General features: G+C 75.6%; 57 protein-coding genes and 1 riboswitch (1 of these 58 running past the window's edge). Of the genes, 34 read left to right on the top strand and 23 right to left on the bottom strand.

Translation table 11 applies throughout. The annotated features are described in order from the left end of the window. The 3 genes in view from AB0O09_RS13025 to AB0O09_RS13015 are tightly spaced (each overlapping or abutting the next) and all read right to left on the bottom strand, a layout consistent with a single transcriptional unit that may run on beyond the window. Nucleotides 1-587, bottom strand: the 5' portion of a protein-coding gene (locus tag AB0O09_RS13025; protein WP_363541673.1) for a DUF2071 domain-containing protein. It extends 196 nt beyond the left edge of the window; the window shows 587 of its 783 coding nt (coding positions 1-587); its start codon is at nucleotides 585-587; the stop codon falls past the left edge of the window. Next, on the bottom strand, nucleotides 584-1,540 hold the full coding sequence (locus tag AB0O09_RS13020; protein ID WP_363541672.1) for a DUF3419 family protein: 957 nt from the start codon (nucleotides 1,538-1,540) through the stop codon (nucleotides 584-586). Before AB0O09_RS13020 ends, AB0O09_RS13025 begins: the two co-directional genes overlap by 4 nt. Further along, nucleotides 1,537-1,944, bottom strand: a complete 408-nt coding sequence (locus tag AB0O09_RS13015) for a DoxX-like family protein (RefSeq protein WP_363541671.1) — start codon at nucleotides 1,942-1,944, stop codon at nucleotides 1,537-1,539. Before AB0O09_RS13015 ends, AB0O09_RS13020 begins: the two co-directional genes overlap by 4 nt. Nucleotides 1,945-2,272: 328 nt before the next feature. On the opposite strand from AB0O09_RS13015, the gene AB0O09_RS13010 reads away from it, so the two are divergent. Beyond that, entirely contained in the window at nucleotides 2,273-3,712 is a 1,440-nt protein-coding gene (locus AB0O09_RS13010) for a GuaB1 family IMP dehydrogenase-related protein (protein ID WP_363541670.1), read from the top strand. A gap of 46 nt (nucleotides 3,713-3,758) precedes the next feature. Here the strand turns inward: AB0O09_RS13010 and AB0O09_RS13005 are convergent, their stop codons facing one another. Further along, nucleotides 3,759-4,436, bottom strand: a complete 678-nt coding sequence (locus AB0O09_RS13005) for a DUF5995 family protein (protein WP_363541669.1) — start codon at nucleotides 4,434-4,436, stop codon at nucleotides 3,759-3,761. Nucleotides 4,437-4,673: 237 nt separating this feature from the next. On the opposite strand from AB0O09_RS13005, the gene AB0O09_RS13000 reads away from it, so the two are divergent. The 4 genes from AB0O09_RS13000 (at nucleotide 4,674) to AB0O09_RS12985 (ending at nucleotide 7,920) form a co-directional block, all read left to right on the top strand. Next, entirely contained in the window at nucleotides 4,674-5,264 is a 591-nt protein-coding gene (locus AB0O09_RS13000; protein WP_363541668.1) for a dihydrofolate reductase family protein, read from the top strand. Between the two features lie 209 nt (nucleotides 5,265-5,473). Continuing rightward, entirely contained in the window at nucleotides 5,474-6,295 is an 822-nt protein-coding gene (locus AB0O09_RS12995; RefSeq protein WP_363541667.1) for an SDR family oxidoreductase, read from the top strand. A gap of 1 nt (nucleotide 6,296) precedes the next feature. Further along, entirely contained in the window at nucleotides 6,297-7,361 is a 1,065-nt protein-coding gene (locus tag AB0O09_RS12990; protein ID WP_363541666.1) for an S-adenosylmethionine:tRNA ribosyltransferase-isomerase, read from the top strand. 34 nt (nucleotides 7,362-7,395) lie between these two features. Beyond that, nucleotides 7,396-7,920, top strand: a complete 525-nt coding sequence (locus AB0O09_RS12985) for a hypothetical protein (protein WP_363541665.1) — start codon at nucleotides 7,396-7,398, stop codon at nucleotides 7,918-7,920. Nucleotides 7,921-8,192: 272 nt separating this feature from the next. Here AB0O09_RS12985 and AB0O09_RS12980 read toward each other — a convergent pair whose 3' ends face one another. Beyond that, nucleotides 8,193-9,062 carry a universal stress protein gene (locus tag AB0O09_RS12980; protein WP_363541664.1) on the bottom strand — a complete coding sequence of 290 codons (870 nt, stop codon included), beginning with the start codon at nucleotides 9,060-9,062 and terminating at the stop codon, nucleotides 8,193-8,195. 247 nt (nucleotides 9,063-9,309) lie between these two features. On the opposite strand from AB0O09_RS12980, the gene AB0O09_RS12975 reads away from it, so the two are divergent. Then, a complete protein-coding gene (locus AB0O09_RS12975; RefSeq protein WP_363541663.1) occupies nucleotides 9,310-9,513 on the top strand; it encodes a hypothetical protein in 204 nt (67 codons plus the stop codon). Nucleotides 9,514-9,518: 5 nt separating this feature from the next. Here AB0O09_RS12975 and AB0O09_RS12970 read toward each other — a convergent pair whose 3' ends face one another. Continuing rightward, entirely contained in the window at nucleotides 9,519-10,343 is an 825-nt protein-coding gene (locus AB0O09_RS12970; protein WP_363541662.1) for an alpha/beta hydrolase, read from the bottom strand. A gap of 162 nt (nucleotides 10,344-10,505) precedes the next feature. Here AB0O09_RS12970 and AB0O09_RS12965 point away from each other — a divergent pair, with 162 nt between their 5' ends. Then, nucleotides 10,506-10,928, top strand: coding sequence for a MarR family transcriptional regulator (locus AB0O09_RS12965; protein ID WP_359981335.1), 423 nt, complete (start codon nucleotides 10,506-10,508; stop codon nucleotides 10,926-10,928). Nucleotides 10,929-11,044: 116 nt separating this feature from the next. After that, nucleotides 11,045-11,755 carry a hypothetical protein gene (locus AB0O09_RS12960; RefSeq protein ID WP_363541661.1) on the top strand — a complete coding sequence of 237 codons (711 nt, stop codon included), beginning with the start codon at nucleotides 11,045-11,047 and terminating at the stop codon, nucleotides 11,753-11,755. A gap of 30 nt (nucleotides 11,756-11,785) precedes the next feature. Here AB0O09_RS12960 and AB0O09_RS12955 read toward each other — a convergent pair whose 3' ends face one another. Next, complete coding sequence (locus tag AB0O09_RS12955) at nucleotides 11,786-12,451, bottom strand: MSMEG_1061 family FMN-dependent PPOX-type flavoprotein (protein WP_359981311.1); 666 nt, start codon at nucleotides 12,449-12,451, stop codon at nucleotides 11,786-11,788. A gap of 68 nt (nucleotides 12,452-12,519) precedes the next feature. Continuing rightward, nucleotides 12,520-13,035 (bottom strand): ATP-binding protein, encoded by a 516-nt coding sequence (locus AB0O09_RS12950; RefSeq protein WP_363541660.1) that lies wholly within the window; start codon nucleotides 13,033-13,035, stop codon nucleotides 12,520-12,522. Between the two features lie 125 nt (nucleotides 13,036-13,160). Here AB0O09_RS12950 and AB0O09_RS12945 point away from each other — a divergent pair, with 125 nt between their 5' ends. The 3 genes from AB0O09_RS12945 to AB0O09_RS12935 are packed head-to-tail and all read left to right on the top strand — an operon-like array spanning nucleotide 13,161 to nucleotide 14,844. Continuing rightward, nucleotides 13,161-13,991, top strand: coding sequence for a helix-turn-helix transcriptional regulator (locus AB0O09_RS12945; RefSeq protein ID WP_363541659.1), 831 nt, complete (start codon nucleotides 13,161-13,163; stop codon nucleotides 13,989-13,991). Next, nucleotides 13,988-14,194: a DUF397 domain-containing protein gene (locus AB0O09_RS12940; RefSeq protein WP_344628146.1), complete on the top strand. Its 207-nt coding sequence runs from the start codon at nucleotides 13,988-13,990 to the stop codon at nucleotides 14,192-14,194. The genes AB0O09_RS12945 and AB0O09_RS12940 overlap by 4 nt, the downstream gene beginning before the upstream one ends. Next, nucleotides 14,191-14,844 (top strand): HAD-IA family hydrolase, encoded by a 654-nt coding sequence (locus tag AB0O09_RS12935; RefSeq protein WP_363541658.1) that lies wholly within the window; start codon nucleotides 14,191-14,193, stop codon nucleotides 14,842-14,844. Before AB0O09_RS12940 ends, AB0O09_RS12935 begins: the two co-directional genes overlap by 4 nt. Here AB0O09_RS12935 and AB0O09_RS12930 read toward each other — a convergent pair. From AB0O09_RS12930 to AB0O09_RS12920, 3 genes are all read right to left on the bottom strand, one after another. After that, nucleotides 14,820-15,389 carry a dihydrofolate reductase family protein gene (locus AB0O09_RS12930; RefSeq protein ID WP_363541657.1) on the bottom strand — a complete coding sequence of 190 codons (570 nt, stop codon included), beginning with the start codon at nucleotides 15,387-15,389 and terminating at the stop codon, nucleotides 14,820-14,822. The two genes, AB0O09_RS12935 and AB0O09_RS12930, sit on opposite strands and share 25 nt — an antisense overlap. A 111-nt stretch (nucleotides 15,390-15,500) precedes the next feature. After that, nucleotides 15,501-15,827: a divalent-cation tolerance protein CutA gene (gene cutA, locus AB0O09_RS12925; RefSeq protein WP_363541656.1), complete on the bottom strand. Its 327-nt coding sequence runs from the start codon at nucleotides 15,825-15,827 to the stop codon at nucleotides 15,501-15,503. Nucleotides 15,828-15,907: 80 nt separating this feature from the next. Further along, a complete protein-coding gene (locus AB0O09_RS12920) occupies nucleotides 15,908-16,945 on the bottom strand; it encodes a M4 family metallopeptidase (protein ID WP_363541654.1) in 1,038 nt (345 codons plus the stop codon). 445 nt (nucleotides 16,946-17,390) lie between these two features. Further along, nucleotides 17,391-17,518: riboswitch (FMN riboswitch) on the top strand. Between the two features lie 161 nt (nucleotides 17,519-17,679). Here AB0O09_RS12920 and AB0O09_RS12915 point away from each other — a divergent pair. The 9 genes from AB0O09_RS12915 (at nucleotide 17,680) to AB0O09_RS12875 (ending at nucleotide 25,124) form a co-directional block, all read left to right on the top strand. Further along, nucleotides 17,680-18,342: a riboflavin synthase gene (locus AB0O09_RS12915; protein WP_363541653.1), complete on the top strand. Its 663-nt coding sequence runs from the start codon at nucleotides 17,680-17,682 to the stop codon at nucleotides 18,340-18,342. Nucleotides 18,343-18,398: 56 nt separating this feature from the next. After that, nucleotides 18,399-18,986, top strand: coding sequence for a nicotinamide mononucleotide transporter family protein (locus AB0O09_RS12910; RefSeq protein ID WP_363541782.1), 588 nt, complete (start codon nucleotides 18,399-18,401; stop codon nucleotides 18,984-18,986). Next, a complete protein-coding gene (locus tag AB0O09_RS12905) occupies nucleotides 18,983-20,242 on the top strand; it encodes a bifunctional 3,4-dihydroxy-2-butanone-4-phosphate synthase/GTP cyclohydrolase II (protein WP_363541652.1) in 1,260 nt (419 codons plus the stop codon). The genes AB0O09_RS12910 and AB0O09_RS12905 overlap by 4 nt, the downstream gene beginning before the upstream one ends. 64 nt (nucleotides 20,243-20,306) lie before the next feature. Then, entirely contained in the window at nucleotides 20,307-20,792 is a 486-nt protein-coding gene (gene ribH / locus AB0O09_RS12900; RefSeq protein WP_344626553.1) for a 6,7-dimethyl-8-ribityllumazine synthase, read from the top strand. A gap of 83 nt (nucleotides 20,793-20,875) precedes the next feature. Then, nucleotides 20,876-21,148: a phosphoribosyl-ATP diphosphatase gene (locus tag AB0O09_RS12895; protein ID WP_100887339.1), complete on the top strand. Its 273-nt coding sequence runs from the start codon at nucleotides 20,876-20,878 to the stop codon at nucleotides 21,146-21,148. A 46-nt stretch (nucleotides 21,149-21,194) separates the two neighbouring features. Continuing rightward, nucleotides 21,195-22,043, top strand: a complete 849-nt coding sequence (gene hisG, locus AB0O09_RS12890; protein ID WP_344626552.1) for an ATP phosphoribosyltransferase — start codon at nucleotides 21,195-21,197, stop codon at nucleotides 22,041-22,043. A gap of 60 nt (nucleotides 22,044-22,103) precedes the next feature. Beyond that, on the top strand, nucleotides 22,104-22,550 hold the full coding sequence (locus AB0O09_RS12885) for a PH domain-containing protein (protein ID WP_363541651.1): 447 nt from the start codon (nucleotides 22,104-22,106) through the stop codon (nucleotides 22,548-22,550). Between the two features lie 187 nt (nucleotides 22,551-22,737). Beyond that, nucleotides 22,738-24,087 carry a hemolysin family protein gene (locus tag AB0O09_RS12880; RefSeq protein ID WP_363541650.1) on the top strand — a complete coding sequence of 450 codons (1,350 nt, stop codon included), beginning with the start codon at nucleotides 22,738-22,740 and terminating at the stop codon, nucleotides 24,085-24,087. Next, nucleotides 24,084-25,124, top strand: coding sequence for a hemolysin family protein (locus AB0O09_RS12875; RefSeq protein ID WP_363541649.1), 1,041 nt, complete (start codon nucleotides 24,084-24,086; stop codon nucleotides 25,122-25,124). Before AB0O09_RS12880 ends, AB0O09_RS12875 begins: the two co-directional genes overlap by 4 nt. A 30-nt stretch (nucleotides 25,125-25,154) precedes the next feature. On the opposite strand, the gene AB0O09_RS12870 is transcribed toward AB0O09_RS12875, so the two are convergent. From AB0O09_RS12870 to AB0O09_RS12855, 4 genes are all read right to left on the bottom strand, one after another. Then, on the bottom strand, nucleotides 25,155-25,844 hold the full coding sequence (locus AB0O09_RS12870) for a YoaK family protein (protein WP_363541648.1): 690 nt from the start codon (nucleotides 25,842-25,844) through the stop codon (nucleotides 25,155-25,157). Nucleotides 25,845-25,937: 93 nt separating this feature from the next. After that, nucleotides 25,938-27,842 (bottom strand): AAA family ATPase, encoded by a 1,905-nt coding sequence (locus tag AB0O09_RS12865; RefSeq protein ID WP_363541647.1) that lies wholly within the window; start codon nucleotides 27,840-27,842, stop codon nucleotides 25,938-25,940. A 390-nt stretch (nucleotides 27,843-28,232) separates the two neighbouring features. Beyond that, nucleotides 28,233-28,820: a hypothetical protein gene (locus tag AB0O09_RS12860; protein ID WP_363541646.1), complete on the bottom strand. Its 588-nt coding sequence runs from the start codon at nucleotides 28,818-28,820 to the stop codon at nucleotides 28,233-28,235. 465 nt (nucleotides 28,821-29,285) lie between these two features. After that, nucleotides 29,286-29,693: a hypothetical protein gene (locus tag AB0O09_RS12855; protein WP_344626545.1), complete on the bottom strand. Its 408-nt coding sequence runs from the start codon at nucleotides 29,691-29,693 to the stop codon at nucleotides 29,286-29,288. 250 nt (nucleotides 29,694-29,943) lie between these two features. Between AB0O09_RS12855 and AB0O09_RS12850 the strand changes: the two genes are divergently transcribed. The 6 genes from AB0O09_RS12850 to fxsA all read left to right on the top strand — a co-directional run bounded on the left by AB0O09_RS12850 (nucleotide 29,944) and on the right by fxsA (nucleotide 36,297). Then, nucleotides 29,944-30,384 (top strand): Lrp/AsnC family transcriptional regulator, encoded by a 441-nt coding sequence (locus AB0O09_RS12850; RefSeq protein WP_344626544.1) that lies wholly within the window; start codon nucleotides 29,944-29,946, stop codon nucleotides 30,382-30,384. A 63-nt stretch (nucleotides 30,385-30,447) separates the two neighbouring features. After that, nucleotides 30,448-32,061: an amidohydrolase family protein gene (locus AB0O09_RS12845; RefSeq protein ID WP_363541645.1), complete on the top strand. Its 1,614-nt coding sequence runs from the start codon at nucleotides 30,448-30,450 to the stop codon at nucleotides 32,059-32,061. Nucleotides 32,062-32,459: 398 nt separating this feature from the next. After that, complete coding sequence (locus tag AB0O09_RS12840) at nucleotides 32,460-33,053, top strand: TetR/AcrR family transcriptional regulator (protein ID WP_363541643.1); 594 nt, start codon at nucleotides 32,460-32,462, stop codon at nucleotides 33,051-33,053. A 23-nt stretch (nucleotides 33,054-33,076) separates the two neighbouring features. Continuing rightward, nucleotides 33,077-33,883 carry a phosphatase PAP2 family protein gene (locus AB0O09_RS12835; protein ID WP_363541642.1) on the top strand — a complete coding sequence of 269 codons (807 nt, stop codon included), beginning with the start codon at nucleotides 33,077-33,079 and terminating at the stop codon, nucleotides 33,881-33,883. A gap of 143 nt (nucleotides 33,884-34,026) precedes the next feature. After that, complete coding sequence (gene lnt / locus AB0O09_RS12830; RefSeq protein ID WP_363541781.1) at nucleotides 34,027-35,676, top strand: apolipoprotein N-acyltransferase; 1,650 nt, start codon at nucleotides 34,027-34,029, stop codon at nucleotides 35,674-35,676. Between the two features lie 54 nt (nucleotides 35,677-35,730). Further along, nucleotides 35,731-36,297, top strand: coding sequence for an FxsA family membrane protein (gene fxsA / locus AB0O09_RS12825; protein WP_363541641.1), 567 nt, complete (start codon nucleotides 35,731-35,733; stop codon nucleotides 36,295-36,297). Nucleotides 36,298-36,454: 157 nt separating this feature from the next. Here the strand turns inward: fxsA and AB0O09_RS12820 are convergent, their stop codons facing one another. The 3 genes from AB0O09_RS12820 to AB0O09_RS12810 form a co-directional block, all read right to left on the bottom strand. Continuing rightward, nucleotides 36,455-36,829, bottom strand: coding sequence for an RNA polymerase-binding protein RbpA (locus tag AB0O09_RS12820; RefSeq protein WP_030276069.1), 375 nt, complete (start codon nucleotides 36,827-36,829; stop codon nucleotides 36,455-36,457). A 286-nt stretch (nucleotides 36,830-37,115) separates the two neighbouring features. Beyond that, nucleotides 37,116-38,729: an FtsK/SpoIIIE domain-containing protein gene (locus tag AB0O09_RS12815; RefSeq protein WP_363541640.1), complete on the bottom strand. Its 1,614-nt coding sequence runs from the start codon at nucleotides 38,727-38,729 to the stop codon at nucleotides 37,116-37,118. Between the two features lie 136 nt (nucleotides 38,730-38,865). Next, a complete protein-coding gene (locus AB0O09_RS12810; protein ID WP_095871811.1) occupies nucleotides 38,866-39,060 on the bottom strand; it encodes a hypothetical protein in 195 nt (64 codons plus the stop codon). Between the two features lie 308 nt (nucleotides 39,061-39,368). Here AB0O09_RS12810 and AB0O09_RS12805 point away from each other — a divergent pair, with 308 nt between their 5' ends. The 4 genes from AB0O09_RS12805 to AB0O09_RS12790 all read left to right on the top strand — a co-directional run bounded on the left by AB0O09_RS12805 (nucleotide 39,369) and on the right by AB0O09_RS12790 (nucleotide 42,229). Beyond that, nucleotides 39,369-39,773, top strand: a complete 405-nt coding sequence (locus AB0O09_RS12805; protein WP_363541639.1) for an ankyrin repeat domain-containing protein — start codon at nucleotides 39,369-39,371, stop codon at nucleotides 39,771-39,773. 24 nt (nucleotides 39,774-39,797) lie between these two features. Next, the gene (locus AB0O09_RS12800) at nucleotides 39,798-40,301 is read left to right on the top strand and encodes a GNAT family N-acetyltransferase (RefSeq protein WP_363541637.1); all 504 of its coding nucleotides are present in this window, start codon (nucleotides 39,798-39,800) and stop codon (nucleotides 40,299-40,301) included. Nucleotides 40,302-40,362: 61 nt separating this feature from the next. Then, entirely contained in the window at nucleotides 40,363-41,184 is an 822-nt protein-coding gene (locus tag AB0O09_RS12795; protein WP_363541636.1) for a nucleotidyltransferase domain-containing protein, read from the top strand. A gap of 310 nt (nucleotides 41,185-41,494) precedes the next feature. After that, nucleotides 41,495-42,229 (top strand): BTAD domain-containing putative transcriptional regulator, encoded by a 735-nt coding sequence (locus AB0O09_RS12790; RefSeq protein WP_363541635.1) that lies wholly within the window; start codon nucleotides 41,495-41,497, stop codon nucleotides 42,227-42,229. A gap of 9 nt (nucleotides 42,230-42,238) precedes the next feature. Here the strand turns inward: AB0O09_RS12790 and AB0O09_RS12785 are convergent, their stop codons facing one another. From AB0O09_RS12785 to AB0O09_RS12765, 5 genes are all read right to left on the bottom strand, one after another. After that, nucleotides 42,239-42,934 carry an ABC transporter ATP-binding protein gene (locus tag AB0O09_RS12785; protein ID WP_363541634.1) on the bottom strand — a complete coding sequence of 232 codons (696 nt, stop codon included), beginning with the start codon at nucleotides 42,932-42,934 and terminating at the stop codon, nucleotides 42,239-42,241. Then, the gene (locus AB0O09_RS12780; protein WP_363541780.1) at nucleotides 42,931-43,788 is read right to left on the bottom strand and encodes an ABC transporter ATP-binding protein; all 858 of its coding nucleotides are present in this window, start codon (nucleotides 43,786-43,788) and stop codon (nucleotides 42,931-42,933) included. The genes AB0O09_RS12785 and AB0O09_RS12780 overlap by 4 nt, the downstream gene beginning before the upstream one ends. Nucleotides 43,789-43,862: 74 nt before the next feature. Next, the gene (locus tag AB0O09_RS12775) at nucleotides 43,863-46,772 is read right to left on the bottom strand and encodes a hypothetical protein (RefSeq protein WP_363541633.1); all 2,910 of its coding nucleotides are present in this window, start codon (nucleotides 46,770-46,772) and stop codon (nucleotides 43,863-43,865) included. Further along, nucleotides 46,769-50,086, bottom strand: coding sequence for an FtsX-like permease family protein (locus tag AB0O09_RS12770; protein ID WP_363541632.1), 3,318 nt, complete (start codon nucleotides 50,084-50,086; stop codon nucleotides 46,769-46,771). Before AB0O09_RS12770 ends, AB0O09_RS12775 begins: the two co-directional genes overlap by 4 nt. A gap of 120 nt (nucleotides 50,087-50,206) precedes the next feature. After that, nucleotides 50,207-50,404 (bottom strand): hypothetical protein, encoded by a 198-nt coding sequence (locus tag AB0O09_RS12765; protein WP_363541630.1) that lies wholly within the window; start codon nucleotides 50,402-50,404, stop codon nucleotides 50,207-50,209. Between the two features lie 187 nt (nucleotides 50,405-50,591). Here AB0O09_RS12765 and AB0O09_RS12760 point away from each other — a divergent pair, with 187 nt between their 5' ends. Genes AB0O09_RS12760 through AB0O09_RS12745 form a run of 4 tightly spaced genes read left to right on the top strand, consistent with a single transcriptional unit; the run spans nucleotide 50,592 to nucleotide 54,010 of the window. Further along, the gene (locus tag AB0O09_RS12760; RefSeq protein WP_363541628.1) at nucleotides 50,592-51,122 is read left to right on the top strand and encodes a MauE/DoxX family redox-associated membrane protein; all 531 of its coding nucleotides are present in this window, start codon (nucleotides 50,592-50,594) and stop codon (nucleotides 51,120-51,122) included. Between the two features lie 10 nt (nucleotides 51,123-51,132). Further along, nucleotides 51,133-51,672 (top strand): hypothetical protein, encoded by a 540-nt coding sequence (locus AB0O09_RS12755; protein WP_363541627.1) that lies wholly within the window; start codon nucleotides 51,133-51,135, stop codon nucleotides 51,670-51,672. Then, complete coding sequence (locus AB0O09_RS12750; RefSeq protein ID WP_363541626.1) at nucleotides 51,669-53,477, top strand: ABC transporter ATP-binding protein; 1,809 nt, start codon at nucleotides 51,669-51,671, stop codon at nucleotides 53,475-53,477. Before AB0O09_RS12755 ends, AB0O09_RS12750 begins: the two co-directional genes overlap by 4 nt. Beyond that, nucleotides 53,474-54,010: a S26 family signal peptidase gene (locus tag AB0O09_RS12745; RefSeq protein ID WP_363541625.1), complete on the top strand. Its 537-nt coding sequence runs from the start codon at nucleotides 53,474-53,476 to the stop codon at nucleotides 54,008-54,010. The genes AB0O09_RS12750 and AB0O09_RS12745 overlap by 4 nt, the downstream gene beginning before the upstream one ends. Nucleotide 54,011: the final 1 nt, after the last annotated feature.

Genomic DNA, 54,011 nt, shown 5'->3' with positions numbered 1-54,011 from the left:
ATCGAGCCGGTCTCCGGCTCGTGCTCGAAGGTGTAGGGCAGTGGCCCGGCGAACCGGCGGGCGTCCTTGGCGGAGGCGAACGGGCTGCCGGCCGGCAGGTCCGCGGGGGCGCCGCCGAGGTGGGCCCGCACGTGCAGGTCGGCCCTGCCGTCGCGGCTGACGATCCGGAACTCCAGGGTGTCGTCGACGACCCGGCTGCCGATCCGGGCGAGCCGGTAGCGGTAGCGGGAGAGCAGGTTGCCGCCGAGCACCATGACCCGGCTGTCGGTGTCGCTGCGGAGGATCTTCAGGCCGCGCATGGTCCGCCCGGTGGGGGTCGGGAAGCGGGTGAAGACGCGGTACCCGGTGAGGATCCGGTCGGCGCCGAGGCCGGCCGGCAGGAAGGCGGGCCGCAGGTCCCGGGTGTCGACCAGGGCGGCGGCGACGAAGCCGTGCTCGGTGCCGCCCGGGTCGGTGTAGGTGTCGAGGGCGAGGCCGGGCGGCAGCAGGGGTTGCAGGACGTCGGGCGGCAGGGCGTAGGTGAGGACCAGCGAGTGCGCGAAGCGGGTCCGCATGGGGACGGGGTGGCGTTGCAGCAGGTGTTTCATCGCGGATCGGCTCCGTCCGTCCCGGTGCGGACGGCCCGCACCACGCCCCAGATCACCGAACGGTCCTCGGCGGCGAGCCCGGGCCCGGCCGGACCGGGTTCGCGGAGGCTGCGGACCACCGCGACCCCGCCGGGCCGCACCGCGTGCTCGACGGCGGCGCGCAGCCGGCGGGCGAAGTCCGGCCCCGGTCCGTCGACCACGTTGGAGAGCGTCACCGCGTCGTAGCGGCCGGCCGTGGAGCGCTCCAGGTGTTCGACGACCTCGCCGAGCACCAGCCGCACCCCGCCGCCGGCCGGAAGGGCGGTGGCGCCGGGGCGTTCGCGGCCGAGCAGCAGCCGCCAGGCCCAGTCGTTGGCCGCGTTGGGGTGCCGGGCGACCGTCCGGGCGATCCGGCGGAGCAGCACGGTGTCGAAGCCGGACGGCAGGGCGCAGCGGAAGCCCGGCCGCAGGGCGGCGGCGAGCGCCCCGGCGGGCCGCAGGGCACCCGCGGCGAGCAGCCGCAGCCCCGGGCCGTCGAACTCGGCCCACCAGCGGCGGAGCTGCTCGGCGGGGTCGTCGAGGCGCAGGAAGCCGGCGACGGCGGCGGGCCGCCAGGCCGGCAGCAGGGCTGCGGCCGTGGCGCGGCCGAGGCCGGTCAGCCGTTCGGCGGTGCCGGTGAGCGCGGGTGCGCCGCCCTCCAGGCGGGCGCGGGCGTAGGCGAGCTGGACGGGGTTCAGGTCGATCGCGGTGACCTCGTACCCGGCCGCGGCGAGGGCGGCGGCGGTGTCGCCGGCGGAGGCGATGCAGAGCACCCGGGCGCCGGGCGGCGGGAAGACGGAGAGTTCGACGGCCGGGTCCTCGTACATCCGGCCGAAGAGCACCCGGGGGCGGCCGGCGGGGCCGGCGATCAGACGGCCGTCCTGCCACGGCGTGCCGTCGGCGGGGGCGGGGCGGGCGGCGGGGGAGCGGTTCACCGGGCCACCGCCCACTGCGGTGCGCGGTCCGCGGGGCGCCGGGCGGCGACCAGCCAGATCAGCGCGAGGAAGGCGATGTCCTGGACGACCAGCCGGCCGGGCTCGGGGATGTGGTCCGCGCCGACGAGCAGCCCGCCGGTGTTGAAGCCGGCCACCAGGACGGTCTGCACGACCGCGGCGGCGTACGGGCGGTGTCCGAGCAGCACCCAGACGCCGAGCGCGACCTCGGCCAGTCCGATGGCGAGCAGCAGCGGCGTGACCGCGCCGGCCGGCAGCAGCGGCAGCCCCTCGACGATGGCGCGCTGGTCCGCCCGGCCGGGGAAGACCTTGCACCAGAAGCCCTCGTACCACCACATCAGTGCGACCGCGGCGGCCGGGAGACGGGTTCTTCCGATGTCGGCCACGATCCCCCCTCTCCTCCCCCTGCCGCCGTTGCGCAGGGCACGGCGGCGCCGGCCCGGGCGGGTCCCGGACCTCGATGCGAGGATCATGCCGCAGAATTTGAACGCGTTCAACTGGGTGCGCGGGCGGCCGGTTCGTAGCTTCCTCCAAGCCTCGACGGCAGGCCGTCGCGACGGCTTGTGTGGATCTTCAAGGTTTGCGTGTGGACTGGCCTCCACCCCGGGGTATCGATGAACATTGACGGTTGGGTGCGGGGCGCCCGAGTGTGCCCGCCGGCCCTGCCGCAACCGCACCCGTGGTGTACCTACCGCCCAGCCAGAGAGCCCTTTCATGCGTTTCCTGAACGACCTCAAGCCCGCGTACGACCTCACGTACGACGATGTCTTCATGGTCCCCAGCCGCTCCGCCGTGGGCTCCCGGCAGGGTGTCGACCTCTCCTCCCACGACGGCACCGGCACCACCATCCCGCTGGTGGTGGCGAACATGACCGCCATCGCCGGCCGCCGGATGGCCGAGACGGTGGCCCGCCGCGGCGGCCTGGTCGCGATCCCGCAGGACATCCCGATCGAGGTCGTCACCGAGGTGATCGGCTGGGTCAAGGGCCGCCACCTGGTGCACGACACCGCGATCACCCTCAGCCCCGGCGACACCGTCGCCGACGCGCTCTCCCTGCTGCCCAAGCGCGCCCACGGCGCCCTCGTCGTGGTCGAGGACGGCAAGCCCGTCGGCGTCGTCACCGAGGGCGACTGCCAGGGCGTCGACCGCTTCACCAGCCTCGCCGAGGTGATGTCCCGCGACCTGCTGCTGCTGGACGAGGGCATCGAGCCGCGCGCCGCCTTCGACCGCCTCAACGAGGCGCACCGCAAGCTCGCCCCGGTGGTCGCCGCCGACGGCAGCCTCGTCGGCCTGCTCACCCGCCGCAACGCGCTGCGCGCCACCCTCTACACCCCGGCCGTCGACGCCGACGGCAAGCTGCGGATCGCCGCCACCGTCGGCATCAACGGCGACGTCGCGGGCCGCGCCAAGGCGCTGCTCGAGGCCGGCGCGGACGTGCTGGTCGTCGACACCGCGCACGGCCACCAGGAGTCGATGATCAGCGCCCTGCAGGCCGTCCGCGGCCTCGACCCGCAGGTGCCGATCGTGGCCGGCAACGTGGTCTCCGCCGACGGCGTCCGCGACCTCGTCGCGGCGGGCGCCGACATCCTCAAGGTCGGCGTCGGCCCCGGCGCCATGTGCACCACCCGGATGATGACCGGCGTCGGCCGGCCGCAGTTCTCCGCCGTCCTCGAGTGCGCCGAGGAGGCGCGCCGCCTCGGCAAGCACGTCTGGGCGGACGGCGGCGTCCGCCACCCGCGCGACGTCGCCATGGCGCTCGCCGCCGGCGCGTCCAACGTGATGATCGGCTCCTGGTTCGCCGGCACCTACGAGTCGCCCGGCGACCTGCAGACCACCGCCGACGGCCGCCAGTACAAGGAGAGCTTCGGCATGGCCTCCGCCCGTGCCGTGCGCAACCGCACCGCCGAGGAGTCCGCCTACGACCGCGCCCGCAAGGCGCTGTTCGAGGAGGGCATCTCCACCTCGCGGATGTTCCTCGACCCGGCCCGCCCGGGCGTCGAGGACCTCATCGACTCGATCGTCGCGGGCGTCCGCAGCTCCTGCACCTACGCCGGTGCCTCCAGCCTGGAGGAGTTCCACGAGAAGGCGATCATCGGCGTCCAGAGCGCGGCCGGCTACGCCGAGGGCAAGCCGCTGCACTCCAGCTGGGCCTGACCGCTCCCGCGTCCGGGTGCGCCCCTGGGGGCGCACCCGTGGTGCGTCACTCGACGGGGGTGAGCAGGGCCCGGCTGACCATGCCGACCGAGCGGGACAGCGCCGCGGCCACCGCGTCCTCCACCGGCGGGGAGTGCCGCAGCTCCCACAGCGCGAGCACGCTCGCCCACGCCGCGTCCCGGGCCCGGTCGATGCTCCACACCCCGACCACGTGCAGCAGCCGGTCGGCGGCGTGCAGCTCGTCCGGGCAGGGCAGCAGCTCCTCCCGCACCTCGGCCTCCACCTGCGCCAGCACGTCGTTGATCCGGTGGTAGTCCGCGCGGACGTCCTCCGGCTCCTGGCCGAGCAGTCGGCAGGTGTCGAGCACGGACAGCGGGAGGTCGTGCTCGATGTGCGCGTTCATCCCCGCCAGCGCGAACTGCAGCGGGTGGACGTCGGCCCGTCCGCGCAGCTCGAACAGCGGACGCCAGCAGTGCGCCGGGCGCCGCCCGCTCGCCGCGGCCTCCACCGCCTCCAGGTAGCGGGCCGCGAACACCGCGTCCAGTTCGGACATCCCGGCCGGGTCGGCGAAGTAGCCGTCCGAGAGCCGTTCGGCCACCAGCCGGGTCACCCGCAGGTACACGTGGTTGAACACCCCGACGCCGTCCCCGGCCGGGAACGTCGCCTGCAACCGCTCCATCCGGTCGATCACCTGGTCGACCGTCAGGGCCTCGCTGATCGTCATGGTGTGCGCAGCCTTCCGCATCGGGCCGGGCCGGTCATCCTGGCGGATCGTCCGATGGTAGGTCAGTGTGCGACTCATGCCCAGAAGCCGCGCTCGGCGAGTCCCCGGAGCCCCGCGGAGGGGTGTCGGGTCGGAAGCCCGGCGGGAACGGCGTCCGGCTGGTAGACATCCGGGAGGACGGGTCCGCGCCCCGGGCCGTCCGCAGCCCTGGACCGTGACGAGGGGACGGACGAGACCATGAGCCGCCTGATCGTGGCGATGCAGATCTCCATCGACGGCTGCGTCGACAGCAGCCTGCCGGACGCCGACTGGCAGCTGTGGAACTGGGGCCCCGACTGGCCCTGGAGCGCCGACCTCCGCGCGTCCTTCAACGGCCTGCTCGCGGGCGCCTCCGGCATCCTGCTCAGCCGGCCGATGGCCGACGAGGGGTACCTCGCGCACTGGGCGCACACCGCGCAGCAGCACCCCGCCGACCCCGACTGGGAGTTCAGCCGGGCCACCGGCACCCTGCCGAAGTTCGTCGTCAGCCGCTCCGGCCGCCCGTTGCAGGACTGGCCCCGGACCACCGTGCTCAACGGCCCGCTCGCCGACACCGTGGCCCGCGCCAAGAAGGAGGCCGGCGGCGACCTGGTCTGCTTCGGCGGCGCCGGCCTGGTCTCGTCCCTGCTCCGGGACGACCTCGCCGACGAACTCCGGCTGTTCACCAACCCGGGCTTCGCCGGCACCGGCGCCCGCATCTTCGGCCCCTGGCTCGCCGGCCGCCGCTACCGCGCCACCGGGTCGACCGCGCACGCCTGCGGCATCGCCGAGACCCGCTGGACCCGGTGACGGCACCCGGGCGCTCGCCGTCGGCCCGAAGCCCCAGGACGTGTCTTCGAAGGCGTACGGATGCCGCCCAGGTGCCCCCAGCGCCCCTGTGCGGCATCCGTGCGCCTTCGAAGAACCGCCCTAAGGCCCCGGTCGTAGGGCCAAGGGCCCCGGGGGCATTGGGCCGGCGGCCGATCCGGGCGGGCCCGGTGCGGGACGAGAGTGGGGGCATGGACACCGCCGCTGCACCGGCAGCCACCGACAGCCCGCAGACCCCGCCCGTCGCCGTCGTCACCGGAGCCTCCCGGGGGCTCGGCCTGGAACTCGCCCGCGCCCTCGCCCGGGAGGGTTGGCAGCTGGTGATCACCGCCCGGAACACCGCCGAACTCGCCGCCGCCGAGGCCGAACTCGCCGCCGTCACCAAGGTCACCGCCCCGGCCGGCTCCGTCGTCGACGACGACCACCGCGAACGCCTCGCCGAGGCCGCGAAGGCCCTCGGCGGGGCCTCCCTGCTCGTCAACAACGCCTCCACCCTGACCGGCTACGACCTCGACGGCGCACCGCTGCCCGCCCTCGCCGACTTCCCGCTGCCCGGCCTGCTGGAGACCTTCGAGGTCAACGTGCTCGGCCCGATCGCCCTCACCCAGCTGCTGCTGCCCCAGCTGCGCGACCACCATGGCGCCGTCCTCAACATCAGCTCGGACGCGGCCGTCGAGGCCTACCCCGGCTGGGGCGGGTACGGCGCCTCCAAGGCGGCCCTCGACCACGCCTCCGCAGTGCTCGCCGCCGAGGAGCCGGCCGTCGCCGTCTGGGCCGTCGACCCGGGGGACATGCGCACCCGGATGCACCAGGAGGCCTTCCCCGGCGAGGACATCTCCGACCGGCCGCTGCCCGCCACCGTCGTCCCCGCGCTGCTCGGCCTGCTCCGGGACCGCCCCGCCGCCGGCCGCTACCGCGCGGCCGACCTGCCCGCCGACGTGCCCACCGCCGCCGACACGCCCGCCGTCGCCGCCCGGACCGCCGCCGACGCCCCGACCCCGGCCGGTGAGTGAGATGGCGACCGCCGTGGACACCGGCTACGACTTCACCGTCCCGCCCGAACTCTCCGCCCGGGCACCCGCCGAGGCCCGCGGCCTGACCCGGGACGGCGTCCGCCTCCTGGTCGGCCGCCGACAGGGCACCGCCACCTCCCACCACCGCTTCACCGAGCTGCCCGACCTGCTGCGCCCCGGCGACCTGCTGGTGGTGAACAACTCGGCCACCCTGCCCGCCGCACTCACCGGCGCACTCCCGGACGGCACCGAGGTCGCCGTGCACCTCTCCTCCGCCCAGCCGGACCCGCGCGGCCACCACCTCGTCGAGCTGCGCCGACCCACCTCGCACGCCACCGCCCCCTGGGAACCGGGCACTTCGCCCGCCCGGCCCGGCCTGCGGATCACCCTGCCGGGCGGTGCGGTCGCCGAACTCACCGCGCCGTTCACCCCGCGGCTCTGGCACGCCAGGCTCACCCTGCCCGGCGAACTCACCGGCTACCTCGCCCGGCACGGCCGCGCCGTCCGGTACGGCTACGTGGACCGCGACTGGCCGATCGAGGCGTACCGGACGGTCTTCGCGGCCGTGCCCGGCAGCAGCGAAATGCCCAGCGCCGCCCGGCCGTTCACCACGGAGACGGTGGCCCGGCTGGTCTCCCGCGGGATCCTCGTCGCGCCGATCACCCTGCACACCGGCGTGGCCTCCCCGGAGGCGCACGAGGCCCCGTACGCCGAGCGGTACTCCGTCCCGGAGTCCACGGCCCGGCTGGTCAACCACGTCCGTGCCGGGGGCGGCCGGGTGATCGCGGTCGGCACCACCGCCGTCCGCGCCCTCGAGTCCGCCGCGGACGGGGACGGGCAGGTCCACGCCGCCGACGGCTGGACCGACCTCGTCATCACCCCCGGACGCGGTGTCCGCGCCGTCGACGGCCTGCTGACCGGCCTCCACGAGCCGCGTGCCTCCCACCTCCTCATGCTCGAGGCCGTGGCCGGCCGCCCCCTGCTCACCCGCTGCTACGCCGAGGCCCTCGAACAGCGCTACCTCTGGCACGAGTTCGGCGACGTCAACCTGCTGCTCCCCGACTGACCGCCCGTGGGCGGCGGGTACCTGGGCTGACGTCATGGACGACGACCGGATGATGATCGCTCTGCTGCACGAGCTGGACCGCCTGCCCGTGCCGGACCATCTGGAGCACCCCGAGGGCTACGACCACCGGAGGGCCGGGCTGCGGGCGACGGAACTCGCCGACCGGCTGTCCGAGGAGTTCGGCGGGCGGTGCCCCCTCGACCGGAACGAGGACGCCAGCTACTACTTCGCGATCGGCGTTCCCGCGGAGCTCGCCGAAGCCGGTGTACACGTGGGTATCAGACTCAGCAACTACGGGGACCTGGCCGTGGTCACCACGCCGAGTCCCGACAGCCATGCCGGTGAGGACGGCGCCGTGGCAGCCGGCGCGCTCTCGGTGGCGGACCGCCGGCGGATCGAGGCCGCGCTGTCGGACCTGGGGTACGTGCAGGTGCCGCCCCGACTGCTGCACCGACCCTTCGACGGTGTGACCCGGCTGGTCGACGAGGACTCCGTGATCAGCCACCCGCCGCACCAGGACGTGGCCACCCGGTGGACCCGGTTCTTCGAACACCTCTGACCCCCCGCCTCCCGGGGCCGCACCCTGCTGTTGCACCGCCGTCAGCAGACCAAGAGGGGCTTTGCACGCCGGCTGTTCGCCTCTCTCCAGGACGATCCGGCCGTCCGGGCGACCGCCCTCGCCGACCTGGCGGTCCACCAGGTGCAGGCCGGCGACCTGGATGCGGCAGGCCGCCGGGCTCGTCACCGGGGCGACCCCGGCGCCGTCCGAGGCCGGAGCCGTGCTGACGGCCCGCCCGGGGCGATCGGTCGGGCAGGGCGCCGGGCGGGGAATCAGTCGAGCTCGGCGGGCACCGTCACGAGCGGACAGCGGGCGCGGTGCAGCAGGCCGTGCGGGACGGAGCCGAGGCGCAGGCCGGTGAAGCCGCCGCGGCCGCGGCGGCCGACGACCAGGGCGAGTGCGTTCTCGGAGGCAGCGGCGAGCTGCTCGACGGGGTGGCCGGTGAGCACCTCGTGGGTGAGCCGGACGTCGGGGTGCAGGGCGGTGCGGCCGGCGGTGGCCTCGTGGAGCTGCCGGCCGATCTCCTGGATCGCGGTGGCCTTGTCGATCGGCAGGATGGTCGGCGCCTGCCACACCCAGACGGCGCGCAGCTCCGCCCCGCGCCGGGCCGCCGCGTCGAAGGCGAAGTCGATGGCCGCGCCCGAGCCGCCGCTGCCGTCCACGCCGACGACGACGTACGGCGGCTCCTCGGCGACCTGCTCCTCACCGCGGACGATCACCACCGGGCACGGCGCCTGGGCGGTGACCGGGAGGATGACCGAGTAGGTGCTGAGCACCGCCTCGATCCGGGAGAGCCCGCGGGTGCCGAGGACGACCATCTCGGCGCTGGCGGCCCGCCGGCAGATCACCTGGCCGGGTTGCCCGTCGGCGAGGACGATGCTGATGTCGAGCCCCGAGTACCGTTCCTCGACGGCGAGCCGGGCCTCGCCGAGCGCCGCCTCGCCGGCCTCGTGCATCGCGGTGCGGTAGTGGCCCTCGTCGAAGCCGCGGTAGTCCCGGCTGCTCGGCGGTACGGCGTGGACGAGCCGCAGCGGCAGCCCCCGGCGGACGGCCTCGTCGGCGGCCCAGGCGAGCGCGGCCGATGCCGGGTCCCCGGCGTCGACGCCGACCACGACCGGGCGGCTTCCCACGGCTGACGTCATGGCTCCTCCAGCGGTGTCCGGAGCAGGAACGGCGGCGGCCGGCCGTGCTGCACGGCGTCCGACGTGCGGCGACGGGAAGGGGCTACCCGCTTCTCGCGGATCCTGATTGCGCGGTGCACGGTTCTGGCCGCTACCCCGCGTCTTCCTGGGGCCCTTCCCGTCCCCCTCAGTCCACCACCACCTCCGGGTTTGCGCGAGCCGCCACGCCCTGTGACCGCCGTAGGTGCACCGGCGTAGCCTGGCGGGCATGGACGAGGAGCCGTTCGGCGGGCACGGGGAGCAGCAGCCGGGCCCGGAGGAGCAGGGCGGTGAGCCGGCCTGCCTGCTGGCGCTGCTCTGCCCGTCCTGCGACGCGGTGCCGGAGCCGGCCGGCAGCGCCCGCTGCTGGCGCTGCGGCGCGGACCTGCGCCGACGCGCCGACCCCGCGGAAGGCGCCGCGCCCGGCGCGTAGCGGCTTCAGGCCGCCGTGATCTCCTGCAGGAAGGCCTCGACCGCGTGGAGGTAGGCCTCCGGGCGGTCCATGCTCGGCAGGTGGGCGGCGTCGTCGAGGGTGGTGGTGCGGCCGTCGGGGACGGCGGCGGCGAGGTCCTCGGCGAGCGCGATCAGGTCGGGGGAGTCGAGCGCGCCGTTGAGCGCCAGGACGGGCACGGCGATCTCCTTGGCGCGGGCGGCGGTGTCGGCGACGGACACGCTGTGGTCCTGCTCGTCGGCGGTGTGCTTGGCGAGGGTGCGCCAGGCCATCTCCTTCACCCGGCGGACGACCTCCGGGTCGACCCGGTCGAGGCCGCGGTGCGGGCCGGCGGCGATCAGGGCGAAGGCGTCGACCCAGCCGGCGATGTCGCCGGCGGCCATGGCGGCGGCCTTCTCGGCCTCCAGCTCCAGCAGCCACGGGTCGCGGGGTTCGCGCAGGGCGGTGCCGCCGCCGCTGATCACCAGGGCGCGCACCAGGTCCGGGTGCTCCAAGGCGGTGTCGACGGCGATGATCGCGCCCATCGAGGTGCCGACCAGGACGGCCGGGCCGGTGTCGAGCCCGCGCAGCAGGGCGGCGAGGTCGTCGGTCTGGCGGAACGGCAGGGTGGCGTTGGCGGACCGGCCGTGGCCGCGGGCGTCCGGTGCGATCACCCGGTGGCGGCGGGCGAGGGAGGGCACCAGCTCGTCGAACATGGTGTGGTCCAGGAAGCCCGCGTGGAGCAGGACGACGGGCGGACCGCTGCCGGTGTCGCGGTAGGCGAGGAGGCCGTCGTGGGAGGGGAAGGTGGCGAGGTCCGAAGCATCAGTCATGACAACCAAGGTGCCATATTCCCTGAAGGATGACAACTGAGTTGTCATCTTCTTCGACTGATGCGGCACCCGAGGTGTCATGATGGCCGCGTGACCGAGACCGAGCCCCCGCAGCCGCCACCGGACGCCCCCGGCGAGCCCGACGACATCGCCCCGCACCTCATGGAGGTGTTCGCCCTGGTGGGCCCGCTCTACCGACGGGTCCAGCGCAAGATCGAGCAGGACGCCCCGCAGCAGGGACTGTCGGTCGGCGTCCGCGCCGTCCTCGACCTCCTCCGCGAGCACGGGCCGATGACCGTCCCGCAGATGGGCCGCGCCCAGTCGCTGAGCCGGCAGTTCGTCCAGCGCATGGTCAACGACGCCGCCGCCCGGAACCTCGTCGCGACCGCCCCCAACCCGGCCCACCAGCGGTCCTCGCTGATCCGGCTGACGGACGACGGCCTCGCCGCCATCACCGCCGTGACCGACCGCGAGCACGCGCTGCTCCGGCAGGCCGGCGGCGACCTGACCGAGGCGGACGTCGCGACCTGCGTCCGGGTGCTCGCCCGGATGCTCGCGCTCTTCGACGACGTCGACGTCGACTGAGGCCGGCGGCCCGGCCCCCGCGATCCGGGCGGAAAACCGTTCGCCCGGTCGGTGCCCGACCGCCTAGCGTGCGCCGGATGCACACCGTGCAGGATGCACACCGTGAAGGGGGAGCGATGACGATCCATCTGGTCGGCGGCGGCCGCGACGAGGCGTGGTACGCGGAGCTGTACGGGCCGTTCCTGGCCGAGGCCGGGGCGCAGCCCGAGGTGGCCTGCCTGCTGCTCGACGAGGGCGACGTGCCCGAGCAGTTCGAGCGCTGGTCCGGCGCGCTCACCGCGGCGGCGCCCTGCCGGCCCCGCGCGGTGCCCGTGGTGCCGGGCGCGGCGTTCGACCCGGCCGTGCTCGACGGCGCGGACGCCGTGTTCGTCGGCGGCGGGCTCACCCCCGAGTACGCCTCGGCGCTGGCCGGGCCGCTCGGCCGCCGGCTGGCCGAACGCCCGCTGCCGTACGCCGGGTTCTCGGCCGGCGCGGCGATCGCGGCCGGGCGCGCGGTGGTCGGCGGCTGGCTGTCCGGGGGCGTGCCCGTCTGCCCGGAGGAGACCGCCGAGGACCTGGACGAGATCGAGGTCCGCGACGGCCTCGGCCTGGTCGCCCCGGCCGTCGACGTGCACGCCGCCCAGTGGGGCACCCTCGGCCGGCTGGTCGAGGCGGTCGCCCGCGGCGCCGTGCCCTACGGCCTGGCGATCGACGAGAACACCGCCGTCACCGTGCGGGGCGCGGGCGCCCGGGTGCGCGGCGCGGGCCGGGTGCACCTCGTCCGCCCGGACGGCGGCGGGGCCGCCGCCGTCCGTTCCTACCGCGCGGGCGAGGAGCTGCCGCTCTGACCGCTCCGCTCCGCTCCGCGGCGGCGCGGGTCACTCGTAGCGGTACCGGAGGGACTCCCGCTCCGCCTGCTCGATCTGGTCCAGGGTCAGCTCCGGGTCCCGCAGGTGGGAGAGGGTGACCTGGGCCGAGGTCGGCTGGGCGTCCTTGCCGAGCCACTGCTCCGGCTTCCACGCGGAGCCGCGCAGGAACGCCTTCGGGCAGTGCCCGTACACCTCCTCGACCTCCACCACGATCGCGCTCCGCGGCGGCTTGCCGACCGCGGTCAGCTGCGCCAGCAGGCGCTCGTCGGTGGTGACGCAGGCCCGGCCGTTGACCCGCAGCGTGGTGTCCCGGCCGGGCACCACGAAGAGCAGGCCGACCCGTCCGGTGGTCACGACGTTCTGCAGGCTGTCCAGGCGCTTGTTGCCGGTGGCGTCGGGGATCGCCAGCGTCCGGTCGTCCAGCACGGCCACGAACCCGGCCGGGCCGCCCCGCGGCGACACGTCGCAGCGGCCCTCCCCGTCCGCGCTCGCCACCATCACCAGCGACGAGCAGCCGATCAACTGCCGGGCCACGTCGTGGATCCGGTCGACCTGCTTGCGGCGGGCGTGGTCGCCGGGCTGCTCGTACACCTCGCGCAGCTCGGACACCTCCCGGACGGCGGAGGACTGCAGGGCGTCGAAGAGGCGGCCGGGCGCCGCGGGTTCTGTGATCACATACCGGAAATCTAGCCGAGCGCCGTCCGCCGCGGAACGGCGTTTCCGGCACTGCGCCCGGCAGTCCCTCAGCCCTCCGCCGGCCCCGCGGCACCCGGCGGCGCGATCAGCGCCCACACCGTCTTGCCGCCACCCCCGCCCGCGGCCTGCGGCAGCCAGCCCCAGGCCGCGGCGAGCGCGCCGACGATCTCCAACCCGCGCCCGCCCTCCGGGAGCTCCTCCGCGATCCGCGGCACCTCGCCCGGCCCGCACCCGCCGTCCGGGTCGGACACCTCCAGCAGCAGGCCCGGCCTGCCGTAGCGGAGACGGAACCGAACCCGGCCGCCGCGGCAGCGGGCGTGCACCACCGCGTTGGTGGCGAGTTCGGACAGCACCAGAGCGCCGTCCCCGGTGAAGTGCCCGGCGGTGCGTGCGTCCCACGGCTCGCAGACCGCCATCAGGTCGCGCAGCCGCCGCCGCGCCTCGCGCACCGAGTCCCGGCGTCTCGGCAGCCAGAACTCCAGCCGCCCGCCGAAGCCGTCCGCCCCGCCCGTCGTCGCGAAGGGCGGCCGCTCGGCGGCGGGACGGGCGGGGACGTCGTGCATCACGGCTCCAACGGTCACGGTCCGGGGCGATCTGCGCCGGCCCGTCACAAGACTCGTCCCGCGGCGATACGCTCGGTAGTGCTCGGCGCTCAACAACGGGCGCTGTAGGCCGGGGGAGGACGCCGATGGCACCGACGCGAGACCTGGACCCTTCGTCGTCCGTGCTCGGCTTCTTCGGGTCGGAGCTGCGCCGCTTCCGCGAGGCCTCCGGGCTCACCCAGGACCGGCTCGGCGAGGTCGTCAACTACACCGGCTCGCTCGTCGGGCTGGTCGAGACGGCCCGGCGCAAACCCTCCCGGGAGTTCACCGAACGCTGCGACGCGGCGCTGGGCACCGACGGCGCGCTGGCCCGCATCTGGCCGCTGCTCGGCCGGCCGGCCTTCCCGTCGTGGTTCCGCGGCTTCGTGGAGCTGGAGTCCACCGCGACCTCCGTCGCCACCTACCAGGCCCAGGTCGTGCCGGGGCTGCTGCAGACCGAGGAGTACGCCTGGGCCGTGATCCGCAAGGGCCGCACCGGCGAACCGGACGAGGTCGTGGCCGAGTTGGTCGCCGCCCGGATGAGCCGCCAGACCATCCTGGACGGGCCCACCCCGCCGCTGCTGTGGGTCGTGCTGGACGAGGCGGTGCTGCGGCGCCCGGTGGGCGGCCCGGCCGTGATGCGGCACCAACTGGAACGGCTGTTGGACGTGGCCCGCAGCCCGCGGGTCGTGATGCAGGTGCTGCCCTTCGCGGCCGGCGCGCACACCGCCCTGGACGGCTCGATGACCCTTCTGTCGTTCACGGAGGGGCCGGACGTGGCCCACCTGGAGGGGCCCTACTCGGGCCAACTCATCGACCGTCCGGAGGATGTGGCGCGCTACACACTGGCGTACCATCACCTGCGCGCTGACGCCCTGTCGCCGGACGCTTCGTTGACCGCCGTCGAGACGGCGATGGAGGAGGTCTACACCCCATGAACGGACTCGATCTGTCGGCCGCGGTCTGGCGGAAGTCGAGCTTCAGCGGAGGCTCGGGCGGCGAGTGCGTCGAGGTCGCGGACGGCTTCGACGGGATGGTCCCGGTGCGGGACAGCAAGGACCCGGCCGGGCCGGCGCTGGTCTTCGGAGCCGCCGCGTGGCAGGCCTTCGTCGACGCGGTCAGATCCGGCGAACTCGCATGACGGTGCCCGGCGCCGTCCTGTGCGACCTGGACGGTGTGATCAGGTTCTTCGACCACGCCGAGGTGACCCGGCTGGAGCGGGCGGCCGGACTGCCGCCGGGCAGCACCGCCCGGGCGGCGTTCGGGCCCGGGGTCGCGGAGCCGCTCGTCCTCGGCGGGCTCACCCGGGCGCAGTGGCGGGAGGCGATCGGCGCCGCGCTCACCGCGAGCGTCTCCGAGGACGGGGCCCGGGCCCTCGCGGGGGCCTTCACCACCACACCCCAGTCGGCCGACCCCGAGGTCGTCGACCTGCTCCGCCGGGCCCGCGCGAGCTGCCCGGTGCTGCTCGTCACCAACGCCACCGTCTGGCTGGACGAGGACCTCGCCGCACTCGGCCTCACCGGCCTCGCGGACGGCGTGGTGAACAGCGCCGAGGTCGGCTCGGCCAAGCCGGACACCCGGATCTACGAGATCGCCGCCGAACGGGCCGGGGTCGCCCCCGAGCGGTGCCTGTTCGTCGACGACCGCGCCGAGAACGTCGCCGCGGCCACCGCCCTGGGCATGGTGGGCCTGCACTACCGCACCCCGGCCGACCTGCGCGTCGCGCTGGCCGGCCGGCTGCCCGCCGCGCGGGACGGCCGGGCCGCTCAGGAGGCCGCCGGCCGCCCGTAGTGCAGCAGCACCACGCCGTTGCCGAAGGTCCGGGTCTCCAGCAGCTGCAGCGGCCGGTCCGCCGCCGCGGGCGGGAAGAGCGGCTTGCCCGCGCCGATCAGCACCGGGTGGACGTAGATCCGGTACTCGTCCACCAGGTCGTGCTGCAGGAAGGCCGCGGCGAGGTCCGCGCCGCCGAGCACGAGGTCCCCGCCGGGCTCCGCCTTGAGCCGCTCGACCTCGGCCGGGACGACCTCCCGCCGGATCTCGGTGTTCCAGCCGGCGCGGGTCAGGGTGCGGGAGTAGACGGTCTTCGGCATGGAGCGCCAGATCTCCGCGAACTCGACGACCGGTCCGGGGGCGTCCGGGTCGGCGTCCGCGGTCGGCCAGTACCCGGCCATCAGCTCCCAGGTGACCCGGCCGCTGATGAAGCCGCCCATCGGCCGCAGCACGTCGTTCATGTGCCGGTGCAGCTCTTCGTCGACCAGGTGCCAGTCGATCCGCCGGTCCGGCCGCTCGACGTACCCGTCCAGGGACACCGAGAACAGCATCACGATCTTCCGCATCGCCCACCCTTCGGCTCCGACGCCCGCTCCATGCTGGCACGACGGCCACCGGCCGCCCGGCACCCTCGGTGACGGCGTGTCAGCCCGGCGGCGGGAGGGGCCGGCAGGAGGTCACGGCCCGGCGGTCTCCGCCGCCACCCACGCCAGGTACGCCTCCGAGCCGGCCACCACCGGCACGGCCACCACCTCCGGGGTCTCGTAGCCGTGGTGCTCCCGGAGGAAGGCGGTGAGCCGGTCCACGACGCCGGCCGTGGTCTTGAAGTCGATCCGCCACTCGGGCTCCGACCGCACCTCGCCCTCCCACCGGTACACCGAACCGATCGGGTACACCTGCGCGCAGGCGGCCAGCCGCTCCCGCACCACCAGCTCGGCCAGCGCGCGGGCCTTCTCCTGCGCGTCGTGGGTCGTGGTCACCACGAGGACGTCACGGGTCGTCATGCCGCCGAGCCTACGCGCGACGGCGCGCCGCCCCCGGCCCCACCGCGGCGGACGGTGGGGCCGGGGGCGGCGGGAGCCGCTCAGAGGCCCGGGATCTGCCGCGCGGCGAAGGCCTTCCGGACGGTGTCCGCGGTGCTCGCGCCGTACATCCGGCGGGCGGTGTCCACGGTCGCCAGGGCGGCCGCCGAGAAGGACGTGTCGGGCGCGAAGGAGAACTGCGCGTTCACGATGATCCGGTCGGCCGTGCGGGCCCCCAGCGCCTTGCGGACGTCGTACAGCGCCTGCGACCAGATCTCGCCGTCGGCGTGCACCTCGCCGACCTTGTCGCCGTACACCTTGCCGGTGTCCAGGCGGCGCAGGCAGTGCACCGGGCCGGCGGTGTAACCGGTCGAGTCCCAGTCCGCCACGCAGGCCTCCGGGGTGCGCGCCGTCCAGCCGTACTTCGCGTCGGCGGCGGCGCCCACCGCCACCGCCAGGTAGTCGCCGAACGCCTCGCCGATCGCCCCGGCCTCCGCCGACGCCCCGAAGCCCGGCACCTGCGCCTCGTGCACCGCGTGCCCGTACTCGTGGACGATCACCTCGGCGTCCTCCGCGTCGTCCACCCCGCCCTTGCCGAAGCGGATCTCGTCCTTCTTGTCGGTGAAGAAGGAGTTGTCCGCCCCCCACTGGTTGATCCGCACCGGCTGCGCCCGGTCGTTCGCACCCGGCAGCTCACTGCCGAAGCCCAGGCCCTGCAGGTACTCCTGCGCCTCGTTGACCCAGAAGTACGCCATCACCTGCTCGAACCGGTCGTCGTCCCGGGTGAACGTGAAGCCGCCGGACGGCGAGTACGCGGGCGCCCCGGTCTCCGAGCGGACCACCGCCCACCGGCCCGACAGGTAGCCGCTGCCGTCCAGGTTCCGCAGCGCGACCTGCGCGTAGGCGGACGCGGGCACGGCCGAGGCCGCGTCCTTGGCGTCCGTCAGCGACTCGTCGCCCGAGGACTGCACCGGATTGACCATGAAGACCCGGCCGACCGCACCGGCCGCGGCCGGGGCGGGCTTGGCGGCCGCGGGAGTGGCGGCGAGACCGGCCGCAGTGGCGAGCACGGCGGCGGTGGCGACGGCGAGACGGGGCACGCGGGCAGGACGGGACACGGGTCCTCCAGAGCGGGGCGAGGGTTGCTGCGGGATCATTCCGTACGACCGAACCCGGTGACCAGGGGTAGGAAGCGACGAATTTCCCCGGATCCCCGCCGGACCGGACGGAGAATCTGCGGGCGGGGGCCGGATCCGCACCAAACCCTGCGGTCGCGGGTCCGCCGCGCGCGGGCACACCGGCCGGCGGACCCGGAGCCGGGCGCCCCGCCGGGGAGGCACGCCGAGGAGGTGCGGCCGATCCGCCCCCGAGGGCGCCGCCGTTGACACGCCCTCAGGGCCGGCGGAGGGCGTGCTCGGCGCCGCCGCCGCGGCCGGGCGGGCTATTCCCGTGACCGGCCGGTCGCCGAGTGAAACAGACCACAGGCCCACCCCCTGCTGCTGCGGCGCCGATCATGGCAGAATGACGGCAGTAGTAGTGACGTTCAGCGCACTCCGGGGTCGGTGAAAATCCGAACCGGCGGTTACAGTCCGCGACCCGTCCGCAGCCAGCGGCCGGTTGACCAGGTGAAATTCCTGGACCGACGGTTAAAGTCCGGATGGGAGGCGTGCGCGGCGGACGAGCAGGTCCACGGCCCGGCGACGGGTCGTGGAGATCGGACAGGAGAGCTCTCTTCGGCGACGGCGCCGGAGGCGGGTTCCCTCCCGGTCGTGCTGTCCGCGTCATCTCCCGTGCCGCCCCGGAGTCCGCGCCCCTAAGCGCGAGGAGAACCCGGGTGTTCACCGGCATCATCGAAGAGCTCGGCGAGGTCGTCTCCATCGAGGAGATCGGCGACTCCTCGCGTATCCGCCTGCGCGGCCCGGTGGTCTGTTCCGGTGCGAAGCACGGCGACTCCATCGCGGTCAACGGCGTCTGCCTGACCGTCGTCGACAGCCCCGAGGAACTGGCCGCCGAGACCGGTGAGTTCAGCGCCGACGTGATGGCCGAGACGCTGCACCGCTCCAGCCTCGGCGCCCTGCGGCCCGGCTCGCGGGTCAACCTGGAGCGGGCCATGGCGCTCGGCGCCCGGCTCGGCGGGCACCTCGTCCAGGGCCACGTCGACGCCACCGGCGAGCTGCTCTCCCGCGCCCCCGGCGACCTCGACGCCGACGGCGACCCCCGCTGGGAGGTGCTGCGCTTCTCGCTGCCGCGGTCTATCACCCGGTACCTGGTCGAGAAGGGCTCGATCACCGTCGACGGCGTCAGCCTGACCGTCGTCGACGCCGCCCTCGACTCCTTCAGCGTCTCGCTGATCCCCGCCACCCTCGAACTGACCACCCTCGGCACCAAGGCCGTCGGCGACCCGGTCAACCTCGAGGTGGACGTCCTCGCCAAGTACGTCGAGCGGCTGCTCGACACCCGCACCCTGCCCGACCACCTCGCGAAGGACGCCTCGTGAGCGCGCTGACCTCGGTGGCCTTCACCGCCTTCGGCGAGCAGGTGAAGTGGGCCGACATGATCGGCAACCTGCTCGGCCTGGCCGCGCTCGCCCTCGGCTGGCGCCGCTCGGTGCTCAGCTGGCCCGTCCAGCTGCTGGCCGGCGCCGTCCTCGTCGCCGCCTTCCTCGGCGGGCAGGCCCCCGGCATGGTCGGCAAGCAGCTGGTCGTCATCGTGACCGCGGCCTGGGGCTGGGCGCAGTGGCAGCGCGGCCGGCGCGACGGCGGCGCGCTCGCCGTCCGGTTCGCCTCCTGGCGCGAGCGCGCCCTGCTGGTGGCCGGTGCCGCACTCGGCACCGCCGCCGTGGCGGGCCTGTTCACGGCCTTCCCGAAGCTGTCCTGGGCCCCCTGGCTGGACGCCTACATCTTCGTCGGCACCCTGACGGCGATGGTCGCCCAGGCCCGCGGATGGGTGGAGTTCTGGTTCGCCTGGATCGCCGTCGACCTGATCGGCGTCCCGTACTCCTACACCCACGGCTACGTCTTCTCCGCCCTCACCTTCGCCATCTACTTCGTGCTGGTGCTGCTCGGCCTGCGGACCTGGTGGCTGAGCACCCGTACGGCCCGTCCCTCGACCGCCAACGTCCCGCAGGGAGTCACGGCATGACCATCCAGCACCCCGACGAGCTCGCCCTCGACCCGGTCGAGCGCGCCATCGCCGACATCGCCCTCGGCCGCGCGGTGATCGTGGTCGACGACGAGGACCGCGAGAACGAGGGCGACATCGTCTTCGCCGCCTCCGCCGCGACCCCCGAACTCCTCGCCTTCACCATCCGCTACAGCTCCGGCGTGATCTGCGCCCCGATGACCGGCGAGGAGCTCGACCGGCTCAAGCTGCCGCCGATGACCGCCGTCAACGAGGACCGCAAGGGCACCGCCTACAGCATCTCCGTCGACGCCCGGGACGGCGTGGACACCGGCATCTCCGCCGCCGACCGCGCCCGCACGATCCGGCTGCTCTCCTCGCCCGGCACCGAGGCCGCCGACCTCACCCGCCCCGGCCACGTCTTCCCGCTGCGCGCGGTGGACGGCGGCGTCCTCGTCCGCCCCGGCCACACCGAGGCCTCCGTCGACCTCGCCCGGCTGGCCGGCCTCGCCCCGGCCGGCGCCATCGCCGAGGTCGTCAACGACGACGGCACCATGGCCCGGCTGCCCGAACTCGTCGCCTTCGCCCGCGAGCACGGCCTCGCGATCATCTCCATCGAGGACCTGATCGCCTACCGCCGCCGCACCGAGCTGCACGTCGACCGGGCCGCCGTCACCGCGCTGCCCACCGAGTACGGCGACTTCACCGCCGTCGGCTACAAGGGCACCATCGACGGCGTCGAGCACCTCGCGCTGGTCGCCGGCGGCCTCGACGCCGACGGCCGCCTGCCCGAGGGCGAGGACGTCCTCGTCCGGCTGCACTCCGAGTGCCTCACCGGCGACGTGCTCGGCTCGCTGCGCTGCGACTGCGGCCCGCAACTGCAGGCCTCGCTGCGCCAGGTCGCCGAGGCCGGCCGCGGCGTCGTCCTCTACCTGCGCGGGCACGAGGGCCGCGGCATCGGCCTCAGCCACAAGCTGCGCGCCTACGAGCTGCAGGAGCGCGGCCGCGACACCGTCGACGCCAACCTGGACCTCGGCCTGCCCGCGGACGCCCGGGACTACTCGATCGGCGCGCAGATGCTCTCCGACCTCGGCGTCCGCTCGCTCACCCTGCTGACCAACAACCCGCACAAGCAGAACGCGCTCACCGAGCACGGCCTGAAGGTGAAGGGCCGGCTGCCCGTCGAGGTCCGGGTCGGCGAGCACAACGAGCGCTACCTGCGCACCAAGCGGGACCGGATGGGCCACGACCTGCCGTGGCTCGACGCCGACTCCTGAGCCACCCCGCACCACCACAGCCTTCGCACACCGGCACAGCCTTCGAGACAGAGAGAAGTACGACGTGAGCGGCCACGGAGCCCCCGAGCTGACCATCAAGAACTGCGCCGACCTGCGGGTCGCGGTGATCGCCGCGCAGTGGCACGACCAGGTGATGAACGGCCTGCTGGACGGCGCCCACCGCGCCCTCAAGGAGCTCGGCATCGAGGAGCCGACCGTGCTGCGGGTGCCCGGCACCTTCGAGCTGCCGGTCGCCGCCAAGCACCTCGCCGGCCGCGGCTACGACGCCGTGGTCGCCCTCGGCGTGGTCATCCGCGGCGGCACCCCGCACTTCGACTACGTCTGCGAGGCCGCCACCATGGGCCTGACCCAGGTCGCGGTGGACACCGGCGTGCCGGTCGGCTTCGGCGTGCTGACCTGTGACGACGAGCAGCAGGCGCTGGACCGCGCAGGCCTGCCCGACTCGGCCGAGGACAAGGGCCACGAGGCGGTCACCGCGGCCGTCGCCACCGCGGTCGCGCTGCGCGGCGTCAGCGAGCCCTGGCGGTAGAACGGGGGATTGTCCCACCGGACTGTCCACGGTCCGGAACCGTTTACCGTCGGTCAGCCCGCACCCCGTATGGTGAGGTCATCATGGCTTCGAAGACATTCGAGGAGCTCTTCGCCGAGCTCCAGCAGAAGGCCGCCTCCGGCGACCCCTCGTCCTCCCGCACCGCGCAGCTCGTCCAGCAGGGCGTCCATGCGATCGGCAAGAAGGTCGTCGAGGAGGCCGCCGAGGTCTGGATGGCCGCCGAGTTCCAGTCGGACGAGCAGACGGCCGAGGAGATCTCCCAGCTCCTCTACCACCTTCAGGTGATGATGATCGCCCGCGGGCTGACGCTCGACGACGTGTACGCCCACCTCTGACCGCACCGTGTCAGCCATCCCTCCCACAGTGAAGGACCCATCTCCCATGCTCCGCATCGCCGTTCCCAACAAGGGTTCTCTCTCGGGTCCCGCGGCGGAGATGCTGCATGAGGCCGGCTACCGCCAGCGCAAGGACCCGAAGGAACTCGTGCTGGTCGACCCGGAGAACCAGGTCGAGTTCTTCTTCCTGCGGCCGCGGGACATCGCCGTGTACGTCGGCTCCGGCCGGCTCGACGTCGGCATCACCGGCCGCGACCTGCTGCTGGACTCCGGCGCGGACGCCGAGGAGGTGCTGGCCCTCGGCTTCGGCGGCTCCACCTTCCGCTTTGCCCGCCCGGTCGGCGTGCAGGTCGAGGACGTGCAGGGCCTGGAGGGCATGCGGATCGCCACCTCCTACACCGGCCTGGTCGAGCAGCACCTCGCCGAGCGCGGGGTGAAGGCCACCGTCACCAAGCTGGACGGCGCGGTCGAGACGGCCGTCCAGCTCGGGGTCGCCGACGTCATCGCGGACGTCGTCGAGACGGGCACCAGCCTGCGCAACGCCGGCCTGGAGGTGTTCGGCGACCCGATCCTGGTCTCCGACTCCGTGGTGATCCGTCCCAAGGGCGCCGGCGACGACGCGGGCGTCGAGCAGTTCCTGCGCCGCCTCCAGGGCGTCCTGGTGGCCCGCCGGTACGTGCTGATGGACTACGACATCCGCGCCGAGAAGGTGGGCGAGGCCGTCGCGCTGACTCCGGGCCTGGAGTCGCCGACCGTCTCGCCGCTGCACACCGAGGGCTGGGTGGCCGTCCGGTCCATGGTGCTCCGCAAGGAGGCCCAGCGGATCATGGACGACCTGTGGGCGATCGGCGCCCGCGCCATCCTGGTCACCAACATCCACGCCTGCCGCCTCTGACCGATCCTCCGGGGCGGGGGCCGGCCGGCCCCCGCCCCGCGCCTTCCTGGAGCCACCCCGTTGTCCACCCCCGCCGCCGTCCTGCCGGTGACCTGGTCGCCGCGCCGCAACCGCTTCGTGCTGCTGCCGCTCTGTGCCGTGCTGGTGATCGTGTTCACCGTGCTCGCCGTGATCCTCCCGGCGAACTGGCACACCAACGACCGCGCCATGATGGTGATCAGCGGACTCCTCTTCGCCGCCGTCGGCCTGATGCTCGCCCGGCCCCGGGTGAGCGCCGACGAGGACGGCGTCACGGTGGTCAACTTCGTCCGCAGCCGCCGCCTCGCCTGGGCCGAGATCGTCCGGGTGAACCTGCGGGCCGGCGACCCCTGGGTGATCCTCGACCTCGCCGACGGCACCTCGCTCGCCGCGGTCGGCATCCAGCCCGCCGCCGGCCGGGATCAGGCGATCACCGCCGCCCGGACGCTGCGCGACCTCGTCGACGAGCGCGGGACGGCGCGTCGCTGACGGCCCGCACAGGCCGGATCCCTACACTCGTTCGGTATCGTCTAGGCTGGTGACGGCTGGTAAAGCCAGGGCAAAAGTGCCCGCCGCCCCCGAACCGACCTGAGGAGTGACACTCCCCGTCCATGGACGATCCGTCCGGTAGTACCGGCGCCGCCCTGCGTCCGACCCTCGGCAGGCAGGCGGCACGATGACCACCGCCTGGCTGCTGTTGCTCGCGGCCTTCCTGCTCATCCTCGCGAACGGCCTCTTCGTGGCCGCCGAGTTCGCCTTCGTGACCGTGGAGCGCGGCACCGTCGAACGCGCCGCCAAGGCCGGCGACGTCCGGGCCCGCAGCCTCTCCAAGGCCCTGCGGCACCTCTCGTTCCAGCTCTCCGGCGCCCAGCTCGGCATCACCATCACCTCCCTGGTGGTCGGCATGCTCGCCGAGCCCGCCCTCTCCGTGATCCTCTCGCCGGTGTTCACCGCGATCGGCCTGTCCGAGGGCGCCGCCCGCGGCGCCGCCGTCGTGATCGGCATGATCGGCGCCACCGTGCTGCAGATGGTCATCGGCGAGCTCGTCCCGAAGAACTGGGCGATCTCCCGGCCGCTGCAGGTCGCGTACGCCGTCGTCGGCCCGCAGCGCGCCTTCTCCGCCGCCTGCCGCCCGCTGATCAGCTTCCTGAACGGCTCCGCGGACACGATGGTCCGCGCGCTCGGCATCGAACCGCAGGAGGAGCTGGGCCACGCCCGCACCCCCGCCGAACTCGTCGCCCTGGCCCGGCACTCCGCCCGCGCGGGTGCCATAGACCAGCAGTCCGCGACGCTCTTCGTGCGCACCTTCGGCCTCGGCCGGCTCACCGCCGAGTCCGTGATGACCCCGCGGATCGACGTGGTCGCGCTGCACCACGACGCCACCGCCGCCGACGTCGTCAACCTCGTCCGCGCCACCGGCCTGTCCCGGTTCCCGGTGTACGTGCACAACCTGGACGAGATCACCGGCACCGTCACGCTCAAGGACGCGCTCGCCGTCCCCGAGGACCGCCGCGGGCACACCCGCGTCGCCCACCTCGCCTCCCCGCCGCTGCTCGTCCCCGAGACCCTGCCCGCCGAGCAACTGCTCGACCGGCTGCGCCGCCAGCAGCCGATGGCCGTCGTGGTCGACGAGTACGGCGGCACCGCCGGCGTCGTCACCGTCGAGGACATCGTCGAGGAGATCGTCGGCGAGGTGCAGGACGAGCACGACCCCGCCGACGAACCCGACCTGCGGCCGATGCCGGCCGAGAACGGCCTGCCCGTCTGGGAGGCCGACGGCCTCACCCGGACCGGCCAGCTGGAGATCATCGGCCTGCAGGCCCCGGAGGGCCCCTACGAGACCCTCGGCGGCCTGCTCGCCGACCTGCTCGGCAAACTGCCCGCCGTCGGCGACACCGCCGAACTGCCCGGCTGGCGCTTCACCGTGCTCGCCGTCGACCGGCACCGCACCGGCCGGGTCCGGATCCAGCGGACCGACCCCGACCTCGCGGGCGAGGGCGGCACGGACGGGGGGAAGGACCGATGACCTTCCTCCAACTGGCCGCAGCGATCCTGCTGCTGCTCGGCAACGCGTTCTTCGTCGGCGCCGAGTTCGCCGTCATCTCGGTGCGCCGCAGCCAGATCGAGCCGCTCGCCGAGTCCGGCAACCGGCGCGCCCGCACCGTGCTGCACGCACTGTCGAACGTCTCCGCGATGCTCGCCGCCGCCCAGCTCGGCATCACCGTCTGCTCGCTGGGCCTCGGTGCCCTCGCCGAGCCGACCATCGCCCACCTGCTGCACGACCCCTTCCACGCGGTCGGCGTGCCCGAGCCGCTGATGCACCCGCTCAGCTACGCGGTCTCGCTCGCCGTCGTGGTCTTCCTGCACATGGTGGTCGGCGAGATGGTGCCCAAGAACATCGCCCTCGCCGGCCCGGAGAAGGCCGCGCTCTGGCTCGGCCCGCCGCTCGACCGGCTCGCCCGGATCCTCCGCCCGTTCATCGCCTTCCTGAACGCCTTCGCCAACGCGGTCCTGCGGCTGTTCGGGGTCGACGCCAAGGACGAAGTCGAGTCGGTCTTCAACAGCGAGCAGCTGCTGCACCTGCTGGCCGACTCCGCCGACGCCGGACTGCTCGACGAGCAGCGCCAGGAGCGGCTGGAGGACGCCCTGGAGCTCGGCGAGCGGCCGGTCACCGAGGTGCTGCTGAAGCCCGACCAGCTGGTGACCGTCCCGGTCGGGGTGAGTGCCCGGGAGGTCGAACGGCTCGCCGTCCGCACCGGCTTCTCCCGCTTCCCGGTGGCCGACGCGGCCGGCACCGTGCTCGGCTACCTGCACGTCAAGGACGTCCTCGACCTGGACGACCCGGACGCGGCGATGCCCGAGCGGCTGCGCCGCCCGATCCCCGAGCTGCGCGCCGGACTGCCGCTGGACGACGCCCTCGGCGCCATGCGCCGGGCCGCCGCCCACCTGGCCGCCGTCGTCGACGCCGACGGCCGTCAGCTCGGCCTGGTCGCCCTGGAGGACGTCCTGGAGGAGCTGGTCGGCGAGGTCCACGACCCGGACCACCGCAGCGCCGCCCTGTAGGGGCCGCAGCCCGGTCCGCCGGCCCCGTGCTCACCGCACGGGGCCGGCGGCGTCCTGCCGCCCGCCGTAGACGGCGAACAGCGCGGCGGAGGCCAGCTCCACGGCCGCACCGGCCGCCAGCGGCGCCGCCGGTCCGGCCCGCAGCAGCAGGGCGCCGAGCGCCGCGCCGCCGCACATCACGACCACCGCCGAGGCGGCCCGCTCGCGCGAGTCCATCTCGGCGTGCACCCGCAGCAGGCCGGTCAGACCGCGGGTGAGCACGGTGGTCGGCAGGTCCGGGGCGGCGATCCGCAGCGCGATCGCGTTCCGCCAGCCCATCGCCAGCGCCAGCACGGCGAGCACCACCAGCGCCCGGCCCGAGGGCAGGTCCTGCTGCTCCGGCAGGCCGGCCGCGGCCACCGCGCCGACCGCCAGCAGCAGCCCGACCCCGGCCACCGCGGGCGGCGGCCAGCGCACCCCGTGCCGCCGCACCAGCGCCTCGTTCACCCGGTGGCCGAGCAGCGCGCCCAGCGAGAACGCGGCGAGGCCCAGCCCGGCACCGGCGACCGACACGTGCGCGCCGCCCAGTCCGAAGCCCAGGAAGAGGATGTTGCCGGTCATCACCGCGGTGTACACGTGGCCGAGGCCGAGGAAGCTCGCGGCCTCGACGATGCCGGTGACCGCCGTCAGCAGGAGCAGCGCCACGGTCTGCGGGGCGGGGCGCCGGGTCGTCGCGAGCACCCTTGTTGGTACCAGCCCGGCCGGGCGGGGCGGCGGAGACCGGCCGCAGGCACCGGGCCGCTCACCGGAACGGCGCACGCCCGGCGGCAGGGCTCAGCCGGTGCGGCCGTCGATCAGTTCGCCGTACGCCTGGAGCAGGTCCGGCAGGCGGAGGGTGGCGAGGTCCTCCCGGCTGGGGAGGTCGCGGTGGGCGCTGAGCCGCAGATCGCGGTACGCGCAGGACTTCTCGTACAGGGTGCGGATGAACCGGCCGTTGCCGAGCTCGTCTATCCAGCCCTCGCCGACCACGTGGGCGCAGATCGAGGAGAGCTCCTCCGCGGCGTCCTCGTCCCAGCCGTCGCCGCCCTCCAGCGCCAGGCTGCGGCCGATCTCGGTCAGCTCGCCGGGGCGGTAGCTCGGGAAGTCCACCCGGGTGGTGAACCGCGAGTTGAGGCCGGGGTTGGCCGCCAGCAGCCGGTTCATCCCCTCCGGGTAGCCGGCGAGGATCACCACCAGCCGGTCCCGGTTGTCCTCGGCCCGCTTCAGCAGCACCTGCAGCGCCTCGTCGCCGTAGGCGTCGCCCTTGCTGTAGCCGGAATTGGACAGGCTGTACGCCTCGTCGATGAACAGCACGCCGTCCAGCGCCGAGTCGATCAGGTCGTTCGCCTTCACCGCCGTCTGCCCCAGGAACTCGCCGACCAGGTCGGCCCGTTGGGCCTCCACCAGGTGGTCGCCGGAGAGCAGGCCGAGCGCGTGGAAGACCTGGCCGAGGATCCGCGCCACCGTCGTCTTGCCGGTGCCGGACGGCCCCGAGAAGACGAAGTGCCGCTTCGGCGGCTGCACCGGCAGCCCCCGCTCGGCCCGCAGCCGGGCCATCCGCAGCTGCGCCGAGAGCGCCCGCACCTGCCGCTTCACCGGGTCCAGACCGACCATCCGCTCCAGCTCGGCGAGGGCCGCCTCCAGTTCCTGCTGCAGGCCCGCCGCCGCGGGGCCCGCCGCGGCCGGCCCGCCCGCGGACTCGGCCTCGCCGGGCGTGCGCGGGGGAGCGGCCGGCGCGGCCTCCGCGGCGCCCGAGCGCTCCGCCACCGGCTCGGCCGCGGCCGGCGCGGCCGCCCCGCCCGGCTCGGTGCGCCCCAGCGCCCCGCCCAGGCCGCCGAAGCCCGGGGCGTCCGCCAGGTCGGCCGGCTCCCCGAAACCGGGCGGCAGGGCGAGCGGGGAGACCGCCTCCGGCACCGTCTCCACGGCGTCCAGCACGTCCGGACCGTCGAAGGACTGCTGCAGGTCCAGCGGGTCGACCAGACCGTCCAGCGCCGCGTCCTCGGAGGTGATCGCGGCGAGCCGGGCGGCGGTGTCCATGAACGCCGGGTCGGCCCGGTGCACCGCCCGGTACAGCGGCAGCGCGGCGGCGCTGCGGCCCGCCCCCTCGTAGGCGCGGGCCAGCCAGTAGCGCAGCTCCTTGCGCTGCGGCTGCTCCGAGCGGCAGCGGGCCAGCGAGGCGGCCAGCGGGGCCTGCGCCTGCGCGCACATGTCGAGCCTGACTCTCGCCATGCCGCCGAACAGGCCGGCCTCGATGCCCAGCAGCGGGTCGTCCAGCAGCCGGTCGGTGTCCCGGATCAGCTGCTCCCAGTCCTTCACCAGGTAGGAGCGGCAGGCGTGCAGGAAGCGCACCGACGGGTCCTCGTCGGGCGGCGGGCAGTCCGCCAGGGCGCGGTCGAGCTCGGCCAGGTGCCGGCCGTCGAGCCAGTGCGAGGCGTGCGCGAGCGCGAGGTCGCGGCCGTCCTCCAGCACCGGCTGCACCCACCAGCCGAGCCAGTACCAGGAGCTGAGCGGGCGCCGGTGGCGCAGCCGCTGCTCGCCGAAGCGGGCCCGGTGGCGGTGCATCGCGAGCAGGGCGCCGGAGGTGTCGCAGCGCAGTGCGTGCAGTCCGAGCCAGGCGTCGGCCATGCCCGGGTCCAGCCTGACGGCCGTACGGAACTCCTCCTCGGCGCGGGCGTAGGAGCCCGCCGCGTACGCGTCCATCGCCCTGAGCCAGGCCCGGTCGGCCTGCCTGTGCGGTCCTGTGCCACCGGAACCGTTGCCGCTGTCCACCGTCACCCCACGCCCCCCGCAGTGTGCATCGAGGCCCGGTCGGCCGACGGATCGCCGGACGGACCATCCGTCAGTTCGCGCAGCCCCCGGGGCGCATGCGCGCCTGCCTGGAATCGTACCGGGGCCGCGCTGATCCGGAAGGGTGCCGCGCCGGGTCAAATATCCGTGGCAGCGCGGTCGTTGAGCGGCGGGCGGCGAGGCCGCGAACGCAGAACGGCATCTCCGGCTCACGGGGGAACAAGCCGGAGATGCCGTGTCGAGAGGTTGCGAGATCAACCAATCTCGCGACGCCATGAACTTAAATCCTGGCGACAGCCCAGGTCAAGAGGGTGATGCGGGCTCACCGTGGGTACACCCGACGATCCTCCCGGTGATCCCGTCGACCGTCACGTCCGCGTGCGGACGGCTCGGGTCGGCGGTGAAGTGCGCCCGCTCCGCGCGGATCCAGCTCTGCCAGAACGCCGCCAGTTCCGGGCCGTCCCGCAGCAGCCCGCGGGCGTTCGCGGACGCGGCGTCAAGCTCCATCCACACCAGGTGGGCGAGCACCGGGCGCACCGCGCGCCGGCCCGCGCCCACCCCCTCCACCAGCACCACCGGGGCGGCCGGCACCGTGCACGGCTCGCCGAAGCGGTGCCGCTCCCAGTCGTACACCGGGTAGGTGGCGTCCTCGCCGCGCGCGAACGGGGCCAGCACCTGGTCGTGCAGCCGCCCCGTCCAGCCGAAGGGCTCCTCGTGCGTGGCCAGGTCGTCCAGGTGCACCACCGGGGCGCCGCCCAGTTCGGCGGCGAGCTTGTCGGCGAAGCTGGTCTTGCCCGAGCCCGCGTGTCCGTCGACCGCGACCAGCCGGACCGGGCCCAGGGACGGCGGCAGCGCCGCCAGCCGGATCGCGAGATCACCGAGTTCCGTCATGCGGCCAGCGTACGGCGGCGCACCGCCGGGACCGGAGCACCCCGGGGCGGGCACGCGTGCCGCGGCCCGGACGCGGCCCACCGGCGCGCCCGCGGCGGCGCCGTACGGCCCGACCTGCACGGGTGCCCCGCACCGCGCGGTCCGTGGGCGTCCCGTCAACCGGGCGGGGGAGCGGATCACCCGTCGGCACGGGCCGCACGCACCGCGGCCTCGCCCGAACCGGTGAGACCGGGCCGTCGGCGATCGGGCGTGTCGGGGGAGCGCCCGGCGGGCGCGGGGAGACCCGCGACGGTCCGGCCGGGCGGAGGGAACGGGATGCGTCGCCGCGGGGCCACCCACGGAGGTGGGGGCGCCGACGGCCGCGGGGGCGGCCGGCGGTCGCGCGGCACTGCGCCGGGGAGGCGGGCTCCGCCGGGGAAGCGGGCCGGGCCGGGCGGCCCGGCGCGGGGTTCGTCCGCCGGGCGGTCAGCGCCGGCGGGAACGCTGCGCGGGGATCCGCGCGGGGCCGTCGGAGGGCGCGCCGGCGTGCGAGAACGGCTGGGTGCGCCAGTCCAGTTCGGCGGGGAGCGTGAGCAGCGCGGCCAGACCGCCACCGCCGTCCTCGGCCGGCTCCTCGCACTCGGCGAGCTCGTCGGTCGGCGCGCCGGTGCCCGGGCAGAGCGCCGCGGAGAAGGGGTGCCACGCGGTCGGCAGCACGGCGTGCTGCGGGAGCCGCTCCTCGTCGCCGATCAGGGCGATCGGGCGGTCGCAGGCCGGGCAGTGCACGCGGACGATCTCCCACGTGTCGGCCTCGCCCGGGTCCACCCCCAGGGCGTACTCGAACTCGGTGCGTTCCTCGTCCTCGCTGCGCGGACGCTGGTCAGTAGCAGGCATGTGATCCCCCTCGGATCGGGCCGGGCCTTCGTCGGCCCCGGCCACCAGCAGCATTTCCCGCGGACGGGGGGTCATAACCCTGCGGAGCGGCGCACGGTGATGCACGGGCTGTGGCCTTCGCCACATTCCCGCGGCATGTGCCGCCGCGCCCGCGCCCCGTGCGCCCCCCGGCCGCCGCGGCGCACCCGCCGGGGCGGTGCGCCGACGCGGTGGCGACGCGGCCGTGCACCATCGAGTAGGTTTGCGCGTTGTGGAGGATCTCGACCAGCGCATCGTCCAGCTGCTCCTGCAGGACGGCAGGATGAGCTACACGGACCTGGGCAAGGCCACCGGCCTGTCCACCTCGGCGGTGCACCAGCGGGTGCGCCGCCTCGAACAGCGCGGCGTGATCCGCGGGTACACCGCGATCGTCGACCCGGAGGCCGTCGACCTGGCGCTGACCGCCTTCATCTCGGTCAAGCCCTTCGACCCGAGCGCCCCCGACGACACCCCGGAGCGGCTCGTCGGCCTGCCCGAGATCGAGGCGTGCCACAGCGTCGCCGGCGACGAGAACTACATCCTCAAGGTGCGCGTCGGCGCCCCCGGCGACCTGGAGGACCTGCTCGCCCGGATCCGCTCCGCCGCCGGCGTCTCCACCCGCACCACCGTCGTCCTCTCCACCCCGTACGAGGCGCGCCCCCCGAAGCTCTGACCCGGCCGCCGACCGGGAACCCCGGAGCCCCGGCCCGGCGGCCCCGGGGTGCAGACTGGGCCCATGACCGAACGCACCAACCGCACCGTGCTGCTGCGCGGCGGCAACGTCTACAGCCCCGCCGACCCCTTCGCGACCGCCATGCTGGTCGAGGGCGAACACATCGCCTGGGTCGGCAGCGACGGAGCGGCCGAGGCGTACGCCGACACCGCCGACGAGGTGGTGGACCTCCACGGTGCCCTGGTCACCCCGGCCTTCGTCGACGCCCACGTGCACGCCACCTCCACCGGCCTCGCCCTGACCGGCCTCGACCTCACCGGCTGCCCCACCCTCGCCGAGGCCCTCGACCGGATCGCGGCCGCCGCCCCCACCACCGACGGCGTCCTCATCGGCCACGGATGGGACGAGAGCGGCTGGCCCGAGGGCCGCCCGCCGACGCTCGCCGAACTCGACGCCGCCACCGCCGGCGCCCCCGCCTACCTGTCGCGCACCGACGTGCACTCGGCACTCGCCTCCACCGCCCTGCGCGCCCTCGCCCCCGGCCTCGCCGACCTCCCCGGCCACGACCCCGAGGGCCCGCTCAGCCGCGACGCCCACCACGCCGTCCGCCGCACCGCCCTCGCCCACCTGACCCCCGCTCAGCGCCGCACCGCCCAGCAGGCCGCCCTCGCCCGCGCCGCCGCCCTCGGCATCGGCGCCCTCCACGAGTGCGCAGGACCCGACATCTCCTCCGAGGACGACCTCGCCGAACTCCTCGCCCTCGCCGCCGAGGGCGACGGGCCCGAGGTCTTCGGCTACTGGGGCGAACTCGGCGGTATCGACACCGCCCGCCGCCTCGGCGCCGTCGGCGCCGGCGGCGACCTCTTCGTCGACGGCGCGCTCGGCTCCCGCACCGCCTGCCTGCACGCCCCCTACCGCGACGCCGGCACCGCCGACGCCCCCGTCCACGGCACCGCCTACCTGACGGCCGAACAGATCGCCGACCACGTCGCCGCCTGCACCGAGGCCGGACTGCAGGCCGGCTTCCACGCCATCGGCGACGCCGCGGTCGACGCCGTCGTGGCCGGAGTCCGCGCCGCCGCCGACCGGGTCGGACTCGACCGGGTCCGCGCCCGGCGGCACCGCGTCGAACACGCCGAGCACCTCGACGACAAGTCCGTCGCCGCCTTCGCCGAACTCGGCCTCACCGCCTCCGTCCAGCCCGCCTTCGACGCCGCCTGGGGCGGACCCGACGGCATGTACGTCCAGCGGCTGGGCGCGGAGCGGGCCGCCGCCCTCAACCCCTTCGCCGCGATGCTGCGGGCCGGCGTGCCGCTCGCCTTCGGCTCCGACGCCCCCGTCACCCCGCTCGACCCGTGGGGCACCGTCCGCGCCGCCGCCTTCCACCGGACCCCGGAGCACCGGATCTCCGTCCGCGCCGCCTTCACCGCCCACACCCGCGGCGGCTGGCGGGCCCTCGGCCGGGACGCCGACGGGGTGCTGGTGCCCGGCGCGGTCGCCAGCTACGCCGTCTGGGAGGTCGACGACCTGGTCGTCCAGGCCCCCGACTCCCGCGTCGCCGGCTGGTCCACCGACCCCCGCTCCGGCACCCCCGGCCTCCCCGACCTCACCCCCGGCCACCCCCTCCCCACCTGCCTCCGCACCGTCGTCCGCGGCCGCACCGTCCACCGGGCCTGAGACGCGAGCACCCAGGGGCAGCGACCCCGGGGACAACGACGTCAGGGGCGCGGGGAACTGCGCAATCCGGACGCGGCGCACTCACGGAGCCAGTGCAGCGAAATCAGGGGCGCTGAGGGCACCTCCCGGCCGAAGGCTGGTGGCGGGACTACGCGAGACGGAAGGGCAGTGTCCGTCAGCGGCTCGTGCACAGCGGACGCACCGCCGATCCGGACCACTGGTCGGCTTCCTTCCGGAGTCGCGCAGTTCCCCGCGCCCCCGTTTCGGCTTCACCAGTACCGCAGGGTGCCCTACCCGGAGTCGCGCAGCTCTCCGTGCCCTTGGCCGCTCGGACCGATTCGCAGGCGTAGGGTGAGTACGAAACCGTTTCGTTCCTTGCCGTTCGCCGGGAGGTCGCCATGGCGCCGGATGCCGAGCCGAAGGCGCGCCGCAGCCGCCTGACCGAGGAGCGCGAGCGCGAGCTGTACGAGGCCGTGATCGAGCTGCTCCGCGAGGCGGGGTACGACGCGCTGACGATGGACGCGATCGCCGCCCGGACCCGCTCCAGCAAGGCCACCCTCTACCGGCAGTGGAACGGCAAGCCGGAGCTGGTCGCGGCGGCCCTCCGCAGCTGCCGCCCCATCACCGCCGCCGACGTCGACACCGGCACCCTCCGCGGGGACCTCCGCGAACTGCTCCGCCTGCGCTGCGCGACCTCCCTCCGGGACGCCTCGCTGATGCGTGCCCTCGGCCAGGCGATGCACAAGGACCCGGACCTGCTCCGCGCCTTCCGCACCCTCGTCGTCGAGCCGGAGACGGCGGCCCTCGCCGCGATGCTCGACCGCGGGGTCCGCCGGGGCGAGCTGGCCGCGGACTGCCCGGCGGCGCCGTTCGTCCCGCACATGGTGCTGGGGGCCCTGGCCGCCCGTCCGCTGCTGGAGGGCGCCGAGGCCGACGCGGAGTACCTCGCCCGCTACGTGGACGCGGTGGTCCTCCCCGCCCTCGGCCTCTGACTCCCACCCCTCCCAGGACGGACATGCCACCCGCCGACCCGCAGCCCACCGCCCCGCCCGAGCAGCCCGCGCGCCCGCACCCCGTCCGCGAGCTGCTCCTCATCGCCGTCCTGTACACCGTCTACCGGCTGGGCCGGATCGCCGCCGAGGGCCACGTCCCGCAGGCGTTCCGCAACGCCACCGACGTGTGGAACCTGGAGCGCACCCTGCACCTCCCCGGCGAGGCGGACGTCCAGGACCTGCTGCTCCACAGCGACCTGCTGGTGCACACCGCGAACGCCTTCTACGCGACGGTGCACTTCCCGGCGACCGTGCTCTTCCTGCTCTGGACGTACTGGCGCCGCCCCGGGCACTACGTGTGGATACGGCGGGTGCTGACCGTCCTCACCGGCGCCGGCCTGGCGCTGCACCTGCTGCTGCCGCTGGCCCCGCCGAGGATGCTGGAGGTGACCGGGCTGGTCGACACGGCCCGGGTGTACGGCCCGGCCGTGTACGGCGACCCGGCCACCGACAGCCTGTCCAACCAGTTCGCGGCGATGCCGTCGCTGCACGTCGGCTGGGCGCTGACGGTGGCGGTCGGCCTGATCGCGGCGACCCGCTCCCGCTGGCGCCGGCTCTGGCTGCTGCACCCCGCGGTGACCTACCTGGTCGTGGTGGGCACGGCCAACCACTACTGGCTGGACGGCATCGTGGCGATCGCACTGACCGGCGCCGCCCTGCTGCTGCTCCGCCCGCCCGTCTCCGCCGGGCCCCCGCCGCCGCTGCGGCTGCCCGGACAGCGCCGCCCGGCCGTCCCGGCCCGCCCCGCCACCGCCGGCACCGCGCCCTGACCCCCGCGGCGACCCCGCGGGGAGCGCCCCCGCCGCACCCCGGCCCTCCGGAGGCACACTGATCCGGGGTACCGTCTTCGGACGGCCTCCCACCAGGGCGGACCGACAGGCGGTACGGCCAGAGGGACGGTGTACAGGTGGCACTGCCGGTGGAACAGGAGCGGCCGGTGGCGGACGAGGCGGACACCGCCGCACGCCCGCGGCCCGAGCGGCCCGGTCGCCCGGGACGGCCGGCCCGGATCCGCGCGGGCCTGCCCAGGACGGGCCTGGCCGTGCTCGCCGGTCTGCTGATGGTCGCCGCCTTCCCGCCGTACGACCTGTGGCCGCTGTCGATCGTCGGCGTCGCGGCGCTGTCGCTGCTGACCCGCGGCCGCACGCTGCGCCAGGGCGCCTGGACGGGCTTCGCCTTCGGCTTCCCGTTCTTCCTCGGCCTGCTGGCCTGGCTGCGGGTGGTCGGCTGGGACGCCACCGTCGGTCTGTCGGTGATCGAGGCGCTGTTCGTCGCCGCCATGGGCGCGGGCCTCGCCGCGACCTCCCGGCTGCGCGCCTGGCCGCTCTGGGCGGCCTGCCTCTGGGTGGCCCAGGAGTGGGCCCGCGACCGGCTGCCGCTCGGCGGCTTTCCGTGGGGCCGGCTGGCCTTCGCCAACACTGCGAGCCCCTTCACCGCGCTGGCCTCGCTCGGCGGCGCGCCGCTGGTGACCTTCGCCGTCGCGCTCTGCGGCACCCTGCTGGCGCGGGCCGCGCTGCGGCTGCGCCGCGGCCCGCGCCGCTCGCCGAAGGCCGCCGCACTGGCGGGCCTCGGCGCGGTGGCCGCGCTGCTCGCCGGCCTGGTCGTCCCCGTCCCGACCGAGGGCGACGACACGGTGAAGGTGGCCCTGGTGCAGGGCAACGTGCCGCACCCCGGCATGGACTTCCTGGGCCGCCCGATGCAGGTCCTCGACAACCACGCGAGCGAGACGGAGAAGCTCGCCGCGGACGTCGCCGCCGGCCGCGTCCCCAAGCCGGACATCGTCATCTGGCCGGAGAACGCCTCCGACCTGGACCCGTTCTCCGAGCCGGCCGCCTACCAGCGGATCGACCAGGCCGTCCGCGCGGTCGGCGTGCCGACCCTGGTCGGCGCCCTGGTCGACGGCCCGGACGCGCAGCACGTCCAGAACGAGGGCATCGTCTGGAGCCCGGCGACCGGCCCCGGAGCCTCCTACACCAAGCAGCACCCGGTGCCGTTCGGCGAGTACGTGCCGTTCCGCGCCGAGCTGTCCAAGGTGATCTCGCGCCTGCAGCGGGTCGCCCGCGACTTCTACCCCGGCGACCACAACGGCGTGATGCAGCTCGGCCCGGCCCGGATCGGCGACGTCATCTGCTTCGAGGTGGCCTACGACGAGATCGTCCGCGACACCGTCAACGACGGCGGCCGGATCCTCGTCGTGCAGACCAACAACGCCACCTACAACCGCACCGGCCAGACCGAGCAGCAGCTCGCCATGAGCCGGCTGCGCGCCGTCGAGCACGGCCGCGCCGTCCTGATCGCCGCGACCAGCGGCATCAGCGCCGTGATCGCCCCGGACGGCTCGGTGGTCTCCCGGACGAAGGAGCTCACCCCGGCGGTGCTCAACGCCACGGTGCCGCTGCGCGACTCCCGCACGGTGGCCGACCGGGTCGGTGCCGCGCCGGAGTGGGCACTGGCCGCGGCGGGCCTGCTGGCCTGCGGTGCGGTGGCCGTCGGCGCCGTCCGCCGGCGCCGTTCGGGCGGAACACCCGAGGCGGCGGAGCCGTTGGACCAGGTGGTGCCGTAGTCGCGGCCGGAGCGTCCGGCCGGTGGGAGAGCACCTCCGGAGTGGATCCGTCCCGTGTCCCAGCAAGCAACCACGGCCCGGCCGGCGCGCCGCAGCACGCTGCGCCGGGCGCTTCCCCTGCTCGTCGCCGCCTGGCTGGTGCTGGAGATCTGGCTGGTCACGGTGGTGGCCTCGGCGGCCGGCTGGTTCACCGTGCTGGTGCTGCTGCTGGCCGGGGTGTTCACCGGCGGCTGGCTGATCAAGCGTGCGGGGCTGCGGGCCTTCTCCGCCGCCGTCGAGCAGAGCCGCGACCCCCGGCCGAAGCAGGCGCAGACCGCGACGACCATGACGGTCCTCGCGGGCGTGCTGCTGATCGTGCCGGGCTTCCTGTCGGACGTGCTGGCGCTGACGCTGCTCTTCCCGCCGACACGGGCGCTGTGGCGGGCCGGTGCCCGCCGGGCGGCGCGCGACGTTCTGCGTTCGACGGCCCCGGTCGGTGAGGACCGCTTCGCGGACGCGATGCGGCTGCAGGAGCAGCTGCGCATCCACCGCCCCGGCGGCACGGTGATCCAGGGCGAGGTGGTGGAGCCGGGCGGCGGCCCCGGTCCGGACACCGAGTACCGCCCGCCGATCACCGGCTGAGCAGACCCCGCACGACGCCCCCGGGCCGCCCGCCCGGGGGCGTCGGCGTGCCGCCCGTCCTCCCGGGACGGCTCCGGGCATGCCGAAGGGCCCGGACGCCTTCGTCCGGGCCCTTCACGGTTGTCGGTACCGCCCCCGGCACGGCCGGGGGAGGACCTCACGCGCTCTTGCGGCTGTCGCGCGGGTGGACCGCGAGGTTCATGCCACCGGAGCGGAGAACGGCCAGCCGCTCGGCCAGCACCTCCTCCAGCTCCTCGCGCGTCCGACGCTCCATCAGCATGTCCCAATGGGTGCGCGTCGGCTTGGTCTTCTTCTCCTCCGGCTCCTCACCGTCGAGGAGTACGGCCTCCTGGCCGCAGAAACGGCACTCCCACACCGAGGGAATCTCCGCCTCCACGGAGAAGGGGACCTCGAAGCGGTGTCCGTTCTGACATGCGTACTCGACGGTCTGGCGGGGAGCCAGATCGATACCACGGTCGGTCTCGTAGCTAGTGGCCCCGAGTCGCGTGCCGCGGAGAGCTCGCTCGCTCATGAATCGTGCCTCCCGGGCTTATGGCCCACAGGACTAGTGGTCGCTGTCTTCGTCGTTCGGTCAACGCTCGGCCGTCGACGAAGATTCCCGTCCGGGGACATGCGTCGCCTGTCGTGCCGCCCACGTTTGTACCCATCGGCGCCCGATTTGTCACATCTGGACGGGGATGTCACCCTGCGTGCCACGACTGGCGCACAGAGCGATCACCCGGACGCCGCACCGGGCTCCCCGATCGGCCGATCCGCCGGCCGGCCCGCCGACCGGGGCCGGGCGGGCCGCCCGCGCCTCACCAGACCGGCCGCGGGCGGACCGCCCCGGCGTCCTTGCCGAGTTCCACCCCGAGCCCGGCGGCCAGGTCCTCGGCCCGGTCGGTCGGCGGGCTCGGCGGTGCGGCCGGCGCGGCCGGTGCGGCCGCCTCGGTACGGGTGTCCCGGTGCGGCAGCAGGGCGATCACCGCGTCCCGCAGCTGGGCGGGCGCGTCCTCGTCCAGCGGGTCCACCGTGGCCGGCACCTGCAGCCGGACGGGGGCGGCGGCGCCGACCCGGGCGTAGCCGCGGCCGGCCGGGGTGTGCGCGGCGGGGGTGATGTCCAGTGCGGCGCCGAGCGCGAGCCGGCCGAGGTCCGGGGTGACCGGGCCGAGCACCACCTTGGTGCGGGTGGCGGCGCGGACGGTGGGCCGCAGCCGTGCCGCCGCCTCGACGTCCTCGGCGATCACCACGGTGACCCGGGCGGCCCGGCCGTGCCGCAGCGGGACCTCCAGCAGGTCCTGCGGGTCCGGGCGCTCCTCGGCCTGGGCCAGCTCGCTGAGCTCCGTCGGATGGTCGAGCAGCAGCCACAGCGGCCGGGTGGCCTCCTCGGGGGCGGCCACCCCGTGGTGCCGGGCCGCGTTCAGCAGGCCGAGCCGCCGCTCGGTCTCCTTGGCGGCCCACTCCAGGGCGGCGACCGCGCCGTGCAGGCTGGTCTCCACGGTGTGCACGCCGGGCCGGTTGACCAGGCAGGCATGCTCGCCGGTGCCGGCGCCGTCGATGACCACCAGGTCGCCGTGCGGCAGCGCCTGCAGCGCGATCGAGCGCAGCAGGGTGGAGGTGCCGGAGCCGCTGGAGCCGAGGGCCAGCAGGTGCGGCTCGGCGCTGCGCGGGCCGACCCGCCACACCACGGGCGGCTGCTGGGTGACGATGCCCCCCTGGGTGACCGGGATGGTGCGGCTGGTGCCGAGGGCGTCGGTGAAGCCGAGCACGATCTCGCCCGGCGCGGTGACGAAGCGCTGCGCGGCGATGTCGGTGGCCAGCGGGGCGAGCGCGGTGACCCGCAGCCGGTTGGACTCCTCGTCCCAGTCGAAGCGGTACTCCCGGGCCCGGCCCGCCTTGCCCTGCACCACCTGCTCGATCCGGGCGCGGGCGGCCGGCTCGGTGTCGGTGAAGTACGCGGGGTAGGCGATCTCCAGCGCGCAGAGCCGGCCGTCGCCGTCGAACTCCCACCCGCCGAACGCGTTCTTGTAGTGGCCGTCGAGGGTGTAGAGCGGGCTCATGTCGTCCGGCCCGGCGAGGTACGGGGTGAGGGCGGCGTACAGCGCGGCGAGCTTCAGGTCGGCGGCGTCGGGCTCCGGGGCGGGCGCGGCCTTGGGGCGGCGGCCGGCCCAGGCGGCGCTGGCCATCAGGGCGACCAGGGCGAACAGCAGTCCGTGCGGCAGCAGGAAGACGCCGAGCGCGAGGGCGGCGGTCAGGAACAGCGTGGGACCGCGCCGCTCCTTGGGGGTCGCGGCCCAGCGGCCCTTCGTCCAGTCGAGGTGGTGGCGCAGCCCGCGGCCGATGAGCGTGAGCGGCGCGAACATGTCGGCGGCGTGGTCGCCTGCGGTGCGGGCGAGGTCGCGACCGCGGTGGAGATGGCGGGTGAGGGACATGGCAGGCTCCCCGAGCGGTGGGACAGGGATGGGGCGGGGCGGTGGGACGGCGGTGGGACGGCGATGGGGCGGGGGTGGGACGGGTGGTGGCCCGGGGCGGTGGGATCCGCTCCCGGGCCGCGGTCGTGCCGTGGGGTCAGAACTTGATGCCGCCGATGAGGCTGGCCAGTGTCGCGCCGCCCGCGGTGATGCTGGGGGCGATCGAGGAGCCCGCGACGTAGAAGCCGAACAGTGCGCACACCAGGGCGTGCGAGACCTTGAGTCCGTCCCGGCGGAAGAAGAGGAAGGCGATGGTGCCGAAGAGGACGATGCCGGAAATGGAGAGGATCACGTGGTCAGCTCCTCGTGAGGGGGCGGGGACAAGTGTTACTTAAAGTGTTCTAATCGTGACAAAAAGTAATAAGCGATGGAACGTGGCAAACGGGTGGATCTGCTCGCGTCCGATGCATCGGGGGTATGCGCACCGAGCCCCGGCCGTGCGCTCCAAGGCGTCCCCCTGCGGAGTGATCGCCCTCGGCTGAACCGGGAAGTTCGCTCGAACGGATGCGTGACCCCGCGGCCGGGGCCCTTCCGCTACGGTGCGTACCGGAATCCGCGCACCGAGGTTGCGCCCGGCAGCACCCCCAGGAAGGCCCGCCCATGACCGACGAGACCCCGCAGACGCCCGACCCCGAGGTCGTCGAACTGGCCGGCCGGCTGTTCGACGCCGCCCGGTCCGGCGACGCCGAACTGCTCGCCGCCTACCTGGCGGCCGGCGCCCCCGCCGACCTCTCCAACGAGCGCGGCGACAGCCTGCTGATGCTCGCCGCCTACCACGGGCACGCCGCCGCGGTGGCCGCCCTGCTGAAGCACGGCGCCGACGCCGACCGGGCCAACGACCGCGGCCAGACCCCGCTCGCCGGCGCCGTCTTCAAGGGCCACGACGAGGTGGTCACCGCCCTGCTCGACGGCGGTGCCGACCCGACCGCCGGCACCCCCTCCGCCCTGGACACCGCCCGGATGTTCGGCAAGGACGAGCTGGTCTCCCGGTTCGAGGGCCGCTGACCGGCCCCTTTAGGCTTGGTGACCATGTCGAACACCCCGAAGACCTCGGACCTGGAGCTGCGGACCACCGGCTACGGCCACCCCGACGCGGCCAAGCTCGCCGCGGAGGTGCAGCAGGAGTACGTCCGCCGGTACGGGGACGTCGACCAGACGTCGATGCACGAGGACCACTTCGACCCGCCGGGCGGCCTGTTCGTGGTCGGCTACCTCGACGGCGAGCCGGTCGCCTGCGGCGGCTGGCGCGCCAAGGAGGCCGACGCCGACGGGCTGCGCGCCGGCGACGCCGAGCTCAAGCGGATGTACGTGGTGGAGCGGGCGCGCGGGCGGGGCCTCGCCCGCGCCCTGCTGCGCCACCTGGAGTCCACCGCGCGCGGGGCCGGGCGGACCAGGCTCGTCCTGGAGACCGGCACCGAGCAGCCCGAGGCGATCGCGCTCTACGCCTCGGAGGGCTACCTGCCGATCACCAAGTTCGGCTTCTACAAGCACTCCGAGCAGAGCGTCTGCATGGGAAAGCCGCTCGACGGCTGACGCCCCGGCGGTGGACCATCGGCGGGTGGACGCAACCGACGACCTTCCGACCGGAAGCCTGGTGACCGAAAACCTGCCGGCCGGAGACCTGCCGGCCGGGGTGCCGGTCCGCCGGCTCGCGGCCGAACTCGCCGCCGTGGACGGCGTCGTGGGCGTCTGCCTCGGCGGCAGCCGGGCCCGCGGTACCCACCGCCCCGACTCCGACACCGACCTCGGCCTCTACTACCGAGGCCCGCTGGACACCGGCGCCCTGCGGGAGCTGGCCGCCCGGGCGGCCGGCCGGCCGGTGGAGGTCACCGAGCCCGGCGGCTGGGGGCCGTGGGTGGACGGCGGCGCCTGGCTCACCGTCGGCGGCGCCCGGATCGACTTCATCTACCGCGATCTCGACCGGGTGCGCCACCACTGGGACGAGGCCCGGGCCGGCCGGTACGCGACGGGCGTCCAGGCCGGGCATCCGCTCGGCTTCCACGCCCACGCCTACCCGGGCGAGCTGGCCCTCGGCCGGGTGCTCGCCGATCCCACCGGAGAACTCGCCCGGCTGCGGGCCGAGGTGGTGCACTACCCGGCCGCGCTCGGCGCCGCGCTGGTCGCGACCGCCCGCTGGGAGGCGCCGTTCACCCTCGCCAACGCGGCCAAGGCCCCGCACGACACCGCCTACGTGCACGGCTGCCTGTTCCGGGTGGTCGGGCTGTTGGCGCACGCCCTGCACGGCCGGGCCGGGCGGTGGCTGATCAACGAGAAGGGCGCCGTGGACGCCGCCGGACGGCTGCCGGGTGCGCCCGCGGACTTCGCCCTGCGGGCGCACGGCCTGTTCCGCACCGAGGCCGCCGCCGCCCTGGCGGAGGCGGCGGCACTGACCGACGAGGCGCTCGGCGGCGGGTGACGGGCCCGCCCGGGGCCACGTGAACCGGTAGCGGGCGTTGTCGTGGTGCGAGCAGGTGCCGGAGGGCCCCGGGCGGGGGAGTGGCGGTGCCCGTGGTGGTGGCGGCCTGGTCGCACGCTGCGCCGAACAGGGGGTGCAGGGCCTGTCCAGAGCAGTCCTGCAACATCTTGCCGAAACTTGCTGCAACAGACTTGAAATGGCAACGGTTCGCAGGCAGGCTCTATGCCGCCGGGCCCGGCCAGCGGGGGGCGGCCCCACCCCAGGAAGCGAGCTCTGCACGCCGGTGACCACCTTTCAGATTCTCGGCAGAGTGTGCCTGCGTCCCGACCACGGCCCGCACGAGGCCCTCGACGTCAAGGGGGTGAAGGCGCGCGCCCTGCTGGTGACGCTGCTGCTGCGGGCCGGCACCACCGTGTCCCTGGACCGGCTCGCCGAGGCGCTCTGGGAGGAGGAGCCGCCCCGCTCCGCCGTCGCCAACATCCGGACCCACGCCAGCCGGTTGAGGCAGTCGCTCGACCCGCGGACCCCGCTGCTCGGCACCGTCGGCGGCTACGAGCTCCAGGTCGACGCCGACCGCTGCGACCACCTGCGCTTCCTCGACCGGGCCGCGGCCGGGCGGGCGGCGCTGGAGGCCGGCGACCCGGACCGGGCCGCCGCCCGGCTGGCCGCCGCGCTCGCCCTCTGGCAGGGCGACGAGGCCGCCGTCGGGGTGCCGCGCAACGGGCCCCTCGCGGCCTGGCTCGGCCACCTGGACGAGGAGCGCATGCGCGCCGTCGAGGACTTCGCCGACGCCCAACTGCAGCTCGCCGAACCGCGGTCCGCCCTGCGCGACCTGGCCGACCTGCTCGCCGCGGCACCCCTGCGCAGCCGGGCCTGGGAGCTTCGGATGCGCGCCCACCACCGGCTCGGCGAGATCGACGGCGTCACCGCAGCGTACCGGGCGGCCGAGGCCGTGCACCGCCGTGAACTCGGCACCGGCCCCGGCGCCCGGCTCGACGCGCTCTACCGGCGGCTGGTCAACAGCGTTCCCGTGCCGGTGGGTTGACCGGGCCGGTCAGCCGCGACGGCCGGCGCCCTCCACCACCCGGCCGTCGGCGAGCTCCACCACCCGGTCCGCGAGCTCCATCAGCGCCGGGTCGTGCGTGGCCACCAGCACGGTGACGCCCTCGCTGCGGACCACCGCGCGCAGCAGCTCCATGACGGCGCGGCCGGTCTCCGAGTCCAGCCGGCCGGTCGGCTCGTCCGCGATCACCAGCGCCGGCTCGTTGGCCAACGCCCGCGCGATGGCCACGCGTTGCTGCTGGCCGCCGGAGAGCTCCGCGGGCCGCTGGTCCGCGTGGTCGGCCAGTCCGACCAGGGCCAGCAGCAGGCGCACCCGCTCGTCGCGCTCCTTCGCCGGCATCCGCCGCAGCCGCATGGGCACACCGACGTTCTCGGCGGCCGTGAGCACCGGGATCAGCCCGAAGGACTGGAAGACGAAGCCGATCCGGTCGCGGCGCATCGCCAGCCGGCCGTCCTCGTCCAGGCCGGCGAGGTCGGTGCCGTCCAGCACGATCCGGCCCGAGGTCGGCGCGTCCAGACCGCCCAGCAGGTTCAGCAGCGTCGTCTTGCCCGAGCCGGAACGGCCCTTGAGCGCCGTGAGTTCGCCGCGGCGGACCTCGAAGTCCACCCCGCGCAGCGCGTGCACGGCCCGCGGCCCGCTGCCGAAGCTGCGCCGCACGTCCTCGGCCGAGACCATCACATCCGTCATCGCGGCTCCTCCTGCGGCCCGTCCACCACCGGCCACACACCGATGTGGTCCTGCTCCAGCTCCAGGCGCACCCGACGGGAGAGCCGGAGCGCCGCCGTGAACTCCGCGGGCAGCTGCAGCCGCCCGGCCCGGTCGAGCACGGCGTACTCCACGCCGGGGCGGCCCTCCTCGCGGCGCAGCACCTCGGTGGAGGTGCGGCCGTTGCGGATCCGCACCGTCCGGGACACCTGCTCGGCCACCGCCGCGTCATGGGTGACGATCACCACCGTGACGCCCAACTCCGCGTTGGTGGACCGCAGGGCGCCGAACACCTCCTCGCCGGTGGCGCTGTCCAGCTCGCCGGTCGGCTCGTCGGCCAGCAGCAGCGCGGGCTCGTTGGCGTTGGCGACCGCGATCGCCACCCGTTGCTGCTCGCCGCCGGAGAGCTCGCCCGGCCGCCGCCCGAGCTTGCCGCCGAGCCCCAGCAGGCCGAGCAACTCCTCAGCCCGGCCGTGCCGTTGCCTGCGCGGCAGACCGGCGTAGCGCATCGGCAGCATCACGTTCTCCACCGCCGTCAGATGGGGCAGCAGGTTCTTCGCGGTCTGCTGCCACACGAAGCCGACGGTGCGCCGCCGGTACTCCAGCCGCTCGCGCCGCCGCATCGCCAGCAGGTCCCGGCCCGCGACCGAGGCGCTGCCCGCGGTGGGCACGTCCAGACCGGCGAGGATCGACAGCAGGGTCGACTTGCCCGAGCCGGACGCACCGACCAGCGCCAGCAACTCGCCGTCCGCCACGGTGAGGTCGAGCCCCTGGAGCGCCTGCACCTCGACGCCCTCGCTGCGGAAGATCCGCACCAGGTTCTCGCACACCACCATCCCCTCCGGCCGTTCGGGCCGCCGAGCGGCCGCCGTACGCAGCCGTTCCAGCGAAGGTGCCTCCGACATCGCACTCACCGGGCCTCCCCCAGTCTCAACACCGCCGCCGGCCGGCGGCGGCGGCCGATCACGGCCTCCAGGACGGCGACCGCCAGCACCATCACGACCAGCCCGCACCCGAGCGCGGCGGTGAGCGCCCAGTCGACGGACGGCCCGGCGCCGGGCGGCGCGCCCGTCAGGTCCGCCAGGTCCAGCGCGGGGCCGAGCGCCGCCGGGAGCAGCAGGCCGAGCGCGGTGCCGCCCGCCGCCGCCGCGACCACCAGCGGCAGCAGTTCCAGCAGGTGGATCGCGGCCGCGGCGCGACCGCCCAGGCCGAGGGTGCGCAGCACGGCCGCCGTCCCGCCCCGCTCCCGGGCACCGGCGAGCAGGTCCACCGCCACCACCAGGAGCGCCACCAGCAGCGCGCCGAGGCCGCAGACCAGCCAGGTGGTGTCCAGCGCGCGCACCAGGCCGTCGCCGCGCAGCCGTTCCGTCTCCGCGGCCCGGCCGCGGACCTGCAGCCGGAGCACCCCGCCCGCCGCCACCGCAGGTGCGGCCGCGCGGACGGCGTCGGCGGCGGTGCGGCGGAGCCGCTCGGCGTCGGGCGGGGCCGCGCCGCCGGCCGTCCGCAGCAGCACGGCGGTGCGGGCCGTCGGGCCGTCCGGGCGGGGGCCGCCGGCGGCCACCAGGAGCGGCCCGCCGGTCGGGAGTTCGCCCAGCACCGGGCCGAGGACCGGATCCTGCCGGGCGGCGGCCGGCAGGGCGCCGGTGATCCGCAGCCGGAGCACCGTCCGGCCGCCGTCGACGACCTCGAGCGTGCCGTCCGGTACGACGGCGTCCGACAGCACGTCCACCGTCGGCACCGCCCCGGGGTCGCCCGCCGCCCCGCTGCCCGCCCCGCCCGCCGTCACGCTCTCCGTGCTGCCGGTCTGCCCGGAGCCGCCGAGGTCCGCCGCGCGCAGGGCCCGGCCGAGCCGGGACTCCGGCACGGCGGCGAGCAGCGCCGCCGGGTCGACCCGGACGAGCACCGCCGAACGCAGCAGCTCGCCGTCCGGGGCGAGCAGGTCCCGGGAGGCCGCCGTCACCGCTGCCGTGCGGGCGACCCCCGGCAGGGCGGCCAGCTCCGCGGAGGCGGAGTCCAGGCCGGCCGGGCCGATCACCACGGCGTCGGCGCCGGTGCGCCAGGCCGCGGCCCGCTCCCGGCCGTGCCGCACCGAGTCGGAGACCAGACCGCCCAGCACCGCCCCCGACAGGGCCAGCACCAGCACCAGCACCGCCGCCCCCGCCGCCGGCGCCTCCCGCCCGGCCCGGGCGAGCGCCACCAGCGGAACCGCCCCGGTGCGCCGCCGCGCCCAGCGGGCGAGCAGCCGGACCGGCAGCGGGTACAGCCACCACAGCACCGTCACCGCGGCCGCCCCGAGCAGGCCCGGCAGCAGGAACAGCTGGGGGTCGAAGGCCGCGACGGATCCGCCGCGCAGCCGCAGCGACACCACCCCGGCGGCGGCCACCAGCAGCACCGTCGCGTCGCGGACCAGCCGCCGCGCCAGCGGGCTGCGCTGCCGCCGGACGGCCGTGCCCCGCCGCGGCTCGCGGTACCGGGCCCAGACCGTGCCCGGCGGCGCGCACCACACCAGCAGCACCGCCAGCAGCACGGCGGCCGCCACCGCCCGCCCCGGCGCCCCGGACGGAACGGCCCCGCCACCCGCCGCGACCCCGGTGCACCAGCCCGCGACGGCCCCGGCGAGGACCGCCGGGGCGCCCGTCAGCAGCCCGCGCCCGGCCAGCCCGGCCAGCCCCGCGCCCCTGGCGCGGCGCAGCTCCAGGTCGGCCGCCTCGCGCCGGACGGCGAGCCGCGCCGCCGCGAGGGCGCCGATCACCGCGACGGTCAGCAGCCCCGCCAGGGCGAAGGAGCGCAGCGCCTGCGTCCGCGAGCTGCGCCGTTCGAAGGCCGAGACGACGGCCGAGAGCCGCTCCGTCACCTGCGGCGGCGACACCCGGCGCAGATCGAGCCCGCACGGCAGGGTGGCCAGGGTGCGGTCGCCGCACACGCCGACGGCGGCGCCCTGGACGAACGCGACGGCCTCGCGCCCGAGTTCGCCCGCCCGGCCGGCCGCCCCCGCATCGCCCGCCGGGTCCACCCGCACCGGGTAGCCGAGGGTCAGCGCCAGGCCCGCCGGGCCGGCGCTGCCACGGGCCTCGACGGCCTCGATGCCGGCCGCGCCGGTCAGGAACTCGACGGCGGTGCGCCGCCCCTGCGCGGTGTCGTTCACCAACGGCCGTGCCAGTGCGGGGAACTGCTGCCACAGGTCGGCGGTCTCGGTGACGGGCGTGAAGACGCCCACCACCACCGCCGCGGTCTCCAGGCCGGGCCCGCGGAGCGTCACCGGGCGGCCGGGGGTCAGACCGAGGACGTCCGCGTTCGCCGCCGAGACGGCGACCTCGACCGGCGCCGCCGCCGGATCGCCTGCCGGGGTGCCCGGAGCTCGGCCCGAGGTCCAGCGCAGCTCGCGCCCGGCGTCCTGGGCGTACACCAGCTGTGCGGTCGGCACGGTGCCGTCCGGCCGGCGGACGCCGTCCCCGAGCAGGGGCACCACGCCGGTCTCGATCCTGGCGGTCGGCGCCCCGAGGACCGCCGTCAGCCCGGGGCCGGCGCCGTGCCGCAGTCCCTCGGCCAGCCGGGCGAGGTCGTTCTCCAGGGTGCCGAACTTCGGCGCCACCGACGCGCCGTCGTCCGTCGCCGGCGGCCGCAGGCCCGAGCGGACGGTGACCAGCGGCCCGTCGGCCGCGGCCTGCTCGACCTCCTGGGCCAGCGCCCGGGTGGCCGACCGGTCGTACGACGGCTCCCAGGCGGCGGCGAGCACCGCCAGGACCGCCACCAGAACGAACTGCAGCGCGTACAGCGGCAGTCGGCGCGAAGCGGCCCGCGGCCACCGGCCGGCGATCATCCGTCCTCCCCCGTCCTCAGGGTCCGCGCCAGGTCGACCCGGGCGAACCGCCTTGCCAACACCGACGATCCGGCCCCCACCAGTGCCCCGGTCGCCAGCGCGGTGGCCGCGGTGGCCGCCCACCCCGGGCCGGTGCGCAGCGCGGGGAACACCGCGGCGGCACTGCCGTCCACCACGACCAGCGGCAGCAGCAGGGCCGCCGACAGCAGGCCCAGCACCGCACCGAGCAGCACCGCGAGACCCGTCAGGGTGAGCATCTCGGTGCGCAGCACCGCCGCGAGCCGGCCGGGGGCGACACCGATCGCCCGCAGCACCGCGAACTCCCGGATCCGTGAACGCGCGTCCGCCGCGGCCTGCACGGTCGTCCCGGTGAGCGCGAACAGCGGCGCGAGCAGCAGGCAGAGCCAGAGCGCGCGGCGCAGCCCCGCCTGGTACGGATCGGCGGCCAGCGCCGCGGCCTCGTCCCGCAGGCTCCGCACGGTGCCCAGCTCCGGACGCCCGCGCAGCGCGGCCTGCGCGGCGCGTCCGCCGTCCGGCCCGGCCGCGAGCCACCAGCGGGCCTCCGGCACGGGCGGTGACCCGCCGAGGACCCGCTGGGCGGCGAACGCCCGGGAGTCGGCGAGCACGGCCGGCCGCTCCCGCGGCAGGCCCGGGACGACGGCGATCCGCCCGACGACCACCGCCCGCACGACCGGGTCGCCGCCGGGGACGAGCAGCAGCCGGGAGCCGACCCGCACCCCGGTGGCGAGCAGCGCGTCGTCCGCGAGGACCGGCAGCAGCGCCGCGTCCGGTTCGGCGGCCACGGTGTACGCCACCTCGGGCGTGCGACCGTCGCTCATCCCGTTCGGCTGCTGGGTGCGCAGCACGGCCCGCAGCAGGGTGCCGGCAGGCTCGGCGAGGGTGCACGGGCCGGCCAGGTCGTCGCTGGTGTCCGGGATGCGGCCCGCCGTGTCGGCCGCGGGACGGCCCGGGCAGCCGATGTCCTCCGGCCGGCCGGCGCCGGGCGCGGTGGCCGTCCAGCCCGATCCGGCGGGCGGTGCGAGGTCGTGCCGGGCGGCCGGGCCGACGGCGGTGATCCGCTCCAGGTCCAAGGTGAGGCTGCGCCGTCCCGGCAGGTCCACGGCGGGCTGCACGGCGACCCGGACGACCCGGGCGGGCCGCGCCGCGGTGACGGGGGAGGCCAGGTCGAAGCGGAGGGTGCGCCGGGCGCCGTCGGCGGGCAGCGTCGCGGTGAGCGTCCGGGCGAGCCCGTCGGCGTCCTCGACCAGCAGGACGAGCCGCACCGCGTCGGCGGGCAGCGGCCCGTCCGCGGCGAGGCCCGCCGACAGCTCCAGCCCGGTCGTCCCCTCGGGAACCGGCAGGCCGTACTCGGGGGTTCCTCTGCGCAGCAGCGGGAGCAGGGCGGAGAGCGGCCGGTCGGCGAGGTCCGCACGGAGCGCCGGCAGCCCGGCCCCCGCGGACGAGAGGGTCTGCTGCGCGGTCCGGGTGTTGACGGCCACCGTCTGCACCGGCAGGTTCCCGAGGTCGGTACGGGCCTCGACCACCGGGCTGACGGCCCGGACACCCGGCAGCGCCGCCAGCGCGGCCGCCCGCCGGTCGGAGGACAGGGTGCCACCGCTCAGCCCGAGGTCCGCGCCCACGGCCACGGCCGCCCGGTCACGGTAGTTCGGCCCCAGCGAGGCGAGCGCGGTGGCGGAGAAGGCGCAGACGGCCAGCGCCAGCACCGAGAGCAGCACCGAGGCGGCCGGACCGCCCGGCCGGCGGCTGATCCGCCAACTGCTCAGCGGCAGCACCAGACCGGTGCTGCGGGCGGCCAGCCGCTCCGCCAGCCGCATCAGCGGCGGCAGCAGCCGCAGCAGCACCAGTGCCCCGGCCGTCAGCACGGCGGCGGGCGCGAGCACCAGCACCGGATCCGCCCAGGTGCCGAAGCCGACCCGGGCCGGGTCGGCCACCGGGCCGCCGTAGTGCCGCAGTTGGAGCCAGCCGAGGACGGCCGCCAGCACCAGCGCCAGGTCGACGCCGGCCTGCTGCGCGGCCGTCCGGCGGGCCGAGCGGCGGCGCACCGCCGCGTCCCGCGCGCCGGACACCGCCAGCCGGACGACCGGCAGCAGCACCGCGGCGCCGTGCACCAGCAGCATGGCGCCGACCGCGGCCACCGACCCGGCGGAGACGCCGGTGCCGGGCATCGCCAGTGGCGCCACGACCAGCATCCCGGTGAGGGCGCCGGGCAGCGCGAAGGCCGCCCACTCGCCGGCGGCGGCCAGCAGCAGCCGCCCGCCGCCCGCCCCGCGGGCCAGCCTCAGCACCGTCTCCGCCGCTCTTCCCTCGGCGAGTTGACGTGCCGTCAGGGCCAGGGTGAGGGCGGCGAGCGCGGTGAGCAGGGCGGCCGGCACGTACAGCGAGGAACGGGCCGCGAGTATCGGCAGCGCGGTGCCGCCCAGCAGCTCCGGCAGTGCGGTACGGACCGCCGTCCCGCCGACCGGCGGCCGGGCGTCCCGGAACACCGACCGGACGGCGTCCCCGGTGCCGAACGCCGCGGACCGGGCCCGCAGCCCGGCGAGTTCGGACACCCGCAGCCGCGACACGTCGGGCAGCGCCACCCACTCGGCGAGGCCGCTGTCGGCCAGTGCGGCCTCGGCGCGGAACGCCGCGGGGGAGACCAGCACGGCCGCCCGCTCCACCTCGCGGTCCGGCTCGGCCAGGCCCTGCCAGAACGCACCGCTGTGCTCCGCGGCCCGGTAACGGCCGGTGACCCGCAGCGCCACGGTGTGGTTGGCCGGACTGGTCAGCACCAGCACGTCGCCCGGGCGGACGCCCGTCCGCTGCGCCCACTCGTCGGGCACCGCCGCCGCGACCTCGGCGCCGTCCCCGCCGGCGGGCCAGCTGCCGGCGGTCAGCCGCGCGTGGCGGCCGGGCTCGGCCAGACCCACCGGCAGCAGCACCGACTCGGCGGGCAGGGCGGGTTGCCCGGCCGGCCGGGCCGTGGTCAGCGGCGCCGCCGTCCGCGCGGCCGTCTCGACCCGGTACGGCACGCCCGCCAGCACCCGGCGGAACGCCGACCGCACCGAGCGGTCGGCCGCCGCCTGCGGCCCGGCCGCGCCCAGCTCGGTCTGCACGGCCACCGACAGCCGCCGGTCGCCCGCCAGTTGGCGGCGCATCCCGTCGGTCACCGCTCGGCCGGACAGTGCGGTCAGCACTGTCACCGCGGCGGCCGCGACCAGCACCGCGAGCGCCGCCGAGACCAGCGGCAGCGCATGATGGCCGACCCTGCGGGCCACCGTGCGGTGGGCCCGCGGCTCCGATCGGTCCGGCACGGACGTCCTCCTCGGGCGACGGCAAGTACGACGGCAACCACCTGGAACAGCACGTGGACCGGCGCGGACGGCGGCGGCCCGCCGGCCGCCGCCGTCCGCGCCGCGGGGGCGCAGCCGCCGTCAGCAGCAGCTGCCGGTGTTCTCCCAGCCGGTGCAGAAGCTGCTGTCCCAGCACTTGTTCTGCTGGAGGCGCAGGTTGCGGACACCGCAGCCGGACGAGCTGACGCAGCGGGTCTGGTACCACCAGGTGGCGTCCGCCGTGATCTTCGGCGTGAAACGGGCGGCCACGGCGTCCGCGAACTGCTGGAGCTTGCTCATCACGTACTCCTCACTCCGTCCGGCCACCGGGTTGCAGCCGGACGCCGTGGACGCTAACGGCCCGGCATACAGCGGACGTTGCACCCGCGCAGTACGAGCCGTGTATCCCCCGTTCCTATGCTGCGGATCCGCGTTCCCGCGCTGCGGATCCCCCGTTGTGGCGCCGTGGCTGTGGAGAGGACTCCCGATGTACTACGCAGCGGTCGCCTGCCGCGTCCTGCTCGCCCTGGTCTTCGCGGCCTCCGCCGTCTCCAAGGTGCGCGGGCGCACCGCGTTCGCCGCCTTCGAGGACGCACTGCGCGGCATGCGGCTGGTGCCCGCCGGACAGGTCCGGCGCACCGCCCTGGCGGTGGCCGCGGCCGAGACGGCGCTGCCCGTGCTGCTCGCCGTCCCCTCCACGGAGACGGCCGGTCCGCTGCTGGCGGTCGTGCTGCTCGCCGGCCTGACCGCCTCGATCGCGGTCACCCTGCGCCGCGGCGCCGTGGTCAGCTGCCCCTGCTTCGGCGCCACCGCCGCGCCGCTCGGCCCCCGCCACCTGGTGCGCAACCTGCTGCTCACCGCCGCCGCGCTGACCGCGCTCGCCGCCGCCCACCGGCCGCCGCCGGACGGCGGTGCGCAGGCCGCCGCCCTGCTGCTCGCGGCCGGCGCCGGCGCCCTGGCCGCGCTGGTCACCGCCACCCTCGACGACCTCGCCGCCCTCTTCGCCCCCTCCCGATAGGAGCCCCGAAATGCCCGTGCTGGTCTCGGCCGTCGTGCTGCTGGGCGCGCTCGGCCTGCTCAACCTCGCACTCACCTTCGGGATCGTCCGGCGCCTCAACGCCGAGTCCGCCCGGGCGGCACAGCCCGCCGGCCCGCACGGACTCGCGGACGCCGCCAGCATCGGAGCGACCGCCGGCCCGTTCTCGGTCACCGCCGCCGACGGCTCGACGGTCACCCGGGACACCCTCGCCACGCCCGCCCTGGTCGCCTTCTTCGCCCCCGGCTGTCCGCCCTGCGCCGAACTGCTCCCCGAATTCACCGGCCGACTCCGGGAGGACGGCCCGCCCGCCGGCGACGTCCTCGCCGTGGTCACCCCCGGCGCCGGCCAGCAGGAGTACGTCGACGCCCTCGCCGAGGTCGCCACCGTCGTCACCGGAGACCAGGCCCAGGACGTGGTGGACGCGCTCGGCGTCGGCGGATTCCCGGTCGTCGCCCGGCTGGACGACGACGGCACCCTGCACGTCCTCCACCGCGACCTGCGGGAGATGGCCCGCCCGGTGCCCGCATGAGGCGCCGCCCCGCCGCACTCCGCGCCGTCCTCGGCCTCGCCGTCCGCACCGCCCCGGCGGCCCTGCTCGGCTGCCTGCTGACCGCCGCCGCGGTCGCCGTGGTGCCGGTCGCCGCCGCCTGGCTGATGCGCACCGTGCTGGACGCGCTCACCGCCCCGGCCGCCCGGGGTGCCGGCCTGCTGCTGCCCGTCGCCGGCCTGGTCGCCACCGGCGTCGGTGCGGCCGTCCTGCCGCACGTCGAGCAGCTGGTCCGCGGCGAACTCGCCCGCCGGATCGCCGTCGAGGCGCAGGACCGGCTCTACGCGGCCGTCAACTCCTGGGTGGGCCTGGCCCGTTTCGAGGACCCGGCCCGGCTCGACCGGCTCCGGCTCGCCCAGAGCTGCGGGCAGGAGGCCCCGCCGCAGATCGTCCTCGGCGCGGTCGGCCTGCTCCGCACCGCCCTCACCACCGCCGGGTTCGTCGCCACCCTCGCTGCGATCGGACCCGTCCTCGCCCTGCTGGTGCTGCTCGCCTCCGTGCCCGTGCTGGCCACCGAGTTCCGGCTCTCCCGGGCCCGGGTCGGCACCGCACTGCGGATCACCCCGTACGAGCGGCGGGAGATGTTCTACGGGCAGCTGCTCGGCGACGTGCAGGCCGCCGAGGAACTGCGGCTGTTCGGGCTCGGCGGCCACTTCCGGGCCCGGATGCGGGCCGACCGCGCGGTGGTCGACACCGCCAACCGCCGCACCGAACAGCGGGCCGCCCTGCTGCAGGGCGCACCCGCCCTGGCGTCCGCCGCGGTCTCCGCGGCCGGGCTGGTCTGGGCCGTCCGCGCGGCGGCCCGCGGCGAACTCACCGTCGGCGACGTCTCGGTGTTCGTGGCGGCGGTCGCCGCCGTCCAGGGCGGCATCGGCACCGCCGCGGCCCTCGCCGCCCTCGCCCAGCAGAAGCTGGCCCTCTTCGGCCGGTACCTCGACGTCCTCGCCGAACCCGTGGACCTGCCCGCCCTCGCCCCGGTACGGCCGGCCCCGCCGCTGCGGCAGGGCCTCGAACTGCGCGACGTCTGGTTCCGCTACTCCGACCGGCACGACTGGGTGCTGCGCGGCGTCAGCCTCACCCTCCCCGCCGGCCGCTCGCTCGCCCTGGTCGGCGACAACGGCGCCGGCAAGAGCACCCTCGTCAAGCTGCTGCTCCGGTACTACGACCCGACCCGCGGCACCATACTCTGGGACGGCACCGACATCCGCCACTTCGAACCCGAGGAGCTGCGGGAGCGGATCAGCGCGGTCTTCCAGGACTTCATGCGCTACGACCTGACCGCCGCCGAGAACATCGCCCTCGGCGACGTCCGCACCGCCGACCCGGACCGCGTCCGGCGGGCCGCCGCCGAAGCCGGTGCCGACGGACTGCTGGCGTCCCTCCCGCAGGGCGGTGACACCATGCTCGGCCGCGCCTTCCTCCAGGACCCGGACCACCCCGAGGAGGGCGTCGAACTCTCCGGCGGACAGTGGCAGCGGGTCGCGCTGGCCCGCGCCATGATGCGGCGCAGCCCCGACCTGCTGATCCTCGACGAGCCGACGGCCGGCCTCGACCCCGCCGCCGAGTACGAGGTCCAGGACCTGCTGCGCCGCCACCGGCACGGACGCACCAGCCTGATGATCTCGCACCGCCTCGGCACCGCCCGGGAGGCCGACCTGATCGCCGTCCTGCGCGAGGGCACCGTCACCGAACACGGCACCCACGAGGAGCTGATCGCCGCGGACGGAACCTACGCCGGGCTCTTCCACCGGCAGGCCGAGGGCTACACCGCCGGAAGCACCCGGTGACCACGGCCCTGTTCGGTGCCACCGCCACCGCGCTGCTGATCACGGCCGCCGCCTGCCTGGCCGCCGTCCGCCGCCGCCTGCTGATCACCGTCGAAGGGGTGAGCATGCAGCCCACCCTGCGGGCCGGCGACGTGCTGATCGGCAGACGGGCCGGACTGCGCGCCCTGCGGGTGGACGCCCTGGTGATCGTCGAACGCCCCGACCCGTCCGGCCACTGGCCCGACCCCGGCGCCGGCCGACCGCGCCGCTGGATGGTCAAACGCGTCGCCGCCCTCCCGGGCGACCCGATGCCGGCCGCCGTGACCGCCTGCTCCGCCGGTTCGGTGGTGCCGCCGGGCACGGTGGTCGTGCTCGGCGACAACCGGGCCGCCAGCATCGACTCCCGCACCCTCGGGCCCGTCCCCGCCGACCGCGTCCTCGGCGTCGCCCTGCGCCGCCACCGCCCCGGCCCCGCCGCCCGCCCGCTGACGCCCCCGCCCGGGGACGCCGACGGGCGGGCGGCGGCCGGTGCTCAGATCAGCGTCCGCCAGTAGT

This window comes from Kitasatospora sp. NPDC093679, from assembly GCF_040683455.1.
Classification (GTDB): domain Bacteria; phylum Actinomycetota; class Actinomycetes; order Streptomycetales; family Streptomycetaceae; genus Kitasatospora; species Kitasatospora arboriphila.
The sequence above is the reverse complement of the archived record's forward strand: the minus strand, read 5'-3'. Positions and strand labels throughout refer to the sequence as shown.

Excerpts from the sequence above, each read along its gene's own strand:
- AB0O09_RS12750 (WP_363541626.1), top strand. The coding sequence starts at position 51,669 with ATGAGGCGCCGCCCCGCCGCACTCCGCGCCGTCCTCGGCCTCGCCGTC.
- AB0O09_RS13005 (WP_363541669.1), bottom strand. The coding sequence starts at position 4,436 with ATGACGATCAGCGAGGCCCTGACGGTCGACCAGGTGATCGACCGGATG.
- AB0O09_RS12905 (WP_363541652.1), top strand. The coding sequence starts at position 18,983 with ATGACCATCCAGCACCCCGACGAGCTCGCCCTCGACCCGGTCGAGCGC.
- AB0O09_RS12815 (WP_363541640.1), bottom strand. The coding sequence starts at position 38,729 with ATGTCCCTCACCCGCCATCTCCACCGCGGTCGCGACCTCGCCCGCACC.
- hisG (WP_344626552.1), top strand. The coding sequence starts at position 21,195 with ATGCTCCGCATCGCCGTTCCCAACAAGGGTTCTCTCTCGGGTCCCGCG.
- AB0O09_RS12975 (WP_363541663.1), top strand. The coding sequence starts at position 9,310 with ATGGACGAGGAGCCGTTCGGCGGGCACGGGGAGCAGCAGCCGGGCCCG.
- AB0O09_RS12935 (WP_363541658.1), top strand. The coding sequence starts at position 14,191 with ATGACGGTGCCCGGCGCCGTCCTGTGCGACCTGGACGGTGTGATCAGG.
- AB0O09_RS12860 (WP_363541646.1), bottom strand. The coding sequence starts at position 28,820 with ATGACGGAACTCGGTGATCTCGCGATCCGGCTGGCGGCGCTGCCGCCG.
- AB0O09_RS12800 (WP_363541637.1), top strand. The coding sequence starts at position 39,798 with ATGTCGAACACCCCGAAGACCTCGGACCTGGAGCTGCGGACCACCGGC.
- AB0O09_RS12835 (WP_363541642.1), top strand. The coding sequence starts at position 33,077 with ATGCCACCCGCCGACCCGCAGCCCACCGCCCCGCCCGAGCAGCCCGCG.
- AB0O09_RS12855 (WP_344626545.1), bottom strand. The coding sequence starts at position 29,693 with ATGCCTGCTACTGACCAGCGTCCGCGCAGCGAGGACGAGGAACGCACC.
- cutA (WP_363541656.1), bottom strand. The coding sequence starts at position 15,827 with ATGACGACCCGTGACGTCCTCGTGGTGACCACGACCCACGACGCGCAG.
- AB0O09_RS12995 (WP_363541667.1), top strand. The coding sequence starts at position 5,474 with ATGGACACCGCCGCTGCACCGGCAGCCACCGACAGCCCGCAGACCCCG.
- AB0O09_RS12775 (WP_363541633.1), bottom strand. The coding sequence starts at position 46,772 with ATGATCGCCGGCCGGTGGCCGCGGGCCGCTTCGCGCCGACTGCCGCTG.
- AB0O09_RS12840 (WP_363541643.1), top strand. The coding sequence starts at position 32,460 with ATGGCGCCGGATGCCGAGCCGAAGGCGCGCCGCAGCCGCCTGACCGAG.
- AB0O09_RS12940 (WP_344628146.1), top strand. The coding sequence starts at position 13,988 with ATGAACGGACTCGATCTGTCGGCCGCGGTCTGGCGGAAGTCGAGCTTC.
- AB0O09_RS12950 (WP_363541660.1), bottom strand. The coding sequence starts at position 13,035 with ATGCACGACGTCCCCGCCCGTCCCGCCGCCGAGCGGCCGCCCTTCGCG.
- AB0O09_RS12965 (WP_359981335.1), top strand. The coding sequence starts at position 10,506 with ATGGAGGTGTTCGCCCTGGTGGGCCCGCTCTACCGACGGGTCCAGCGC.
- AB0O09_RS12985 (WP_363541665.1), top strand. The coding sequence starts at position 7,396 with ATGGACGACGACCGGATGATGATCGCTCTGCTGCACGAGCTGGACCGC.
- AB0O09_RS12990 (WP_363541666.1), top strand. The coding sequence starts at position 6,297 with ATGGCGACCGCCGTGGACACCGGCTACGACTTCACCGTCCCGCCCGAA.
- AB0O09_RS12820 (WP_030276069.1), bottom strand. The coding sequence starts at position 36,829 with ATGAGCGAGCGAGCTCTCCGCGGCACGCGACTCGGGGCCACTAGCTAC.
- AB0O09_RS12845 (WP_363541645.1), top strand. The coding sequence starts at position 30,448 with ATGACCGAACGCACCAACCGCACCGTGCTGCTGCGCGGCGGCAACGTC.
- AB0O09_RS12970 (WP_363541662.1), bottom strand. The coding sequence starts at position 10,343 with ATGACTGATGCTTCGGACCTCGCCACCTTCCCCTCCCACGACGGCCTC.
- AB0O09_RS12805 (WP_363541639.1), top strand. The coding sequence starts at position 39,369 with ATGACCGACGAGACCCCGCAGACGCCCGACCCCGAGGTCGTCGAACTG.
- AB0O09_RS12895 (WP_100887339.1), top strand. The coding sequence starts at position 20,876 with ATGGCTTCGAAGACATTCGAGGAGCTCTTCGCCGAGCTCCAGCAGAAG.
- AB0O09_RS12755 (WP_363541627.1), top strand. The coding sequence starts at position 51,133 with ATGCCCGTGCTGGTCTCGGCCGTCGTGCTGCTGGGCGCGCTCGGCCTG.
- AB0O09_RS13010 (WP_363541670.1), top strand. The coding sequence starts at position 2,273 with ATGCGTTTCCTGAACGACCTCAAGCCCGCGTACGACCTCACGTACGAC.
- AB0O09_RS12980 (WP_363541664.1), bottom strand. The coding sequence starts at position 9,062 with ATGACGTCAGCCGTGGGAAGCCGCCCGGTCGTGGTCGGCGTCGACGCC.
- AB0O09_RS12765 (WP_363541630.1), bottom strand. The coding sequence starts at position 50,404 with ATGAGCAAGCTCCAGCAGTTCGCGGACGCCGTGGCCGCCCGTTTCACG.
- AB0O09_RS12780 (WP_363541780.1), bottom strand. The coding sequence starts at position 43,788 with ATGGTGGTGTGCGAGAACCTGGTGCGGATCTTCCGCAGCGAGGGCGTC.
- AB0O09_RS12930 (WP_363541657.1), bottom strand. The coding sequence starts at position 15,389 with ATGCGGAAGATCGTGATGCTGTTCTCGGTGTCCCTGGACGGGTACGTC.
- AB0O09_RS12760 (WP_363541628.1), top strand. The coding sequence starts at position 50,592 with ATGTACTACGCAGCGGTCGCCTGCCGCGTCCTGCTCGCCCTGGTCTTC.
- AB0O09_RS12785 (WP_363541634.1), bottom strand. The coding sequence starts at position 42,934 with ATGACGGATGTGATGGTCTCGGCCGAGGACGTGCGGCGCAGCTTCGGC.
- AB0O09_RS12880 (WP_363541650.1), top strand. The coding sequence starts at position 22,738 with ATGACCACCGCCTGGCTGCTGTTGCTCGCGGCCTTCCTGCTCATCCTC.
- AB0O09_RS12910 (WP_363541782.1), top strand. The coding sequence starts at position 18,399 with ATGATCGGCAACCTGCTCGGCCTGGCCGCGCTCGCCCTCGGCTGGCGC.
- AB0O09_RS12945 (WP_363541659.1), top strand. The coding sequence starts at position 13,161 with ATGGCACCGACGCGAGACCTGGACCCTTCGTCGTCCGTGCTCGGCTTC.
- AB0O09_RS12960 (WP_363541661.1), top strand. The coding sequence starts at position 11,045 with ATGACGATCCATCTGGTCGGCGGCGGCCGCGACGAGGCGTGGTACGCG.
- AB0O09_RS13000 (WP_363541668.1), top strand. The coding sequence starts at position 4,674 with ATGAGCCGCCTGATCGTGGCGATGCAGATCTCCATCGACGGCTGCGTC.
- AB0O09_RS12875 (WP_363541649.1), top strand. The coding sequence starts at position 24,084 with ATGACCTTCCTCCAACTGGCCGCAGCGATCCTGCTGCTGCTCGGCAAC.
- AB0O09_RS12865 (WP_363541647.1), bottom strand. The coding sequence starts at position 27,842 with ATGGACGCGTACGCGGCGGGCTCCTACGCCCGCGCCGAGGAGGAGTTC.